Source organism: Bacillus sp. SH5-2, from assembly GCF_008368905.1.
Classification (GTDB): domain Bacteria; phylum Bacillota; class Bacilli; order Bacillales; family Bacillaceae_G; genus Bacillus_A; species Bacillus_A luti.
In genome coordinates this window covers 57,474-115,144 of sequence record NZ_QOSD01000023.1, presented here as the reverse complement: position 1 = coordinate 115,144, position 57,671 = coordinate 57,474, and the positions used below count along the sequence as shown (strand labels likewise).

The window sequence follows — 57,671 nt, the reverse complement described above, 5'->3', positions numbered from 1 at the left end:
AATAAGCCTATATATAATATTTTCAAATCGTTAAAGCTTTTCAGCATTTTAATAAGAAGTGCTGAACATAACACAACTAAAATTGTATTCTCTGCAGAAATCCAGCTCAGCATGCGAATTCCTGTTAAATCAAACGTGAAACCATTACCGAAGAAAAAGTGAACCGTTTCAAATTCCTTCTGCAAGCGAACGCCTAAATAATTATTAATTTGAAACTCTAACGATAGTGTACATATACTCGCTACACAAAAAACTAAAAATGCCCTGTCTTTCATCACAACTTTATAACTATCTGCCATATCTTTTAACACACTTTTCTTTTCTACTGTTTTTCGTGCTACATACACTTCTTCCATATATACAGCCATCACATATAAAGTAATAACTGCAACAAGCGTTAACACGATAAACAGTTGTAATCTATAGTTCTCAAATAGTAATCCGCCAAATATTGCTCCAATCGCAATCGATAAATTAATAGCCCAGTAATTAATGCTGTACATCACTTTTCGATTTTCAGGCGTACTCACATCAATTAACATTGCCTCTGTCGCCGGATTCATAAGTCCAGATCCTAAACTATTCATTAACATAAACACAAATGTTAACCACGGGGAATCTACATAATCTGAGATTGCAATCCCCATACAAGCAATGGAAACGACTTGTATACTTTGGCCGATAATCATCACTTTTTTACGACCGAGCCGATCCCCAACATACCCTCCATATAAACCAATAATTAATGAAGCTAACACATTGATTAGCAATAAAGCACCAGCAAGCGCACTACCTAACTTGATTGAAAAGTAAATCGCCATAAATGGAAAAATCATTGTGGACACAGTACGTGTTAAAAACGAAGTTATAATTCTAATTTTTATATTTCGATGCATACTCCAAAATCCCATTGTTTCCCCCTCCTTATGCTTACTTATTTTACTTTGAAAAAGAGGAAGAAAAAGGTTAGAATATTCTAAAGAGTTTCCCCTTTTATGAAAGAAGGTAGTGTATACGCATGAAGATTATGGACTATTACATTCGTTTAAGATTACATGCACAAGATCAACAACATATACGAAATAGCTTACAAGAATTAGCGGATATTTTATATTGCAGTACGAAAAACGTAAAAATTTTATTAAGGAAAATGAGTGAAGAACAATTCATTCGCTGGACTCCAGGGAGAGGTCGTGGGAATAAAACAGAAATTATATTTATACATAGTTTCATAGAAGCAGTTGAATCCTATACAGATGAACTATTGGCACAAGAAAAATTAAAGGATGTCTTTCTCCTTTTAAAGGAGCCCCTGCCTTCTACACTTCATAAAAACATTGAAGGTAAACTCCATCATCATTTTGGCTATGAACCTTCAAATGATATGTACGACATTTTAAAAATTCCAATATCAAGAAAAGTAATGCCGCTGGATCCCGCTTTTGCGGCTGTTACAACAGAGAGCCATCTTACGAGTCAAATTTTTGATACATTAGTCGTTTATAACGATATTACCGAAAAAATGGAACCGCACATTGCACATACGTGGGAATTAAGTGAAGACGGGCTTACATGGACGTTCTATTTACGAAAAGATGTACATTTTCATAACGAAACAGTTTTAACTTCTAAAGATGTTCAATTTTCATTTGAAAGATTAAAGCAAGTTCACTCTCCTTTCGAATGGTTAACAGAAGAGATTGTTCAAATTGAAACACCATCACCACTGCAAATTCGATTCCATTTAGCAAAACCCAACCTTTTTTTCTTACATTACGTGAGTTCCATGCAACTAGCAATTTTACCGCTTGATGCGAGTATTCAAAATCACCACTACATCGGTACTGGACCTTTCAAACTTGCTCATTACTCTGAAGATAATATCGTACTCGAAGCATTCATCCATTATTTTAAAGAGCGTGCATTATTAGACCGTATTGAATTTTGGGGTATTCCTGATCATGTGCAAGTAGATTCTGACTATGAGCTGCCAAATGAAGAGGAAGATGACAGACACGACATACAAATAGAAGAAATAGGCTGCGTTTATGCTGGGTTCAACTTTACAAAATCTGGTCCACATCATGACATTTATTTTCGTAAAGCTTGGAGAGAAATATATGATGTTGAAACGATACTTCGTAACATAGAAGGCAGACGAACAATTGCTGCTTCGAGCTTTTTCCCTGAAAAAAGTCGCCAAGCCCAGAAGAGATCTTCCTCTTTAGAAAAGGCGAAAGAATATTTGAAAAAGAGCACCTATAATGGAGAGACGATACATATTTATTTCTTCGCATTTAAAGATAGTGCAAATGATGCAGATTTCCTAAAAGAGCATTGTGAACGTTTAGGTATACAAGTAGAACTCCACCCATTTCTCGTTTCAGACTATATGGATCGTACTATCGATCAACATGCCGATATTATTTTAATGGGAGAAGTGTTTGCTACCGATCATGAAATTGCATTCTTAAATGTATTTAAAAATAAAAGTTGCTTCGTAAGCCGGTTCATGGACCCACACTATGAAAAACAAATTAACTGTTTGCTAGATACATTTTTACTAGAAGAAAATAAAGAAAAACGTTATGAACTCATGTATGAGATCGAAGAATTTTTACAAACAGAACACATCATTTTATTTAACTATCACGTTTTAAAAAGAAAAACATATCCCTCTGCTTTAAAAAATGTAACAATTGATTCATTCGGTTGGGCGAATTTTGCGAAGTTATGGATACAGCCATCCACGTATTAAAATGCGAGTCATTATAAAAGGAGAGAAACCATGAAACGCACCCTAGAAAAAAGACTTTCCTATCTATACACAGGTGAGTTATTTTCAGTCATTACTTTTATTTTCACAAGTTACTTACTTAATTATGCTTATCCTACGTTACATTTATATTCCCTATATTCTTTTTGGGTCTCATTTCTTCTTTTAGAGTTTATCTTATTACAAGGAATAATTTACTGGTACGTAAAGTGGAAACGACTAAAAAAAGAGAAAACATCTGTTACGCCTATTAGGATGATTCAATATTTAAAAATACTTAAAAAGATAAATATTGCATTAATTATCACAGGATTTATTACGTTTACTATTGATTTTGTAATTTGGTATCCTTACTTACCTTTAGGTGGGCTATCATTCACTCTATTTATTTATATTTTTGCATTACTTGAGTACATTAACTATTATCATACTCAACTTTCATACGATAACATCTCTGATATTAAACATTTAATCCAATCAAAAAAACTAAAGCAGTCCTGTATAAGTAAAGATTTTCAACGTATTTCATAAAAGAGAAGGTACTACATCCTTAGTAGTACCTTCTTCATATACAGATATAAAATATTATTTAATTACTTCATCTAAGTGATCTTTCAAGTTTAATAAAAACTGCTCAATATCCGGATTCTTCACCACATCATAACAAGCAAAACTCTTTAACGGACTCATCCCAAGAAACTTCTGCACGCGGTGTAAATGACTAAGCGTTGATTCTAGACTTTCCCCTTCAAAGAACTTCGTCTTATCTCCAAATGAATTTTCAGGTGCATTCCAAGTTGTAGAGAACATATACTCTTTCTCTGTTAATAAACCACCTGTTCCATATTCATCTGCACCTTTAAAGAACAAACCGTATTCATACACTTCATCCATATACGTTTTAAATAATCCTGGAACACTAAACCAATAAATCGGTGTTTGATAAATCACAACATCAGCCCATAAAAATTTATCTTGTTCTTCTTTTATATTGTATCCATCTTGAATCGTTGTTGTTTTCACATGATGGCTCTCGCTTAATACAGTAACCATATAATCTACTAACGTTTTATTTAATCGTCCTTCCTTTGTACCGTATTTTTCATGTCCATTTATAATAAATATATTTTTCATCGCTTTTCTCTCCCCTATATGATCTACTCTTCAGCTATTAAGCCGAGTTGCTGCTGTAGTGTAAGATTATCTTCTAAATGCCAATCTTCCGTTATCTTTCCGTCTTTTACATGTAAAATATCAATGGCAAAAAAATTGATTTTCTTACCATTATGCGTTCCTGTAAAAGAAAGACGGGCTGTTACTTTATCACCAACAACTAATAAATCTTCAATCTCGCAATGTATATTAGGAACGACTTTACGAAAATTTTGCGCTGCAAACTTTAACCCTTCAATGCCTTGTGGTCGCCCTTTCGGCAATGTATTATCAAAAAAATTTTCAGTAACAGTCTGCGGAATAAGTTCCTCCTTACCTGTATCCCAAAATGCATAAAAACGCTGCGCTGCATGAACCATTTCGGTCGCTTCCATTTTACTTAGTGAAGGATCGATTGTCATTGTTTTTGCCTTTGGCATTTCTTTTAATAACTGAACTTCAGTTTTTTCTTCTACACCACATGCTACAAGCACAATACAAATAACAAACAAACTAAGAAATCCAAATAACCTTTTTATCCCCATGGAAATCACCACCTCCTTATATAAATCCTTTGTGTTTCGTATTGCTATTGTATATGCATTAACTTCCTTTACGGAAGTAGTGATATTTTTTTCATATAGTTACCAAAATTATAGTTTTGTGATACTATAAAGCAAATTCATACAAAAAAATTTTATGGAGGCTAGTTCCATGAACAATATAGATCCAGTTGGATTAACGAAAGGTTTACCTGGCATACCTTGTCCTATCGCTAAAACCCTTGATGTAATTAGTACAAAATGGACGTTTTTAATCATCCGTGACCTTCTTATCGAAGGAACATTACGCTTTAGTGATTTACAAAAATCAATGGACGGCATTAGTCCGAAAACATTATCGCTTCGACTAAAAGAATTAGAAGCTCAAGGCATTATAACGAGAAAAGTATATCCGGAAGTTCCGCCTCGTGTAGAGTACACATTAACGGATAAAGGAAAGCAATTAGAGGGGATTTTTATTGAATTAAAACGGTTTGGATTAAGTTTATAAAATGAAACTTTAATCAGAATAAAACAAAAACCCCTTACCGTCGTAAGGGGTTTTATTACTTCGCAAAACTTTCAGCTAGCTGTTTTTCTCTCCACATAAATGTAATAGCGAGACCAACTATTAAAACAACGCCTGAAAATGCATATGGATAATGAATATTCATATCAAATAATATTCCGCCCATCGCTGGTCCTGCGATATTTCCTAAACTCGTATACGTCGAGTTCATACCAGCAACGAATCCTTGCTCTTTTCCAGCTGCTTTTGATAAAAACGTCGTTAAAGCGGGACGAAGTAAATCGAATGCTAAGAAAATGAAGCAAGTAACGAGAAGTACAATCCAATAATTAAAGACTACAGTTGATACGAACGCTAACACTGCTCCTACAATTAAACATATTTGAATTAACACTTTTTCACCAAATATGTCTACTAATTTTCCAAACATAAATACTTGCACCACTACCCCAAAGATGGAACTAATCGTAATAATCGCAGCAATATCTTTCGGCGTGAAACCAAATTTATGATCAGAAAACAGACTAAATACCGTTTCATATGCTGATAAACCAAATGCGAGTACAAATACAATAATAAATGCGATTGCATACATTGGGTTTAATGATTTCTTTAAATCTCCAATAAAGCTTGATTCTTTCGTATTAGAAGAAATTTCTGCAAGCTCTTCTTTCGTTAACGGCTCTTTCAAAATAAAGATCGAAATCACACATGCTACAAATGCTATAATTGCTGCTACGAAGAACGGCACACGTATACCGTATTCTGCAATAAACCCACCGATTCCAGGTCCAATAATAAATCCAGTACTAATAGCCGCAGATAAATATCCCATCGCCTTTGGACGTTCCTGAATAGATGTAATATCCGCAACATATGCCGTAACACCAGGCATAATAAACGCGGCACTAATTCCGCCTAACATCCTCGCTGCATAGAGCATCCACACATCTTTTCCTAATCCAAACAGAAGCTCTGAAACACCAAAAACAAATAATCCAATGATTATCATTTTTTTCCTACCATAAAGGTCAACCCACCGACCTGTAATAGGTGACGTAATGAGCTGAGCCATCGCAAACACTGCAACAAGATACCCCATCGTCTTCCCTGTTAAATTCATATCATTCATAAAGGACGGCATAACCGGAATGATTAATCCAATCCCTAAAAAAGCGATAAATATATTACTCAAAAGAATGACCAATACCATCTTTTGTTCTTTTATCGGTTTCTTCACGTTTTAACACCTCTTCCCGTAAGTTCCTATCAAAAAATAATGCCCAAGAAGCTTTTTCTTTATCCTTCTATTTGTGGGCTAATCATGAGTGGAGATGCCCCCTACTCGTTAGAATTTCACTCTACCCTTCCACACATACACATTAGGTGAATGACTATCATTCAGTTTTCCTCAAAAATGAACCTACCTTTTCAGACAGGTTCATCTTACTATTTCTTTATATGTAGTGCATGTGTTAAAAAATCTAGTACTTCTGCCTTTTGTAAATCCACTTGCTCATCATCTTTATGATCATATAAATAAACTTGTTCCGCTGCTGATTCAACAAGAGCGATAAATAACTTCGCTGTTCGCTCTGCATGAACCGAATCACGAATTTCACCAGCTTCTTTCGCCTCACTTAAAAATTCACTTAACCACATATAAAGAGGCTCATACACAGCTTCCCATTCTTTTATATGTTCAGTAGATGCAAGACCCGCATACATTAAAGCTTGTATTTCACGATATTCCGCTATGAAGTTAAACACCGCATCTATTACTTGCGTCACTTTACTTGAAAAAGGTGCATCGTTCTGCACTTTTTCCTTTACTGCAAGTATCATTTTTTCAACCATCACTTCTGCTATTGCAGGCATAACGGATAACTTAGAAGGAAAATATAAATAGAAAGTTCCTTGTGCAATGCCAGCCAGTTTCACGATATCAGAAATCTTCGTTTTTTCAACGCCCTTTTCCTGAAACACTTCAATAGCTGCATAGACAATTTTTTCTTTTTTATTCATCATCTAAACCCTTTCACACACATATTGAATGACTGTCACTCATTTTATAAAATAACTAGCTGTACTGTCAATTATGGTGCACTTTTTATAATAAAAATCCCCTAACGACTGACTTGTTAGGAGATACAGTATATCTTTACGAAAGAGCCTTTAATCCTGTCACACCACATACAATAAGAGCCACACTAATAATACGTGCCTTACTTTTCGATTCACCAAACAGGAACATGTTTAATAAAACGGCACCTGCTGTTCCAATACCAATCCAAACCGCATACGCGACACTTACTTGTAAAAATAAGAAAGATGTATATAAGAATGCGAAGGAAGTTGCAAAGCCACCTATATAAAGTGCTCCATTTGCTAACGTTTTATCTTTACTATACATTTTTAGACCGATCACACCGACTATTTCACTAATTGCAGCACAAAATACGAAAAACCAACCCATCTTTAAGCAGCTCCTTCCATCGTTTCTTCTTTATTATCAGCTAGCTTTAAACCGATAACGCCAGCTACAACCATCACGATAAAGAATAATTTCCCTACACTGAAACTGCCGCCGAAAAGAAATACATCCATTAAGAAAGTACCTACCGTACCAGCTCCAGCGAAAACAGCATATACAGTTCCTGTTGCAAGATGTTCACACGCTTTAGAAAGGAAGTGAAAATCAACAGCGATAACTCCTAAAATAATAATCCAATGCCACCAAGTATCGGCTGTATTAAAGCCAAACACCCAAAAAACTTCAAAGATACATGTTAATATGACATATAACCAAGCTTTATTTTTCATACCTCTCACCTCTTATGACTGTCTATCAGTCATTTTTATCTTAAAAAAATATACTCCTTAATCACTACTATATATAAACAACTATCATCCTCATTTACCATTATATTTGTTCCACTTCCAAGCTAACTACATACTCCTACAGAAAATGACTGAATGTCATTCATAAGTATTGTACAAAAATATTTTAAAAACTGTCAATGCCGAAAGTTTATTTAAAATTTCTTTCATCCGATTTGTATATTTCCTAATAATCTGTCAATACTGCTAGTAACATAATATTTTCTCCATTCCCCCTTGGAGAGATCCCTTGAATAGAGCAGTTAGCTTTTGCTACCTGCTCTTTTTATTTTTCATCTTTCATAATCCCATTCAATCGCATGTTCACTTGATCCAAAATAGCATTTATATTCAATTACCACTTTCACTTTTTCATTCTACAATTCGATATGCAATATTTCATATTTTATTATCGCAATATCACTTTATTAACCATCACTTTATATAAACGGGTCTCTATTATGCATTAAATCAACATTTGTAATTTAATTCCTTATTTAAAATATCTAGTTTTTATTTTTAAACACTATATTCGGATAATTATATTGGAATTTCTTGCTCTACACATTCAAATACGTATTATGTATTATGTAGGAGAAGAGTAATTAAAAGACTTACTCTTTGCTATTGAGGGAAGAGCCTGAGAGCCATATCAGGCTCTTCTTTGTTTATAAACTTATATGCCGGAAATCGCGATTTATCTACTATAATATTCCTTTTGGACCCAGTTTAATAAAAATAACAATCATTTATTCAACTATAAAAATATACATACTAAATTTTCAAATCCAATTTATCGAGCAGTTAGCTTTTGCTAGCTGCTCGTCTTTATTTGCAGGTCCACCATGATGGAATACTCCTAGATCAAATCCATTTTTATCATATAACTAAAGATCGAATGATGTTTTCTATTTATTTTCCAAAGAGGCTTTGTATGCAACAATTTTATCCTCCAGCACCTTCTCTGTAATTACTAAGTTTTCTCTTTGAGTTTGAATAGATGTTTTATGATTTTCTAGCAATTGCAAACGAGCTTCAGTTGTATGCTCCCCTTCTAAATATAATCTAGCGTATTCTCTTATTTTCGCTATTGGCATTTGCGTTTGTTTTAATTTCATTACAAACTGCAGCCACTTTATATGTGACTCTTCATAAAGTCGATTTCCATTTGTATCGCGATTTGCAATTAATATATTTTCCTTTTCATAATAACGTAGTGTATGCGTGCTCACTCCTAATAATTTAGCTACCTCGCTAATTGTGTACATACTCTAACTCCCTCCATATGCTTACCCTTATATATTTTACGGCCTTATCAAATTTATAAAAAACATTTGACTTAGAGTATACTCTAACAAATACAATCTAACCATAAATTAATTTGAACTTAGGGGGATTTTATATGAAATACACTGTTATTACTGGTGCAAGTTCTGGAATCGGTTATGAAGCAGCTTTAGCCTTTGCATCTCGCGGAAAGAACTTAATACTTGTAGCTAGAAGACAAGAAAAATTAGAGGGATTAAAATTAAAAATTAACGAAATGAATCCAGAATTGGACGTTGTCATTCGAAGAACGGATTTATCCATCACAGAAAATGTTTATAAGCTTTATGAAGGTCTACAAAATTTTCAAATTGAAACGTGGATTAATAACGCAGGTTTTGGTAATTTCGCCTCAATTGCTGAACAAAATTTAAATAAAATCGAAACGATGTTACATGTAAATATAGAAGCATTAACGATACTCTCTTCTCTTTTCGTTCGAGATTATTCCATGGTTGATGGCACACAACTTATTAACGTTTCATCGGGCGGCGGGTACACGATTGTTGCTAATGCTGTTACGTACTGTGCTACGAAATTCTATGTAAGTGCATTTACAGAAGGTTTATCTCACGAATTGAAAGAACAAGGTGCAAAACTGCAAGCAAAAGTTTTAGCTCCTGCTGCAACTGAGACAGAATTTGCGAAACGCTCATTTGATATTGATGAGTTCCAATACGATAATGTTGTACCGCAATTCCACACTGCAGAACAAATGGCACAATTTATGCTTGATCTTTACGATAGCGATAAAGTTGTAGGGCTTGTCGATGGTTCTACTTATAACTATGAACTTAAAAATCCCATTTTTAATTTTGCAGTAAGAAAAACTAATTCAAGTTCTTAATTTCCCCTAAAACATAGATGCCCACTATTACGTAAATAATAGTGGGACTTTTTCTATCTGAAAATTTCACCCAACATACCGAATCATCGCCACTTCATCACAATAATCAACCTTTGGACAATGCCTACAATCAATCCATACTTTCTCAGGCAATGCCTCTCTATTCACAAAATCAAACCCGCATTTTTGAAAAAATTCCGTTTCATACGTTAAAGAAATGACTCTACTCACTTTTATCTTCGCTGCCTCATTTATTACATGGTTCACTAACATACGCCCGATTCCTTTTCCTGCATATGTATGCGAAACAACTAAAGATCGTACTTCTGCAAGGTCTTCCCCTAATACATGTAATCCAGCAACTCCAACAATTTCCCCGTCTGCTTTCATAACATATAAACATTGCAAATATTGATAGAGAGACAACAAAGAACGCGGTAAAACAACTCCCTCTTTTGCGTAAATTTCAATGAGATTATAAATTTCTTTCACATCACTTGTGACTGCATTAAAGATTTTCATATTCTATCCCCTTGCCCCAAGATTAATATTTATAACTTTAAATGAATTTTAATTCATAATTTTATATAATAATACCTCTCTCTTTTCTCCTCGTCAATCAATTTATACAAACAAAAAACCGAGCAATCTAATCACTGCTCGGTTCCTCATTTCGTATCGGTAATACCGTCGAATATTTAATTTCACGCAGTGCTAAGCTCGTCTGTATACGTGTAATACCAAGCTTATTCAGCTTTCTAATAAACTGCTCCAGCTCCTTACGATCACGATTTGCAACCTTTAGTAAATAATCATACTCTCCTGTTAAACAGTGACATTCTAACACTTCCGGCATCGATTCTAATTCTTTCTCCAACACCTCAAGTTTATCCGATTGATGAATATTCGTACTCATAAAAATGAAGCATAACAAATCAAAACCAAGCTTTTCTTGATTTAAAATGGCTACTTGCTTATCAATGAACCCTTCTCCATCTAACCTTTTTATTCTTGCATGCATCGCAGCTGGTGATAAATTAACGCGACGTGCTAGCTCTGCATTACTTACTTGTGACTCCTTCTGCAATATATCTAAAATTTGTACATCTAAATCATCTAACACTTTAATAACAGACGACTCCATTACAATTTCCCCCTTTTTTCTTACCGATGATTATTCGAAAAAACACCTTATACTCTCTATGAAACCGAACATTTTTTCATTAAAATCATTTTCAACTAAACATTTTATCGAGTTTTTATCATTATACAAAAGAATATATTACACAATAAAGAAAAATGCTAAAATTATTTACAATTCACATTGATTACAACAAAGGGGATTTTAACATGCCTTATTTTTATGTCTTTTTATTATTACTAACGAGCTTATTATGGGGAGGCAACTTTGTCGTTGGAAAATCACTCGTCGATCACGCGTCTCCAATGACACTGACAAGTTTAAGATGGATGATTGCAATCGTTTGTTTATTACCAATGGTTTGGTTTAAAGAAAAGAAAATCATTCCGCCTCGTGCTGCAATACTTCCGTTAATACTGATGGGGATTTCAGGGGTTGCTCTTTTTAACATCTTTCAATTTTTAGCATTAGAAAAAACATCCGCAACGAATGTAGGGCTTATTTCTACATTGAACGCAATTTCAATTGCACTATTTTCAGTATTATTTTTAAAAGAAAAAGTAAATACACTTCAAATTTTATCTATGATTCTTTCATTCTTCGGGGTTATCCTCGTCCTATTAAAAGGTAACTTTGCACTTTTATTTTCACTACATTTTAATAGCGGGGATTTATGGATGGTTGCGGCTGTTTGTATTTGGGGAATCTATTCTGTTTGTAGTAAATGGGCAACAAAAACAACGACGCCACTTATGGCGACGTTATACTCTGGTATTTTCGGTGTTATTTTATTACTGCCATTTAACATAGGAAGCTTCACTGTTACAAATATAAATACTTCTTTCATCACATCACTTTTATATACAGGACTCATTTCCACAGTTCTTTGTATGGTGTTTTGGAATATTGGCGTGCAAAAATTAGGAGCTACAACGTCGGGGATTTTTCTAAACTTCAATCCGATTTTCACAGCGATCTTAGCATTCTTTTTCCTCGGTGAAGAACTAACATGGATACAAATTTTAGGGACAACGATCGTCGTAACAGGGTGCTATTTATTTTCTCATTTCAAAACTGTTGCTGTTCAGCCGACTAGAGCTTTACTGCGAAAACATTCTTAATCAAAAAACATCGCCACCCTAGTGGCGATGTTTTTATTTACGTTTCATTTCTTTCACATACTGCTTTTCTTCTTCTGGCGATAAACGTTCTGTTGCCTTTCCAGTATCACCACCTTGAATTTCCCACAAAAAGTTATGCTCCTCAACCGTTTGTGAAAAATCCCCTTTCTCCCAGCGCTCTAAAGTGGCAAGTAGCTTTGACTTATGTTTAAAATTTGTACTGCTTTCTACTGCGGTCTTCGCACTACGAATTTCCTTATTTGTCATTTCAATAAATCCCCATTTTTCAGAGGATTTCACTTTTTGATGTACCATCCTATGCATGGTAGAAATAATTTCATCCTCACTAAATTGTGGCTTCTCTTCCGCAACTTTCTTGTCCTGTTGGCTCATCACTTTTTGTGTTTTAAGACTATTCTCCTCTTCCTCTATATAATTAAGAAGTTTAGTAACACCGAATACAGCCCCTATCGCAATTACAATCATTGTAATTGTCCCTATAATCCATTTTTTCATATTATGTACTCCCCATTCCCCTAATAATCACATAAACAAATGGAATCGCCTGCACACAGTCGATTCCATTTGTTTCCTTATTTCATTTTAAACCTTCATTGCTTCTCGTACAATATAACTATCCACATATTGCTTGAATTTTACAATTTTCCCATTCTCGAACTGCCATATGTGAACGAAATCTGCTTCAAATAATTTTCCCGTTTCTTTATAAACTCCCGAATAAACACCTTCAGCAATAATTACATCTTTTCCGTTTACTTCATGGTACATATTTACACTCGCTTTATAATCATCCCATTCTGATCCTAAACGACTAAATACATTTTCCATTATTGCTTCTACACCTATATAAGTTCCCCCGTAAGGGAACCCTTCTGCCTCTGTCCATTCTGCTTTTTCAGAGAGGGCTTCTACTAAATGTTTTGTATTCGAAGAAGCTGATCCTTCATACGTGCTTTGAATCATTTCTAAATTTGATTTAGGCATATTACTTCCTCCCGTTTTATTTATTTTTTACACAAGATGTAACTATTTTAGTTACAGTTACATCTTGTGTAAAAAAATAGTTACATTGTTTTATTCTTAATCTATAAAATGTAATCATTATAGTTACAACAATCCTTCAAGTCAACAATTTATAAATAAAGTCTACTTCGTTTTCATTACTTTCTCTTTTAAGAAACAATCTACATATCCTTCTGCTTTTACAACGAATAAATACGCACTCATTGATAATAACGCAAGGTCTAATTCATATCCTGGATTCTTTCCATCTCCTAATAATCCTGCTGCTCCATTTACCTTTACGATAGCTCCAGCTAAAATAAGAGCGAATAACAATCCTACATATCGTACGCCTAAACCAATAATTAATAATATACCACCAACTAATTCAGCTGTTGCTACGCCATATGCAAGAGCACCTGGTAAGCCGATGCTTGTAAACCATCCTGCTACGTTATCGATACCTGATTGAAACTTCGTTAAACCGTGCGCAAAGAATGTCACTCCTAACACGATGCGAATAATTAAATTCCCAATGTATTGATTCATTTTGAACCCGCCTTTTTGTTTTGTTATAGTGAACTTTTATTCACAAGTCAAAACAATACTGTATTTTATTTCATTCGTCAAATACTTTTTTAAAGAAAACAAAAAACATTATCCCTTTTACGAATAATGTCTTTTACAAAATAGCGCTAATTCAAGCTTTTACTCTATCACATAGAAAAAGTTGAAACTTTTTCCCAGCATCAATATACGGCAATAAAGATATGTCTTCCTCCACAACCATTCCAACAACATTCACTTTCTCATCTACAAGTAAATCATGTACAACAATTTGCATCTCTCCAGCATATCTACCGTACAATTCATTATCAATTGTAATGCTGCCTTTCTTTCTTGCAATTGTATGCATCGGCTGTAACACAATTTTATTTCCTTCTCTTGATTCTACAGAGCGAATGACATCACGAGCTGGATCTAATCGATTTGTATGCACTTGCTCTACCATTTTTAATACTTCTTTATCAGATATAAGTGATTTGTAGCGCAGCGGAATAACCCCTCTACTCGCACTCGCTATCTCTTGTACACTTTCTAGACTTCCGCTTATATCCCCGATTAACACCTTATCGACACCACAATCTTGTACAAGTTCTAAATACGCTTCAAGCGGGCGCATATTGCGGTGCTTTTCTAACGTTGGTAATCCTTCATATAACGGGCCCCGTTTCTCCCCATCCCCTGAAATAAATGCCATCGTTTTTATTCCGCACTCATGTAAATATTGATTTTGCTTTTGCAAGAAGAACTTTGCTAGTCCTGTCTCTGGGCGCGGGTAAAAATTATGCCACGCTTCTACATTCTCTACTCGTATATTTTCCGCAAGTAACTCTTTCCAAAATGAATCTGTAATCGTGCTCGCATTTAAAGCCACCTTCATCTTCTGAGATACGCGTGCAATTTCTTTCGGCGTGATGCCATAATCCATTCGCAAACCAGTAATACCCCAGTCTACTAACTCTTTGACATTTTCGTACGTCATTCCTAAATGGTGTAACGATTTTGGAGAAACATCGACCATTAATTCCATTTCATTTTCAAGAGCCTGCTTCCCAAGTATTTGAATTAACTCTTTATACGTATTTGGATCATCTTCTGGTATATGAAGTGATGTAAAAATAGATGAAAACCCGTTTTCCTTCGCTACTTTTAGCCATTCTTCTTGTTGCTTTACTCGCTCTTTTGAAAGATAAATTGATACTCCTAGCATATGAATCTCCCTTTCTATGAATAGAAAAAGAGAAAGGAATCCCTTTCTCTATATGTTTTCTGCCATTTCTTCTTTAAATCCGAAGAAGTACGTAAAGATGAATCCGAACGTATATGCCACTACTAATCCAAGGAAATATAATAAATATTTATTATCAGCAATTAACGGAATTAATGATAATCCTGATACGCCAATTCCGAGTGCGGCTGTTTTCATAACTGCTTGGAATGCACCACCGACAGCTGCTCCTAAACAAGCGGTAAGAAACGGTTTCCCAAGTGGTAATGTAACCCCGTATAATAACGGTTCGCCAATTCCTAAAAAACCAACTGGTAATGCACCTTTAATTACGTTACGAAGTCGTTTGTTTTTTGTTTTTACAAAAATCGCAATGGCTGCGCCTACTTGACCAGCCCCAGCCATTGCTAGTACTGGTAATAAAGGTGTTACATGCGTTTGATTAATAAACTCCATATGAATCGGTGTTAAACCGTGGTGTAATCCGACCATAACGAGCGGTAAAAATGTTCCGGCAAGCACTGCTCCAGCAAACGCGCCGCCAATATTTAAAATACCATTAATTCCGCTTGTAATTCCTTCCGATAAGAAACCTGCAACTGGCTGAATTGCTAACATCGTTACGATACTTACGACTAACACAGTAATGAGTGGTGTCACGATAATATCAACTGCATTTGGCACCGCTTTTCGAACTTGTCTTTCCACTACAACCATAAGCCATGCTGCAAAAATAACTGCAAACAATCCGCCCCGTCCGGGTACGAGTGCTTCACCGAATAATTTTACAGTCGCCATCGCTGGATTAAAAATTAAAATACCAGCAATTGCCCCAAGAACCGGTGTCCCGCCAAACTCTTTCGCTGTATTCCAGCCGACTAAAATGCCTAAGAATGTGAAGATACCGCCACCAATAAGTAGTAACATTTGTAGCCATGTTGCATTCGGATCAGCACCTGCGTTTTTCGCAAAGTTAGCAACCCCGTTTATAATTCCCGATGCAACAAGACCCGGAATTAACGGAATGAAAATGCTTCCTATTTTTCGTAAAAAGTTTTTCACTGGTGTATTATTTTTCTTTTTAATCTCTGACTTCATCTCTTGCCCAAGGTCTTCAAGGTGATGATCTGCCACCTCACCAATTCGCAGTCCCGTTAAACCTTCCATCTCAGCTGCTACTTTATTTACTGTCCCTGGACCAACGACAACTTGAAGCGTTTCATCTTCAATGACCCCCATAACGCCTTCAACCTTTTTCAAAAGGTCCATATTCACTTTACTTTCATCATGAAGCGTTAATCGTAACCTTGTCATACAATGAGCAATGCCACGAATATTTTTTACTCCCCCAAGTTGCTCTGAAATTTCTTTGGCCATTCTCTCTTCTTTCTTCATAATAGAATCCCCCTCCCTATTATTTTATAATGCCTTCTTCACAAACCCTTTCGCATATTTTAATTTCTCTAACGCTTCCCCATACTCACACTGCAATAACACCATAACAATCGCTGCTTTCACGTTACGTTCTGCTTTTTCATAGTACTCTGTCGCTACTTCATAACTAGCGCCTGTTGCTTCCACAATAATTCGTTTTGATCGTTCTACTAACTTTTCGTTTGTAGATTGAACATCTACCATTAAATTTTTATATACTTTCCCAACACCAATCATAGATGCTGTTGAAATCATATTGAGTACTAATTTTTGCGCTGTACCAGCCTTCAAACGCGTTGAGCCTGTTAAAATTTCTGCGCCTGTTTCTACTTCCACATTTAATTTTGCATATTTACTTATTTCAGCATTTTTATTACAAGAAATACTCGCAGTGCTCGCTCCCACGCTATGCGCGTATTTCAATCCGCCAATTACATAAGGAGTTCGGCCACTTGCTGCAATTCCAATCACAGTATCTTTCTCGTTTAATCCAATACTTTTTAAATCTTCTCCTGCTAACTCTTCGCGGTCTTCGGCACCTTCCACCGCTTTGGTAAACGCTTTCATTCCACCTGCTATAAATCCTTGCACCATTTTATCATCTGTACCAAATGTCGGTGGGCATTCCACTGCATCTAAAATACCTAAACGGCCACTTGTACCAGCCCCAATGTAAATTAATCGGCCCTCTTCTTCAAAAGATTTAATAACAGTCTGCACAACTTTTTCAATCTGTTCTATCTCTTTTTCAACTGCTAACGAAACAGTTCGATCTTCTTCATTCATACTTTGTAACACTTCTTTTATACTCATCTCATCTAAATTCATCGTCTTTTCATTACGGTGTTCTGTCGACAAATTTTCTAACATATTACCACCTACTTTGAAATTTAATTTCATACTTTAATTATAACTTTAAGAAATTTAAAATCAACATTACTTTATTATTTTATGAAATTTAATTTCTTTTCATGACGAATTTATCCCACTTTAACTGGCAGTAAGACCCCCACCTCAAATTCAGCGAAAGCAAAAAAGATAGGTGGGGGATCAACTGCCTGTAAAAGTCCGATTGGTTCAACTAATAATAATTGGGGGATGAACAAAACCCCCAATTATTAAAGTTTCACTTTATGTCAGTATGCAAAAAAAGATGGGTTTCCCCATCTTTTCATTTTAACTTCCGTAACCGCACTGCTTCTTCTCTTGTCTCCATAAATTGATCCAATACATTATTACCAATTCGGTTGAAAGTAATTACATATAAAGCATCAATCATATTCAGTTGCGTCATTCTTGAAGCAATACTCGCAATACGGTGATCTTGCTCTACATCTGGCATACAAAGACGAATGTCTGCCTCTTTATATAAAGGTGATGATTGATCGAGCTTTGTAATTGCAATAACTGTTGCACCTTGTCTTTTCGCATATTGCGCCATCTCAAGTATATCTTTCGTACGACCCGATGTTGAAATCGCCACAAATATATCGCCTTCTTTTAAATTCGTCACAAGTGGCAACATCATATGAAAATCAGATAGCATCATCGCTGTAAATCCGAGCCTCGTAAATTTATAAGCCCCGTCCATCGCCGGAGTAGCTGATCCGCCTACTCCGTAAAATATAATTTTATCCGCATTTACAATAAGGTCCGCTGCTTTCTCCAGTTCCTTCTTATCGATAGCCGTAACGCTCGCCTCAATTGCAGCTTTATTCACATATGTAACTTTATTAAACAAGTCGTACGGTCCATCTTCCGTATTCATCACTGAAAAATCGTTAATATTATAATCAGCAATCGTTAATTCACGAACGAGTGCTATCTTAAATGCTTTAAAACTTCCGATTCCAATCGATTTACAAAAGCGAACGACACTCGCTTCACTTGCGCCTGCATTCGTTGACACTTCTTTCGTCGTTAAATTCGGTACAATCTCTGCATTCTCCATTATGTACATGGCAACCTTCTTTTCAGCTGGTGAAAATTGATCCATATTACTTTCAATTTTAAATAGTAATGTTGAAGCTTTCACTATTTAACCTCCACTTCTTACGGTTGCGTTCACTTATTTTCTCTTGCTTCAAGAAGGTAAAAACCATCATCGCCAGGAGGATGAAACACATTTACAATGCGATTCCCTTTTTGATAAACAGTTCTTTCCCCTTCTGTCCACTTCTTTTCCCAACCGTTCATCCAAATCGCAACATCAGGTAAAAAAGCAGTATATTTCAGCTTCTGATCGTACTCACCATCTGCCTCTTCCGAAAAAATAGAAATCGGAAAATCTTTCACTTTTGATTCTTTCCATGCAGTAAATGGTATACATACTGCAATAAGTACGATTACACCGATAACCTTCTCCTTCGTAATCTTCACACTTCCCTCTCCTTGTCATATCACATACATAGATTTTACCATAATTACAAACCCTTCATGCTATATGATCATTGCTTTTGGGAATAAAAAAAGAGCTTACCTACATCAGATAAGCTCTTCCTCTCTAGACGAAATACTTCTTCAAAAGTGGCGGCGTAATAATCGTCGTTAATATAACAACAATGACAATCGCCGTGAAATTTTCTTTCGCTAATAAATTCGCCGTAAGTCCATTTGCTGCGATGATAAGCGCTACTTCTCCGCGCGATACCATTCCCGCACCGATACTAATAGAAGATTGAAGGTTGAATCCTGTTAATCTTGCTCCTAAACCTGATCCGATTAACTTTGTGAAAATCGCAATAAGCGTCATAATAATAATGAACCAAAGTTGACTTCCAATGCCTTGAAATGTAATTTCCATTCCGATACTTACGAAGAACACCGGCACAAATATCGCATAAGCAATCGGTTCAATTTTATGTTCTACTTCATGCTTATACTCCGTTTGAGAAATGGCAATCCCTGCTGCAAATGCTCCAATAATACCTGCAATCCCCATCATTTCACTGTAATACGAAAAAGAGAAACAAATAATAAGTGCCGCACTAATTAATGCTTCTGATACACGAAGTGGGACAAGCATTTTCATAATCCACGGAACCACTTTCCATGCGATAAAAACAATACTTACAAAGAAAATAAGTTTCTTTGCGATAACAAGTGTTATATTCACATCTTGCGTGCCTAAAAAACTCATAACAAACGCTAATAAAATAACGACAATGACATCATCAAATACGGCAGCACCTAAAATCGTTGTACTTTCTCTCGTATTCATTTTTCCTAAATCACGTAACGTTTGCACTGTGATACTAACTGACGTTGCGCAAAGCAATAATCCTAAAAAAATTGCATGAGATTGTATTAATCCAAACAGCAATCCCGTTACATAACCACCGATGAAAGGAAAAATAATTCCACCAGCCGCTACTGCAAATGATGATTTCAAATTCCGATTTAACTCTTCTAAATCTGTTTCAAGTCCAGCCATAAACATAAGGAGTAAAACACCAATCTCACTCAGTTCATCAATCAGTTCAGAACTATTTATAATACCGAGTACTGCTGGACCGATAATAATACCGACAATTAATTTACCTAGTACAGAAGGCTGACCGAGTCTTACGCTAATGTCACCAGCCAATTTCGTACAAAGTAAAATGACGACAAGTTCAAAATAAAATAACATAGCATCTACTCCTACTTTAACTTTAATCAGTGGGTTTTCTCCATCTGAAGTAGATTGGTAACCCCCGTCTATTTCTGCAAGTAGTTTCTCCTATTCATCCGCATTTTATTTGTCATATTTTTATTTGACAAAATATTCTGAATTATAATAAAATTAATCCAGCAATTTCAAAAATTACATACCATAACTGTACCTCCATTTCCTTACATACTCTTTTTTAGTGGACTCATACTATATTCGCGGTTATGGAAATGAAAAAACGGGGGGAGAGTCCAAAGTGAAGTCATTATTACGAAAAAAAGCGCTTAGTACTGAATCACCACGGCAGTTAGAGAGAACATTAACAGCACTTGATTTAACGTTTTTAGGAATTGGTGCCGTAATTGGGACAGGGATTTTTGTATTAACAGGTATTGTCGCAGCAAAACATTCTGGTCCTGGTATTATGCTTTCATTCCTCATTGCTGCATTTACTTGTGCTTGCGTAGCCTTTTGTTATGCGGAATTTGCTTCTTCTATACCTGTCTCAGGAAGTGTGTATACTTACGCATACATGACAGTCGGAGAAGTCGTCGCCTTCATCGTTGGTTGGTGTTTAATGCTCGAATATTTACTGGCAGTCGCAGCCGTAGCTGTCGGTTGGTCTGGTTACTTACAATCTTTACTACAAGGCTTTAACGTACACCTTCCCGCCATTATCGCTTCGGCCCCTGGCGTCGGAAAAGGTGGTCTGATTGATTTACCAGCTGTTTGTATTTTACTACTCATTACTGGTTTATTAAGTTTTGGTATACGTGAAAGCGCACGCATTAATAATATTATGGTTCTTATCAAGTTAGCTGTTATTATCGCCTTTATCGTAGCAGGCGCAAAATATGTAAAACCTGAAAACTGGACACCGTTCATTCCATTCGGATACGACGGTATTATTACTGGAGCTGCTACTGTATTCTTTGCCTTTTTAGGTTTTGATGCGATTGCAACCGCTGCGGAAGAAACGAAAAAACCACAACGTGATTTACCAATTGGCATTATTGGTTCCCTTCTTATTTGTACTGTTTTATACATGATTGTATCTTTCGTTTTAACGGGTATGGTTCCTTATACACAATTAGATGTTTCTGATCCAGTTGCATTTGCACTGCATTTCGTTGGTGAAGATACAATTGCAGGACTACTCGCTGTTGGGGCGATGACGGGAATGACAACCGTTCTTTTAGTCGTTATGTATGGACAAGTTCGCGTTTCGTATGCGATGAGCCGCGACGGTTTACTTCCAAAAGCGTTAGCGCGTGTGAATAAAAGAGTAAAAGTCCCTTTATTAAATACGTGGATCACTGGCGTTGTTGCTGCTTTATTAGCAGGACTTTTAGACCTGCACGTATTAGCGAATTTAGTAAACATCGGTACGTTAACAGCCTTTACATTCGTTTGCTGCGCTGTCCTTATTTTGCGAAAAACACATCCTAACTTAAAACGTGGATTCCGTACACCTTTCGTACCTGTATTACCAGTTGTTGCGATTCTTTGCTGTTTATATTTAATGATTAATTTGTCTAAAACAACATGGCTTAGCTTTATAGCTTGGCTTATAGCCGGCTTATGCTTCTATTTCTTCTACTCTAGAAAACATAGTCATTTAGCTACTGAAAAAACAAATGATGAAAAGAAAAAAGCATAACAAAATAGCTCGCCGATGAAACGGCGAGCTATCTTTCTGTACTATTATTTTTTTTCGTTAACGATTGTAAAATGAAAAATATGCCGATGCAAGCTGTAAACCATGCCCAATTTCCTATTGGCGTTGAGTATTTAACAATTCCAATACCTACAAGTAATAGAAAAATAATCACCTGATATATGAGCTTCCACTTTTGCATATATTCCCTCCTTTACTTCGTTCCCTTCTTTTTCTTCTTCCATGCATTTAAACTATCAAAGAAGAAATTAATAAATAACGTGCCTAAACCCGCTAATAAAAACGTCATTAAAAATAGAACCCAAATACTTTTATCTTTTAATAAATAATATCCTACAAGGAGCACAACCGCGATCCATACATATTCAAGAATTCTTTTTAGTTTTTTCTGTTCCAACTTATTCGCTCCCTTTTTCTATGCTATTTTTAGTATAACAAAAAAGAAGCCTATCATGATAAGCTTCTTTTTCTTCACTCTTATCTGTTCATACTTTTTTCAACAATTGAAATCGCATACTCTAATGTACGATTCATCGTTTCTACCTGTGCATCTTTTACTTTCACATCTTTTAATACAGCCTCTGCAACTGTAATTTTTTGATGTAATGATTTCACTGAACCGTCCGTTACATTCGCCGCTTGCGCTTTTTTCACTACTGCTTTTGCAGATTCAATATTGATTTGTAATTTTTCTTTCAGTGTTTTCGGTTGTTCTACTACTTTAGATTGTACAAATGTTTGATTTGCAGTTTTTAATTCATTATACGCTTGAATAATTTGTTCCCCAGTACTTGCTACATTTTCAAACACTTGCTTTGCATTATTATAGCTTTTCTCTAATTCTTGAAACGCCTCTTTTGAATATTGACCTGGCTTATCACCAAACTCATACGTACCAGCTAACACTTCTTTTATTTTTCCAAGCTCTTCAAATAATGCATTTACTTGCTCTAACTTCGTACGAGTAGAAAACTCATTGTACGCTGCTAATACTTCTGAAGAACTTAACGCTTTACTATATAATTTCGCAAGCGCGATTTTACCGTTTAACGGAATACCACCATTTCCATTACTACCAGGATCAGCTCCAAGTGCAAATGGTACGTTCGGATGATACACTTTCCCTGTAGCTGGCTGACTATTTACTTTTTTACCATCTACGTAAATTGCTACTTCACTTCCGTTATACGTTCCTGTTAAGTGATATGTTTTGTTTGCTTCTAATTGAACTCCAACACGTTTATAACTGCCGCCAATGTGAGCCCATAATTCAACATATCCACTTCCTGTAGACTCAAAACCAATTCCGCCGCTCTCTGTATTTTGCAAAATACCTTGGCCGCGAAGTTCATTCATTGAAAATACAGTTTCTAACGTAAACGTATTTGCTACTTTTTCTTTTTGTGCTGCTGAAAACGGAAGGTATCCAAATGTATTTGCTTGTCCGTTTAGCTTCATCACATTCTTTTTCAATGCTTTATCATATTCAATAGTCACATTGCCCTTCACATCACCTTTTGTACCAAATGGTGAATTGTCTTTAAATGTACCATCTGCAAAATTCACATCGAAAACATCAGCCTTTGGTACTTTTACGTTCGGGTCAATATCATCTTTTTTCGTAGTAATTTCTGCCGTTAACGGCTGCGCACTTTCATTGCCAAATGAATCAATTGCAACAACTTCCAACGTATATGTTTTCCCGCCATCTAACCCTGCAAGCGTAAACGTAAGGTCTTTTGGCACTGGGTCACGGTAAAACTCTGAGAATGCTAATAATTTATTTTTAATCTCGCCTGTTTGTTTATCCTTTGCTTGTACGCGATAAGAATGAACAAGAAGGTTGTCCAACGCTTGCGGGAACGTTACTGTTGCCGCATTTTCTGTTACATTTGATACAGCAAGCTTTGCATCCTTAGCAAAGTATGGCTTTTCTTTATCTCTATCTTCTACATGTGTAAATGTATCTTTCTTTGCCGGTAATTTAATTTTCCAAGGCTCGCCTGTCCAAGAATTTGTATGGAAATCACGGCGATTAATCGTTACTTCTTCATCATCAACTTCTACTAATAAACCTTGACTTAAAGTACTTGCTCCTGGCGGGATATTTCCTTGTACTTTACCACCTTCAACCTCCATATAACTTACTGAAGATGTGCCAACCGATGTAAAATCTTTTTGATGAATCGATCTTGGATCATCTAACGGATAGTGTGAATGGCCTGAAAACGTAATAACCTGTGGGTATTCTTTTAATACCTCATTAATTTTCGCACTATCTTTTGTTCCCCATTCTTGACTACCGTATACTGTATCTTTAATATGTTGATGTAAAAATACGAAAATTGGTTTTTCTGGATCATCTTTTTGCGCCTTTGCCATCTCTTCTTTTAACCAATTAATTTGCTTGTCCGAATAATATCCATGAGTTGTTCCATCCTCTGGAGACATAACAAGGAAATGATAACCTTTTACTACTTTATGATAATAAATTGATTCCATTCCTGTTTTTTCTAAGAAGCGCTTCTGTGCTCCCTCTACAGATAAACCGTTCCAATAATCATGGTTACCAAGAGAATTCATTCGCACGGCATTTTTATTTGCATTTTCATTATACACTTGCATGAAACGATCATATTGTTGTACCGATCCTGAATCAGTAAAATCTCCCACAATTACGAACGCATCTTGTTTAGGTGCAAGTGTATTAAGTTGCTCGATTGCCCGTTTCCAGCGAAATGTATCATCTGTTCCACTATTTTTAATGTGTACATCACTTACAACTGGAAAAACTATCTTCTTCTCACTTGGTGCCTTTTCTTGCTTTTCCTCTTCTGCCTTGACTGATGTACTCCACGGAAATGATACAAACGCTAATACAAAAACCATTAATAATCCAATAAGGCCTTTTACTTTTCGTAAAGCTGTTCTGTCCACGTGAATCCTCCTCATAATAATTGATTCATTACAAGGGCTATTTTATCTAAAGCATATTAATGTCGTTTAAATAACAAATGAATTTTATTAGATTTTTGTAAATATACAGTTAATTAGAAGTTAAGTCCAACATTCCTCTTACTATTGTATATAACCACCTTTTGTCTAAAAAGAGTCTGATCATTCTTTTCCTATGACTATTCACATATAATCTTTTCTATAACACTAATGATAAGTTGAAATTTAAGCCTATTAGACAATCTTAATTTTTAACATTTCCTTCTTTTTTTAACACATCGGCCATGCTTCTACATTTAATAGTAGTAAAAGACAACTTAAAAGGAGGGGTTGTATTGAAGTACCAAAAAAATATTGGCTGTTTCGCTCCTTTATCTATCATTTGTCCAGACCCTTGTCCACCGCCCCCTCCTCCAAATCCAAATTGCGAGCGAGTAACAAATGAATTTGCAGGGAATTTCCTCATAACGAATAACACCATTCCATCTGCCAAAGATACATCACAATCAATGATACTGTGGCAAAGTGATGGGATACTACTTATATCAGGTACGGTCTCGGTTTACAATAGTACTAGCAGCACCGAAGCAGTTACAATTCAAATCGTTGGAGCAGTAACCAATATTTTCACTGTGTTTCCTGGCAATACGATATCTTACACAGGCAAAGACTTACAATCTGTCAGTATTATTAATATACAAAGTAATCCTTCACTATATTTAGAAGGCAAGTACTGTTGCCAATTTACATGTTGCTTATAGAATACCAATTTCATTACTTTCTCAATAAAAAAAGCATACCACTTACGGTATGCTTTTTTATGAGATTGGATAACGTACTGTAATACAAAATTCTCCTTGATTAACAGTTGTTCCTGTCGTAGTAATTCGGACAGTAGTAAAATATCGTACAGTGAAAGTACCACTACTTTGCGGCTGTACAGTAATTGTATCAATTACTGTAGCACCTACTAAAAAATCAACTGTAATCGGGTTCGCACCTACATTATATTTCACGTACCCTGAACCATATACTTCTTGCGTAATATTATTTGTATATACAATTTGAGTACCAGCACCTGTAATAGACCAGTCTGTACATACTTGATCTTGCACAAGTGTTTTATTAGAACAACAAGACAAACTGGAACTTCTCATTCCCATTTCAATCCTCTCCTATTCTGCTATGAAAGTGGATAACGTGTTGTAATACAAAATTCTCCTTGATACGTTCCAGCAGGTGTTGCAGGTAACACAACTTGTATACTATCAAAGCGGCGATACGTAAAAGCAATACTCGTTCCTGGGTTTAACGTTTGTGTATCAATTGTAGCCCCAGCAGAATCCAGTGCTTCTACAGTAATCGGTCCTGGTCCAACATCATATTTAACAAAACCAGTACCAACTACGTTTTGGTTAATATTATTTGTATAGAGAACATTATCAATTGCTGTCGCAACTACAGTAGCAGACCACGGACTACACACTTTATCTTGCACATAATTTTTATCTGGACAGCAAGTTAATGCTGACCCTGAGCACTCACAAGACATAGTTGTTTCCCCTCTCTCTTTTATATTCCCTATATGTGTATGTCCTTCAGAGTCTTTTGCCTGTACTATTCATCCAGTTTCAAAAAATAAGCAAACCTTATTACTGCTAACTAGATAGATTCCGTTTTGTTTCTTTTTTTCATATATTTATAGACAAAGATACTAGCCACGATAAGAATAACGCCTCCTAATATTGGTAGCATATATTGTCCAACAACATCCGCTGCTTTTGCCCAATGCGGACCTAATTTCATTCCAAAATAGACATATAAAGTCGTTAACGGGAACATTGCTACAAATGTATATATGCTAAATTTCCATATGTTCATTTTCGCCATACCACATGGAACAGAAATAAGCGTTCGAACTCCCGGTACAAAGCGTCCAACAAATGCTACAACTGGTCCATATTTCTCAAAGAAATCATCTGCTTTTTGAATTTGTTCTTCTTTAATAAAGAAGTATTTCCCGTACTTTATTAATAGAGGACGGCCACCGTAATAACCGAGTGCGTATAACGTTAACGGTCCTGTCGTTCCGCCAAGTGTTCCAGCTAATACAGCTAGCCAAAAATTCATATCACCCTCGTATACCCAATACCCAACCATGGGCAAAACTACTTCTGCCGGAATAAATTCAAACGTTAATGCTAATACAACTCCAAAATAAGAAAACTGCTTTAAAAACTCAATTATATCTAAAATAATTTGCTCCATATTTTTAACTCCTATCCTACGTTTACATTATGCTTTTCTTGCAATTGAACTGGCGCCATTTTTACAATTCGATTTAAAATAAATAAAACAATTCCAATATCATCTAAAATACCGATAAACGGTAAGAAGTCTGGAATGAAATCGAGTGGCATCGCAACATAACCAACTAAAAAAGCAATAGATAAAACTTTCTTCTTTATTGAAACCTCTTTTGAAGTGAAAAAGTCAAATAAAAATGGAACGAACTTGCGAACATGAAATACAACTCTTAATCTACTTATAAGTTTTTTCATTTTTATATCTCCTCTCTTTGTATACAAAAAGGACCCTACCAAATATGGTAAGGGTCCTAAAGAAGACAGAAAGGGGCCTTTACCATTGCTGGTAAAGGTCTCACTAACAACGTAACGTTGCCAATAAAGCCGAGGGTTTCTCCCTGTAATGACGACTTTACTGTAATAAGTTACTCCCCTTTATATACACAATTTTATACAATCACATTAAAATATTTTGGAGGGCTTGTCAATATATTTTATATCCCAAGCCCTCCTGCTTACCCTTCCGTAAAAAACAAAAAACGTATAGGAAATTTCTTACTATCTCATAATATACATAATCATTTTGAATGAAAGGAGAGGTTTCATTTGCATACCGTATGGAAAGGTGCACTTTCACTTGGACTATTAAATATAGGAATTAAACTATATAGCGCCGTAGAAGAAAACGATATAAAATTTTTAAGTCTCCATAAAGAATGCTTAACACCTATTAAATATAAAAAATTCGCTCCCGATTGTACGGATGAAGAAGTCGATGATAAAAATATTGTAAAAGCCTATGAATACGCACCTCATAAATACATTATTATGGATGAAAAAGAATTAGCTGCGTTGCAAAAAGCTCACGAACCACGATCCATTCGTATTATATCTTTTGTTCAAAATAACGAAATTGAGTCTATTCTTTATGACCGCTCTTATTTTATAGGCCCTACCCTGGGACATGAAAAATCGTATTTATTATTAAAAGAAGCCCTTGAGCGTACAAATAAACTTGGGCTGATTCATATTTCCATTAGAAAAAAACAACATTTAGCTATTATCCGTAACTTTGAAGATGGACTTATGTTGCAAACCATTCACTACCCTAATGAAATTCGCAATATAACAAATACACCTAACTTACCAAGTAATGAAAATTATCCTATCCAAAAACAAGAACTCACCGCAGCTATTAATTTAATCCACCACCTTACAAATCCTTTTGAACAAGAAATGTATACAGATGAGTATAAAGAAGCCCTTACCGAATTAATCGAAGAGAAAATTGAACAACAAGAAAAAACCGAAACAATCTCTCCTGCTCCAAACATCATCAATATCATGGAGACATTACAGGCAAGTATTGAACAAGCAAAAATAAAAAGAGACAATAAAACAGAAAAAGAGGCCAAATAAAATTGACCTCTTTTTCTTTAAAGCGGATTACATTTCGGCATTTCGAGTCCAGATGATTGAGCTAATTTTAATAAATAATAACATTCCTCTCTTGCCATATGATCTGCCATTCTCGCTGATAATGCACTTAATATTTCATTCGATAGCTCCAATTCTTCAACTTCATGTAAAAAATGTGAAAATAATTTTAGTTCAAGTGAAACATCTTTTGTAAACTTCTTTAACGCGGGAAAATGATGAAGCTCTGTCCGTAAATAGCCAGTCATCTCAACCGCTTTTAAGTAAAATTGTTCAAAGTGCTTCGTAAATTCTTCACTTTTCTCTTTTAATCTTTTTTCAACAAGATCTAGCCCACCAGAAATAGAGCCCGCATGACCAGCCGCATCCGTTAACCAAACGAGATGATAATGCAGTTCATGAAAAACAGGTGGAATTTCTCCCTTCTTTAAAAATTCTAACACTGTTATATACTCCTCTACTTCGTTTACCATATGATTGATAAAAGTTGGCGTAAAATGAATTGTAATTTTTCCTTCCAACTGTTTCTGTATAATATTTAATTTAAACGTCCGAATTTCCTTAGCAGCTTGTTCTGCCTCTTTTGAGAATGCCATCAGGTTCACATTCCGAACTTTATTTAACAAATTCGTAAATGTTTCAACAAAGTAAGTAGCTTTTTTTATATCCTCTTTTTCCTTCGGAGCTAATGCATCAAGTAAAAATTGTGCATGATCAGTAAGTACTTTTAGCCAAAATTGATGCTCAAACAACGCACTTTCTTCATAATTTCTCTCCACTAAATTCCCTCCTTTTATTCATCCTTCTCTACCACTTGAAGTTTATATCCATCTGGGTCTTGTACTATAATACTTTTCTCGCTTTTGTTTTCTCTATATACAATTTTATAAAATACTAACCTCTTCTTTACATTCTCTATGTTAGAAATTGAAAACGTTAGAACATCAACTGAGTCCGCAACACTCTTCTCACACCCGCCCAAACTGCGATTCATAACAAAACTAATTCTCGTTGAATCGGTATCATACCAAACCCCTGTAACATCTAATTGCGGCCTCTCTGAACTAGGTGTTATTCCTAAAATCCCTTCGTAAAAATACAGAGTTTCCTTTAAGTTCTTTACTTCTAACACAATTAAATTCTTTACATTCTCCACATTCATTCCCCCTGTACTTATTACTTTTTTATATGTGTCATAAATGCTCATTATGTCTGAATACAATACGTAGTAATGAACATTTAAGGAGGTCTATTTGTGAATAAATATATGAGATCATTCGTGCCCTATCATAGTCCTCTCGATCCTTGTCCTCCTATCGGAAAAAAATATTATTCTACTCCGCCTAATTTATTTTTAGGCTTTCAACCGCCAAACTTACCGCAATTCACGCCAAAAGAAGCGCTACAAAAAGGGACTTTATGGCCTGTTTTTTATGACTATTATGAAAATCCTTATAAAAAAGGGCGGTGACTACTGACGTGACTCAATCGCTACCAGAAGAATACTATCAGCTTTTACTGGAGCTTCAAGAACTGGACTTTGTACTAGTTGAACTCACTCTTTATTTAGATACACATCCAGATGACACCGCCGCGATTAATCAATTTAATGACTTTTCCTATAAACGAAGAGTATTAAAACAAAAGATGGAAGAAAAATACGGGCCACTCCAACAGTTTGGAAATAGCTATTCTAATGCCCCTTGGGAATGGAGCAAAGGTCCTTGGCCATGGCAAATATAAAGGAGAGAAACTATGTGGATTTATGAAAAAAAATTACAATACCCAGTTAAAGTAGGAACTTGCAATCCAGCACTTGCAAAATTACTAGTTGAACAGTACGGTGGTGCAGACGGTGAACTGGCTGCTGCCCTTCGCTATTTAAATCAGCGTTACACGATTCCTGACAAGGTTGTCGGTTTACTAACCGATATTGGTACAGAAGAGTTCGCACATCTAGAAATGATCGCTACAATGATTTATAAATTAACAAAAGATGCAACACCTGAACAAATGAAAGCTGCTGGATTAGACGCACAGTACGCTAATCATGATAGTGCGTTGTTTTATCATAATGCTGGTGGCGTTCCCTTTACTGCTACTTACATTCAAGCAAAAGGAGACCCTATCGCAGATTTATATGAAGATATTGCCGCTGAGGAAAAAGCACGCGCAACATATCAATGGCTCATTAACTTATCAGACGATCCCGACATAAATGATAGCTTACGATTCTTACGTGAACGAGAAATTGTCCATTCACAACGTTTCCGAGAAGCAGTTGAAATTTTAAAAGAAGAACGTGATAAAAAAATATTTTTTTAAAACACGTATCCTAGCGATATGTGTTTTTTTACGTTATAAGTTAAATCCTTCCTATTAAAGATATAAATAGTATATTTATTCGATTTAATGCATTATTTTTTAATATTTTCAAAATTCCCTATTGCTTTCTAGTCATCAGACCTTTAAAATAGTAACAGTTACTCGACAAATTATTTGAATTTTCGACAAAAACACTCATTAGGAGGATTTTCTTTATATGCGTACAACTTTAAAACCAGCGCAAATACTTTCGATTAGTTTGTTACTATTCGCAGTTTTCTTCGGTGCTGGTAATATGATTTTCCCACCACTCCTTGGACTTTCTTCTGGAGAAAACATGTGGGTTTCTATTGCAGGATTTATTATTACAGACGTCGGTTTATCTTTACTAGCAATCGTTGCTGTTGCCCTCGCGGGTGGTAGTTTCAATAATTTAGCGAGCCGTGTCCATCCAAAATTCGCAGCAGTATTCGCTATCATTATTTATCTTTCAATCGGCCCACTATTTGTTATTCCACGAACTGGATCTGTATCTTACGAAATTGGGATTGCACCACTTTTCCCAGACCAATGGTACTCTATGTTAGTTTTTAGTGCGATTTTCTTTACAGTCGTCTACTTCTTATCATTAAATCCATCAAAATTAGTAGATCATATCGGAAAAATATTAACGCCAATTTTACTGGTAATTATTGCAATTATGGCAACAAAAGCAATTCTTTCACCAGGAACGTTTACAGAACCTGTTGGTGACTATAAAGAAATTCCATTTTTCAAAGGATTTCTTGAAGGATTTTTAACGTTAGATGCAATCGGCGCACTCGTATTATCAACGATTGTTGTAAATGCAATTCGCCAAAACGGTATACAAGAGAAAAAATCGATTGCGAAATATACAATTATTTGCGGAAGCATTGCAGCCCTATTCTTAACAATTGTTTATTTCCTACTCGGTTATATCGGCGCCTCAAACGGCAACTTAGGACAATTCGAAAACGGTGGTCAACTATTAGCGACTGTTATGTACCAATTCTTTGGGACAAGCGGTAATGTTTTATTAAGTATCGCCATTATCTTCGCTTGTTTAACAACAGCAATCGGCGTTGTAAGTGCATTCGCCAACTATTTTGCAACAGTATTAACGAACGTTTCTTACAAAAAGCTCGTACTATATGTTTGTATCTTTAGCTTCGTTATTTCAAACTTAGGTTTAAGTTTATTAATCAAAATTACATTACCTGTATTAATTATTTTATATCCAATTACGATTATTTTAATTTTCGTATCATTTATAGATAAATATACGAAACGTAAACCTTCTGTCTACATCGGAGCAATGATCGCAGCATTCATTATTAGCTGTATTCATGCACTTGATAATGTGGGAATGATACCAAGTTTTATCGCTAATATCGTACACACGATTCCTTTTTATAACTTAGGAATCGGCTGGATCGTTCCAGCAATAATTGGTGGTATAATCGGATACTGTATTCCGCAAACAGAAGCTGAAGGTGAAGTTTCTGCAAAGTAAAAAGAAGCAAGCATGAAATCCATGCTTGCTTCTTTTTCTCTTCACATCGTATGTTTAAACGTAAACAACTCTTCCTTTGACTGTACAGCAGATTGTTCCTCTTCTACAACTTCCTTCTTTATTTCTCCCCCTAATCGAACTTTCAACATCGCCTCTTCTATACTTTTTACAATCATATTTCCTGAAAAAATGGTAAGCCCGAAAAATGTAATTGGGACGAGAGGAATCCATGGATGCACTGTTAAAGATCTAAAGTATACCCCAATTAACCCTGACCATTCATGTGTGTACGATTCTATTTCTTTTATCCCTATCGGTCCACCAAACTGGACTGTCCCTCCAAAAAACACCTCAAGCAACCCTAAATGAAGTAAAATGGTCAAGGTTTGAGTAAACTGTTGAAGAAATACAAGTATAAACGTCATATAGAGATGCGGAAAAAGATGCCTTATAACAATGTGCCTTCTCGATCCACCTAATATGCGCGCTGCATCAATAAATTCTTCTGTTTGTAATTTACGAACTTCCTTCGCGACATACAGTGCAATAACTGGCAAAGCAAGCGCTACAAGTAATACAACTTGAAACGAAGCTCGCTCAAAAAAAGTTGATGTCTCCTCTCCGCTTCCAAAGGTATTCACAGATTGAAGAAAGAAATACGCAATCATAACTGTCGGAATAACTGTGAAACTATCAAAAAAAGCCTCAATCTTTGAAAAGCCTCTTTTTATATATGTTCCGAGCAAAACACCGAAAAACACTCCTATTACCATTCTAAGTAATGCGATTAAAAACGATATTCCAATCGTCCACTTTGCTCCCTCAATTACTAAATGTAAAAGGTCATATCCATTCCGGTCTGTCCCAAGTAAAAATTGGAATGAAGGTGAAAACGGTGGCACTTCTGGGTTTCCTGCCGCATCATATTGCAGTGTAACTTTTCTAATCTGTCCATCATTCCATATCGTATTTCCAATACTCAAAAGAACTAATATGAGAAAAAATCCAACGCTTATCCAAAACCTTTTATCACGTTTTATATACGTCCACATATTATAATCTCTCCTTCATCGCAGCCGGAACGAGATAATGAAACGATTTAAATAAAATAAAAATTGGAATGTAGATAAGTAGCACACTAACAATGAACAACTCAACCTTCATATCCGGATATGATTTCACAAACATAAAAATACCTCTCGTATTAAAAATCCATTCTATAATATATAAATTTGATAACATAAACCAAATATTCGTTTTTGCAAAAAAGAGTGTACTAAGCAACACATTTCGCAAAATATGACGATTTAAAATATGAAAACGACCTAAGCCCTTCGCCTTAGCAAATAATACATAATCTTTTTCTAACTCATTTTCAAAACGAAGTACTAACAGTTTTACAAACATAATCGTAGTCGGGATGCTCAAACAAAGTATCGGCAATCCTCTAATGGACTCGCCTCCAATTGCCGCAATTTTAAAAGGTAAAAAACCTGTTTGTTTAAAAAACCATATAACCAAAATTTGTGATCCTAAAATAAGAAGAATGTCTGGAATGGATTCTAGAAAGATGAGAAACGATTTAATTCGATGTTGTATACGCGGTGAACTACTCATAATCATATAAACGATACAAAATGCTACCAATAATGAAATGCAAAATGCAGACAAGAAAATAACCATTGTTTCTTTATAATGAACAAACAACTGTGGAAATAAAAATTTATCACTTGCATATTGCATATTGGAAATATCCATTAATTTCGCAAATACTTCTTTTAGACTCTTTATGTACGCTGATACATTCAGCTCAAATCCATAAAATAATTTCGGCAGTGCCCCTAAAAAAATAATACCCAAAATTGAAATGATAAATTGAATTGTCATTTCCATCCCATTCAAAAAAACTTTCTTTACCATTTTCCCCCTTCTCTCTATATAATTTACTCTTTAATTTTATTCTTAATTTTCTGAATTGTAAATATTTACAATAAAAAAATCACTAGGTTATGATCCTAGTGATTCTTTATGCACATGTTTTTCACTTTTTGAAAACGGCATATACAAAATGAAACATCCAATAAGCGCTGCAATTTCTAATGAAATAATATAGTAAGGATATGGTCCTAACATATCAAGTAATGAAGCCGTTTCTGGCTTATGAGCTAAAAACATATAATTACCACCTGTTTTGTAATTTACAAACGAAACAATCGGAATCAATATGTTTAAAAATATCATTGTGCGTTTAATAGATTGTACTGTCGGACGATATCCTTCCACCCAAGTCATAAAGAGCGGTGCCCAAATGAGCAATACATGTGCGATAAAATATTCAATAAATCGAAAATGCGGAAAAGCATACTGCAAGTTCGGTGTTAAAATGGCTTGTGATGCACCAATAATTCCTGTGAAAAATACAATCTCATATATGCGGTAACTTTTCGTTATGATCATAATCGACGCTAATAATAAACTAATCGTACATAACTCAAACGGTAATGAAGTGCCTAGCTCAAAAATCCCTGCTTTCCACTCCCACATATGAAGCCCAATTTCACTCCCTATAAATAAAAATGCAATCGCATATCGAACCGTTATATTCCACTCACTTTGACGTAATACATCTTGATATTGATACAAAAAAAATATCCCCACCAACATAATAAATAATATAAGGGCGTGTTGCCTTGAGTATGGAATAAATGGTTTTAATGGATGCGCGCTAAAATAAGCTTCCATCTTCCTTCCTCCTCTCTTTCATACAATATTATTGTAAGAAAGAAACGACGAGTCAATTCATTTGCTTACACTGGGACAAGCTCTACCTTACATTTACATATTCATACCTTACAAAACTGTAAGGTTATTGTAAGCTAAAACGATTTGTCAGATTCTTCACCTCTTCTATACTGAATGTAGATACTAAAACGAACGAAAAGGTGATAAATAGATGAAGAAGAAAAATAAAGTGTTAATTACTAGTGTAGTAGCAATCGGAATTGCAGCTGGATCATACTTTGCATTTGCTGGCGGCGGTTCAGACGTAGCAATGGCATATAGCGGATATAAAGTAACAGAAAAACAAATCGAAAACGCACAAAAATTTGGCGGTGAAGTCATTCCAAACGGAATCGAAACAATTTCATTTGATCCAACAAAAGGTACGTATGAATTAGCTGTTAAAAAAGGTGAGGAAGTAAAAAAAGGTCAACTTCTGTTTAAATATAATGATCCTACTGCTAAACAAGGTGTAACGGAAGCAGAAATGCAAAAGAAAATCGCACAAAAAGAAGTAACATTGTTCCAAAAACAAATTGATGCAGCGAAACAAAAATTACAAAAAGATAAAAATGCCGGCCTTCCTACTGAAGCATTAAAAGCATCCGAAGTTGAAGTTGGGCAATTAGAATCACAACTTGAAATGAAGAAATTTGAAGTAGAAAAAGCTGATGAAATGATTAAAGCAGCAAAAGAGAAAGTAAACACACTTTCTGTAACAAGTCCTGCTGATGGCGTAATTGATGATATCGTGAAAACTGTAGATGAAAAAACAGGTATGAGCGGTATTACACTTCGTCACGCTGGTCCATTTAAAGTGAAAGGTCAACTTTCTGAATATGAGCTTGCTAGTATGAAAGTTGGGCAAGAAGTAACTGTTTCTTCAAAAACGGTCGCTGGTAAGACTTGGACAGGAAAAGTAACAGAAATCGGTTCTACACCATTAAAGAGTATGGACGAAAACAAAACAGTTTCTAACTATCAATTCACTGTCACATTAGATAATAGTGAAGAATTACAAAACGGCTTCCACGTTTACGTAACAAGTAAATCTGGCGAAGCAACTGGTACAATTGTTCCGAAAAGCAGCATCGTGAAAAAAGGTGACAAAAATGTTGTCTTCGTCGTAAAAGACGGTAAAGCGAAAGAACAAGCAGTTACTGTTGAATTTGAGACTGATAGCGAAGTAAAAGTTTCTGGAGTAAAAAAAGGAGAACAAATTATCTCTAAACCTGAAAAAGACTTAAAAGATGGTATGGAGGTTGTCGTTGAATGATTAACTTAAAAGGCATCACGAAATCCTTCCAAAATGGTGCAGAGTCCGTTCAAATTTTACACGGAATTGACGTAACACTAAACCAAGGGGAATTCACTTCTATTATGGGACCATCTGGTTCTGGTAAATCAACATTAATGAACATTATCGGTTGTTTAGATAAACCGACGACAGGTACGTATGAATTAGCAGGGCAAAACATTTCAAACATGTCTGAAACAGAACTTGCACGTGTTCGTAATAAAGAGATCGGATTTGTATTCCAAAACTTTATGTTACTACCAAGGCTTACAGCACTTCAAAATGTAGAGCTACCTCTTATCTACGCTGGAGTCGATAAAAAAGAAAGACGTGAGCGTTCATTAGCCGCTTTAACGAAAGTCGGCTTAGCTGATCGTGCTACTCACTTACCGAACGAATTATCAGGTGGACAAAAACAACGTGTCGCAGTCGCACGTGCAATCGTAAATAATCCAAAATTCATCTTAGCCGATGAACCAACAGGAGCACTTGATACGAAAACAAGTACACAAATTATGGACCTCTTTTACGAGTTAAACAAACAAGGCTCAACAATCATTATGATTACCCATGACCGTGAAATCGGGGAAGCTGCAGCACGTCAAATTGTAATTCGTGACGGAAATATCGTCCAAGATTGGAGAGGTTAATTTTGAACACGAGTGAAAATATACGCATGGCCCTTTCCTCTATCTTTGCTCATAAAATGCGTTCTATCTTAACGATGTTAGGTATTATTATCGGTATTAGCGCTATTATTACTATCATTTCAATGGGTGATGGTACAAACGCAAAGTTTAAAAAAGAGTTAGGCCAAGGAAAAGATAATGAAGTAACGATTTACTACAAAAACCCTGATTATGGACCAGACAACGCCAAAATTACAGCTGATATGCTAAACCGTCTTCAAACTGTACCAGGCGTTAAAGATGTGTATCCAGATGTAAGTATGAAAGTGAAAGCATCTGCTGGTTCAAAAGATGTTTCTCTTGATTTAAAAGGTGGAACAGGCGACTTCATGACAGATTCGAAAATAAAATTAGTTCACGGTCGTGAACTAAACGACAGCGAATTAAACCAAGCAATTCCTGCTGTTATATTAAATGAGGAAGCTTTCAATAAACTATTTAATGGTTGGGAATCAAATTTATACACAGATATAAAAGGAAAACCATATAAAGTAGTCGGTGTGTACGAAACGAAAAATGAATTTGGAATGGCTATGTCAGAAGGTTATACATCACTTGAGAATGCCCCTGTCATTTCTGGAGTAACTGAGTATGACACTGTAAAATTAACGCTCGTTTCCCCAGCAGAACGTAAAAGTGTAGAAAAACAAGCCGTTTCTGTTTTAAATGAAATGAAGGCTCCTAAATTTGAGCATAAATTTGAAGCGCAAGATATGGGTGAATTTACGAAGCAATTAGACGAATCAATCGGTATGATGAAAATGGTATTCGGTGGTATTGCTGCTATCTCCTTACTTGTTGGTGGTATCGGTGTAATGAACATCATGCTTGTATCTGTAACAGAACGTACACGTGAGATTGGTATTCGTAAAGCGCTTGGTGCAACGCGTGGTAAAGTATTAACACAATTCTTAATTGAATCTTGTATTTTAACAGGACTCGGTGGTTTCATCGGATTCATGCTCGGTATTTTCTTCGCTTGGATCGTCTCAATCTTTGCCGGATGGCCACTTGTTGTCTCAAAAGAACTTGGACTTCTTGCAGTAGGTATCTCAATGTTAATCGGTATTATATTCGGTTTACTGCCAGCTAACAAAGCTGCAAAACTGGATCCAATTGAATGTTTACGATATGAATAAATAAAAAACGTAGGAGTTTACACTCCTACGTTTTTTATTTATCTATTAAATCGTGTTTCTTCTATTATATATGTTTCACGTTATAAACACATTTAATTATTTTAACCTACTAAAGCTATTATAGAATCCTATTATTGCAAAAATAATATGTGACAGACCAAAATCAAGGCGTAATTTTTTCCATACCTCGACTTATTTTGTAACAATTATGGCGATTTTTTATTAAATTTCACCTCATTTATATTCCTCTACACCCAAAATAGTTATTTTTACATAACTATTCACCTGTTTCAACAGCAAAATACGCCATTTTTGTAACGTCAGAGAAACAATTGTGTAACATTACAGAAATATTATTAACCTATTAGAAATTGAAATACTCCCCTTTTTATGCATCATATGCTCAAACCTCCCCTAAAAACTATAAGAAAGCGCTTTTAGGATATTACTGGAATTATTACAGAATATTAATGACCCGTTACGAAAGCTTTGTAATTTTATGTTTTTCGCAAATAAGAAAATAATGGTTGCTATAATGAGGTCAACGAAAACAAATGCAATGGAGGCTATTATGAAAAAATTTATGGGTATAGCAACAGCAGCGGTTTTTGGTCTTGGGATTTTCACAACATCTGCTAAAGCAGAAACAATCGTAACGACTGATGTACTAAATGTACGAGAAAACCCAACTACTGAATCAAAAGTTGTAGGAAAATTATTAGATGGATATAAAGTAAATGTTTTACATACAGAAAACGGATGGTCAAAAGTGAAATTGAATAGCGGTAAAGAAGCTTTCATTAGCGCTGACTATACAAAAGACACTTACTACGTAACAGCTAACGTATTAAACGTACGTGCTGGTGCAAACACAGACTCAGAGATTCTTGGTAAATTGAAGCAAGATGATGTAATTGAAACAACACACCAAGTTGAAAATGATTGGATCCAATTTGAATATAACGGAAAAACAGCTTATGTTCATGTTCCTTATTTAACAGGTAAAGCTCCAGTTAAAGTTCAACCAGCAGTGAAAGTTGAAAAAGCAACTAAAGTTCAAGATACAGCTAAAGTTCGTGAAGCAGTTAAAGCAGGAGAAGTAGCTGAAACTCAAGCAAAAGCTAAGGCTCAGGAAGCAACTAAAGCTCGTGAAGCGGCTGAAGCTCAAGCAGCGGCTAAAGCAGAAGAGGCAGCTAAGGCTCAAGAGGCAGCTAAAACTCAGGCAGAAGCTAAGGCTCAAGAGGCAGCTAAAACTCAGGCAGAAGCTAAAGCTCAAGCAGCGGCTGAAGCTCAAGCAGAAGCTAAGGCTCAAGAAGCAGCTAAAGCTCGTGAAGCTGCTAAAGCTCAAGCAGCAGCAGAAGCTCAAGCAGCGGCTAAAGCAGAAGAGGCAGCTAAGGCTCGTGAAGCAGCTAAAGCTCAGGCAGAAGCTAAGGCTCAAGAGGCAGCTAAAGCTCGTGAAGCGGCTAAAACTCAAAAACCAGCTACACAACAACCTGTTGCAAAAGAAACTGAAACAAGTGCACCATCATCTTCTCGTGAGTTACGCGTTGTAGCAACAGCTTACACAGCAGATCCACTTGAAAATGGTTATAAAGCAGGCGACCACGTAAAATCAGCTATGGGTCATAACTTAACAGCTAATCCAAACATGAAACTTATTGCAGTTGATCCAAGTGTAATTCCATTAGGTTCAAAAGTATGGGTTGAAGGTTACGGAGTAGCAATCGCTGGTGATACTGGTGGAGCTATTAAAGGTAATAAAATTGATGTTTTAATGCCTGATAAAGGCACATCAAGTAACTGGGGACGTAAAACAGTTACAGTGAAAATTTTAAACTAATTACTATATAAAAAAGAGTCAGTCTCATTGTTGAGGCTGACTCTTTTTTATATGATTCTTATATTCTTTCTTTCTCTTGAAAGTAACTAATATGCTCCCGAAGCCACTGTCGCTCTGACATAAATAAATTCCCTCGTTTTTTATATACTTTATCAAACGTCTTTAAAACTTCTTCATAATCAACAAACTTATGTAAAAAACGAAGCGCGATGCCATATATCTGTCTCTTCATCAGCCATCCGCCTTAATAAATCATCTATATACTCTTCCATCTCCTTCTCTCCCGTCCAAATGAAATCTATCTCTTTGCATTCTATATACGATAGACTAGCATTTCAACAGAAAAAAGAGGATGCTGTGGCATCCTCTCCTTCCCTATTCCACACAAGTAAACTGTGTCCAAGCTCCTACGTAATCTAATAAGAATAACTCCTCTTCCGCAATTGTACCGACAATATTTTTCCGTTCATCTATCGGCATTTCTTTTAGAATGATTTGTAGTTCGCCTTTATACTTGCCAAATGAGTTGTTACCAATTACAACTTGCCCTCTTTCTTGTAGTACACTTTTGCGCACTGGGAAGTCATAGTCTTTGTACTTTTTACGTACTTCTGTAGAACGTACCATATATTCTGTTATGTCGCCGCGTCTTACATGTAATTCTTGCAGTGTCGCTTTCTTCTCTACTTCAGTCGCTTCGTCTACAAAGTGTACTTTCAGCTGTAACATGTAACGATTTAAGTTTCCTAGTTTCTCTAACTCTTCTTCACTCGCATAAGCATTTCCGATAATCACATCATCGATTAGCCCTGTTGCCCATAAATGTTTCGCTTGTACTTCAATTGGTAAGTTACGATGTTGTTCTAACGTACATAATCCGTCATTAATATCCCATGGACCGATGTCAGCTGCATGTGACGTAATAAAGGCTGCCGTGCGAATACCGTGCTTTTTAAAACGTTCACTACAGCGAATGAAATAGTCATACGGAAGGCCAGTAAATTTTTGCGGATAGAAGTTATGACAACCAATTAAAGCTGACTTATTCGCTTGATGCGAAAGAATATTTTCTAAGTACGCAATATCATTACTTACGTTTAGCTCAATTTTTAAGCCGTACGGATTATTCGTCATTTTCGCTTCTGTTAATCCGTCAAATCCTACATCTAAACGAATACCATCTGCGCCTAGCTCTGCGAAAAATGATAGATCACTATAACTAATACCAAGCTGATCAAACACCGCTGGAGCTACATCTAAAATAACTTCCATATTGTTATCTTTTGCATGATTAATAATTTCTTTAAATTCAGCTACAATCTCTTCTTTCGGACGATTCACGGATAATAGACAAGTGAATATTCTTGAAAAACCGTGGCGTGCCGCTGCCGAAATGTATTCCATGTCTTTTTCTTTCGTTGAATGCTCTGGATAAAGTGAAATTCCTAATTTACGCTCCATGCTTTTGCATCTCCTTCACACGTTGTATTAATGCCATGCTCGTAAATCTATATTTTGCAGATAAACATGTTGCACATAAAATCGTTGGTACAATGATAACGTACGGTGATTGTAAGCTTAGCATTACATATGCACCCATTGAACTACCGATAAATACAATTGATACGAGTAGTAAAACTAATAAAGATTTACTTTGTACCCATTTTGAATAATGCGCAATACACTGTCCCGCTACGAATGTAATTAAGATGATAATTGCTCCGAGCATTCTGTTTTCTCCTCTCCTGCTAATTGTTGTTTCTCATATATTTTGAAGAATGGATAGTAAATAACGAATGAGATAACAAAGTTAACAAGTACAAGTACACCAGCCATAATTGTCCAGTCTGTACTAATAACTGCTGCAATCGGCGCTAACATCGTAAATGGCAATTTCGCCATCATCATTGGAATCATACCTGAAACAACTGCGAAATATGATACCGTCGTTGTCACTAGCGGTGTAATTACGAACGGGATAATTAAAACTGGGTTCATTACAATTGGTGCTCCGAAAATAATCGGTTCGTTAATATTGAATAAACCTGGTACGAATGATAATCTACCTAATTCTTTTAGGAACTTAGATTTAGAGAACATAAACATAATAACTAAAGCTAGCGTTGATCCTGATCCACCAATCCATACGAACCATTGGATAAATTGCTCTGTAAATAAGTTTGGTAACTGATGTGCATTTCCTGTAGCCGTGAATACTTCCATATTTTCAAGAATCGCTGAATCCCACATTGGACGGATAATTGGTCCTAAAATCGCTGGACCATGAATACCGAATGACCAGAAGAACACAATTAAGAATACTGTTAATAGACCGCCGAATAAATTATTTCCTACTAATACTGACTTTAATGGCCCGATTAAATATGTGATTGTAGTATTTAAATCGAATTTCAAACCGTAACGAATACCCCAGAATAAAAGAATAACTACTAACGTCGGAATTAGTGCTGCAAACGAATTTGAAACTGCTGGTGGTACACTATCTGGCAATTTAATTGAAATATTATGCTTAATCATAAAATGATAAATTTCTACTGCAATTAATGCTGTAACAATTGCGCCGAATAGAGATGTTGCACTTAATGTTCCTACTGAAATATATCTACCTGCATCAATAACACCTGGTACAGCTTTCGTAATTTGAATTGGTTCAACTGATGCTAGTAAAAAGGCGAGTACAGATAATAATCCTGCACTTAATTGATTGAGCTGATAAAAATTCGCGAGTGAGGCCCCTACCCCAAATGCTGCGTATAATGCCATTAGCCCTACTGTAAATCGGAATGGAATATCTAAAATATGGCGAAATGGTGCAATCCACTCCATATATGCATCAATTGGTAAGTTTAAAAAGATAACGAAAAATGATCCGACAATCGTTAACGGCAATGTAGAAATAACCCCGTTTCGAATTGCTAATAAATGTCGTTGTCCTGCAATCTTTTGTGTTGTTGGCATAATCTTTTGTTCCATAAAACTCATAAACCCATTCATCAATACCCCTCCTCTTTCTTTTTTTAATGAAAGAACGAAATAAAGTTATAACATTATAATGTTTATGTTTAAAAAAATATAATTATACTAAAACTAATTGTTCTGCTTGTTTAAGTACTTTCAAACCATCACACATGCCATAATCTCGTTGCTCTATAATTGCAACTGGTATATTGTATGACTTCGCAAGAAACTCTACAGCTGGAAATAAATATTTCACTTGCGGACCGATTAAAACGACATCAGCTTCCTTAATTTCCAGTTTCACAAGTTCTGAATCTACTGCTTTAATTTTATAATTCTTCCCTTGTTTCTTTGCCTCTTCTTGCATTCTTCTTACGACCATACTCGTTGACATGCCGGCTGCACAACATAATAAAATATACATATTACACTGTCACTTTCTCTTCCACTCGTTTATGAAGAGTAATAAATTCTTCAGCAAGTTCCTTCACTGTAATTGCATTCATTAAATGATCTTGTGCATGCACTAATAATAAACTGATTTCTGCATGATTTCCTCTTGCCTCTTCTTGTATTAAATCCGTTTGAATACGATGAGCTGCTGAAATTTCCTCACTAGCAAGTTCCATCTTTTCACTCGCATTCTCAAAATCTCCTTGTCTTGCAAAAGCTATTGCCTCAAGCGCAGCGCTTCTTGCGTTGCCACCATGTAAAATTAATGCAAATGGAGTTTGCATATCAGTCATTTTAAATTCCCCCAAGCTATGTTTTTTCTATATTTTCATCTTATTATGAAAACGCATTCATTTAAACATAAAAAACTTCCGTTATGTAACGGAAGTTTTTATATACTTTTCTTATACAGATAATAATATTTCTTGAAACTCTTCCATTCCTTCAGCCTGAGTTAATTTCTCTATCGTACTCTGACTAGACATAATATCATATAAAAAATCATAAAGTCGTTGTAAATCTTCATTATTATTGCGCTTCACACTAAATAAAATAATCACTTGTACTTTTTTATCTCCCCAATCAACGGCCTTATCAAGTGTACAAAACATCAAAAATGTTTCCTCACTTAATAATTGCATCGGATGAGGAATCGCAACTAAATTCCCAACTGCTGTCGGAGATGTATTTTCTCTCTCCATAACAGAATCATAAAAGTTTGCTGGCACATAGTTTTTCTCAGCAGCTTTCTCACATAAAAACTGGATAACTTCTTCTTTCGTAGAAGCACTATGATTCAAAAATAGCAAATCTTCCTTAATATATTGTTGCACACTGTCATTCACATGTGTAAATAAATACTTACCAATCGATTTTATCTCTTTTTCATCAAATATTGAGTTTACCTTAATAACTGGAACAGGCAAGCCACTTGGAATATGAATCGTACTAATAATACAATCAATTTTATCTCTATACAGATCTTCTACTTTCAATTGATAATACCCTGTAATCCCTACAATATCCAGTTTATCTCGAAATTGTGATAAAACCTTATATTTCAATAGCTGCGCACTACCTTGACCGGTCGCACAAACTAATAAACATCTTTTCTTTTGATTCTGTTCCTGTGAACGGCTCATCGCTCCGCCGAAGTGAATCGCAATATAACCAATTTCACTTTCCGGAATCGATTCACCCGTATATTCCCCAATTATATCTCCAACAAGAACCGCAATTTCAAAAGCATACGGATAATTCTTTTTCACTTCTGCCAAAAGAGGATTTCTCGTATTTAAATTATATTTCAAACGGTTTAATAACGTTTTTAAATGAACACCAAATCCAAATAATAACTCTTCATCGTAATAAAAAATAAGATTCCGTTCTTCCGCTACTTTAAAAAGAATATGCTGCATAAGCGCATATATATCTTTCCCTACTAGTTCTTCTACATTTTCATAGTGATCTCTCGTTGCAACAGTCGTACTTAATAAATGCATCGTTACATATAAAACTTCTTCTTCTGGAAAGGAAAGTTTCAGCTCTTTCTCTAAATCCCCTAGAATTTGTTTCGCAATTGTATATTCTTTCTTTATGATAAGCTCCGATTGTTCTGCGTTTAGTGCATTCATATAATGCTGATCCTCACAACGCTTTAATACAATTGCAATGTGAATGACTAAATTATCAATTTCTATATCTGATAAATATATCGTCCCTCCCTCAATATACTTTAATATAACTGAACGGATGAGTGATCTGTGAGGTAACGATAAATATGTATCCTCCTCCTCAAATTGCTCATGAAACGGAGTATGCTCATAACGCAGCAAACCATATTGTGATAAACAAGAACGAATATTAAACTCTTCGCCAACAATACGTATACCATAATACGGTCTCTTTTCAATTTGTAATTGATAGCGACTACAAATATCGGTAACATCTTTCATAATTAAGTTTACCGTTGATTTACTCACATAAATTTCTTCTGCTAACTGTGAAAGCTTCACATACCCATCTGTCGTTAACACACGCTGCAAAATATAAGTTACTCTCTCTTCATAAGACGTTGGTATTTGTTCCGTTTGTTTTTGAAATACACTCATGCAAAAATCTTCAAATTTCTTCGCTTGTATAATTTCTAGTTCGTATCCATTTCCTCTTTGTGATTCAATTTCCGCTCCGTGTTCTCTCAATATATCATTTAATAATTTTATATCCTTTTGAATCGTCTTTGTTGATACATGTAAACGGCTCGCTAAAAAAGCTCGATTTAACATCGATTTCTCTTCTAAAAACTCCTCTAAAATAGAAATTAATCGCTGATGCACCTTTGCCATAGCTCTTCCTCTCGCTCTTTGTATATAAAGGGGGAAAAGCTGCTGAAATCAGTAGTTTTCCCCCTTTATATTCTCTCTATTTCTTTAATGTAAATCCAAATTTATCCCATGCTTGTAAATAATCTAATAAGAAAATTTCTTCTTCCACAATTCGGCCAACTACATTTGTTTTTCCTGTATTCACCATATCTTTTAGCGCAATTTGTAATTCACCTTTATACTGACCATATTGCTCATTATCAATTAAAAGATCGCCACGCTTAATTTCACGCGTATTATGAGGTTTAAATTCTTCTTTTTTATATTTCACACGGCTTTGTGTAGAACGAATCATATATTCAGATACATCTCCGCGATAAAAATGAGGTTCGTCTAATACGATAATTCTTTCTAGTTCTGTCGTTGTATCATATAGTCCTATATCAAATGTTTGTTTCTCTTTATTTAATGCACCTAGTGCTTGTAATTCTTCTTCTGATGCATACGCATTCGCAATAATCACGTCATCAATTAATTCTGTCGCAAATAAATGCTTCGCCTGTGTTGTCATCGGTAATTCACGATGCTGCTCTAACGTACATAATCCTTCTGTTACTGGCCAAGGCCCATATGTTGCATCAAATGATGAAATGAATGCAGCTGTTCTCATGCCGTAATCTTTGAATTGTTTCGAGCATTTAATGAAATGATCGTATGATAATCCTGAATAACGGTGCGGATAAAAGTTATGACAACCAATTAAATTTTCACGATTTGGTCTATGGCTCATAATGTTATCTACATATTTCGTACCGTTGCTCATATTAATTTCGATTTTTAATCCATACGGGTTGTACGTCATAATGGATTCTTCTAAACCAGAGAATCCAACATCTAAACGAATGCCGTACGCACCTAGTTCATGGAAGAACGATAAATCATTATATGAAATACCAAGTTGTTCAAAAACAGATGGACTAATATCAACTAACACTTGAAACCCTAATGCATTTGCATGAGAAATCGTTTCTTTAAACTCTTCTATAATTTTTTCTTTTTCCCCATCTACAGATAATAAACATGTGAATACACGAGTAAATCCGTATTTACTTGCTAATGTTAAATACTCCTTATCTTTCTCCACTGTTGAATGTTCTGGATAAATAGAAATACCTAATCGTCTCATATGTACACGCCTCTTTCTTCATCGTTTTGTAAACCTTTTCAAATATATGTAGCGAAAAAGTATATTTCCCCTTCTCATTCACTACTTTTTTGAATCCGCTTTCTTTAAAGAAAAAACAGTTTCTATCCTTCATAACAACTACCGGTATATACATCTATACTTTACATCTTTTTTTTATAATTGTGTAGCTTTTACACAAATTTGTCAGTTTTTTCGTTTTAAAAATTGTTATCCGTTTTCAAGACACCTTCCTTGACTGTTACGTTGACCAATACATATACTCGAAAGAAAAGAGATAAAGTGAAACTTTAATCAGCGGGGGTTTTGTTCATCCCCCACTGATTATTAGTTGAACCAATCGGGCGTTTACGGGCAGTTGATTTCCCACCTAACTTCTTTGCTCTAGCCGGATTTTGAGGTGGGAGTTTTACTGCCCGTGAATAGCGGGAAAATTTTATATAGGGGATGAATATATGGGAGAAGCAATACTCGTAAAACGAGAACCGTTATGGACAAAAGAATTTGTTGCTTTAATTTTTGCAAACTTATGTATGTTTTTAGGGTTTCAAATGTTAATTCCGACTTTACCTGTTTATGTGAAAGAAATTGGTGGCACAAGTTCCAATATCGGATTTGTTGTCGGTATGTTTACCGTGGCGGCACTTTTTGTTAGACCGCTAACTGGAAACGCCTTGCAGAAATTCAATAAAAAAATCATTTTAATAATCGGTACTGCTATTTGTTTACTTGCTATGGGCAGTTACCTTTTCGCCTCGACCGTTTTTCTCTTATTAGCCGTTCGTATTTTACACGGCGCTGGATTTGGTATTACAACGACTACATATGGAACTGTCGTTTCTGATTTAATTCCAGCAGCTCGCCGAGGAGAAGGCATGGGATATTTCGGCCTTTCTGGAACAATTGCAATGGCGCTCGGTCCATTAATCGGACTATGGCTTATGCAAACATATAACTTCACCGTTCTTTTTTTATGTGCACTTTCATGCACAATAGCTTCATTAATATTAACGAAACTACTTCAAATAAAAAAAACGAAACAACCACCGCAGCAATCATCTAGTACTTTTCTCGATGGATTTATTGAGCGCAAAGCTTTACTTCCTTCATTATTAATATTATGTATTACATTAATGTACGGGGGAATCGGAAGTTTTATCACACTATTCGCTACCGAAGTTGGCATTGCTGATATTAGTCTCTTCTTTTTATTTAACGCACTGGCAATCGCTGTAACTCGTCCATTTTCTGGAAAACTATATGATGCGAAAGGCCATGCATTCGTCATTATTCCAGGAGTTATTATAACGTTTACAGGTATTATTTTATTGTCCTATACGACTACAATTCCAAGCTTAATTATTGCAGCAGCATGTTACGGAAGTGGTTTTGGGGCGATTCAACCTGCGCTACAAGCATGGATGATTGACCGCGTAGCACCACACCGACGAGGAGTCGCAACAGCTACATTCTTCTCAGCATTTGACCTTGGAATTGGCGCTGGAGCAATTATTTTTGGATTCATTGCACATTTTACAAACTATGCAACTGTATATCGTTACTCCTCTTTGTTACTTATTGCTTTCCTGTTCATTTACATCACAAGCTTACGGAAACAAAAACAGAAAGGTAAAATAAACAAAAAAGCCGTTGGATAATGTTAACTCGCTCTATTTCAAAGTACTTAGACTAAAAAAATTATATATACAAATGCAAAAAGCAGTGGATTTCCCCAAAAATCACACTGCTTTTTGCATTGTATTGAAAGGTGAACCATTGTTCTATTTATTCCTGTTGTTCGTATGATATTAATATATAGAACGAATTGGAGGAAATGTTGATGAAGGCAATAGTGTACACAAAATACGGTCCCCCCGACGTTCTTCAATTGAAAGAGGTAGAAAAACCTAGTCCTAAAGAAAACGAAATACTTGTAAAAATAAAAGCGACAACCGTAACAGCTGGAGATATTCGCTCAAGAAGTTTTACTGTTCCCTCTTCAGTTTGGATACCCGCTCGAATTACGCTTGGCTTCAAACATCCGAAAAAACAAATACTAGGAATGGAATTCTCTGGTGAAGTTGAATCAGTAGGAAAAGACGTTACGCGTTTTAAAGTAGGAGATCCAGTTTTCGCTGCTACCCAAACAAATTTTGGTTCTTATGCTGAATATATTTGTCTACCCGAAGATGGACCAGTATGCGTGAAGCCCTCCAATATAACCTATGAAGAAGCCGCAGCCCTTCCAATCGGAGCACGTACAGCCTTGTTTTTCCTTAGAAAAGCCAACATTCAAAACGGCCAAAACGTTCTTATTTACGGAGCTTCTGGAAGTGTCGGCAGTTATGCAGTGCAGATTTCCAAATATTTCGGTGCGACAGTGACAGGATTGTGCAGTAGCTCAAATTTAGAATGGGTAAAGTCCCTAGGAGCTGACGAAGTAATTGATTACACCGCAAGCGATTTTTCTACTATAGACGGAGCTTATGATGTTATCTTTGAAGCTGTAAATAAAAGTACATTTTCAGATTGTGTGAAATTATTAAAAGAAGACGGTACTTATATAAATATCGTCGAGCCACTACCAAGTGCTCAAATGCTATGGACGAAATTGACGAGTCGCAAGAAACTAATATTAGGTCAAAACGCACCAGAAACTTCGGAAGCACTAAACTTCCTTAAAGAACTTGTTGAGAACGGTAAGATAAAAGTGATCATCGATAGACAATATAATTTTGAGGAAATTGTTGAAGCTCATATATATGTTGAAAAAGGGCACAAAAAGGGAAATGTCGTCATAAATGTAAAGCATAACGATAACTCCTACTAAAGTGAAACTCTCTTGTTAGCAACCCTCATCAGGATTGTACGCAAATAACAGAATTCAAGAAGCACACTGCGCACAATTTTTATTATACGAAGTACTCAAACTTTTTTCACATAAAAAAACAGGGCAAATTCATATACGAATTGCTCTTTTTTTATTGTTGTAAGCACTTCAAAAAAGACGGTTTAAAATCATTCAATCGTTTTTATTTTCATTTCAAACCTCCCCATTTCCCCTACATATTTTTCTAATTTTAATCCAAAAATATGTAATGAACCATTATAAATAAATTGAAACTTTACCTAGCATACCCAATTTGGATAGTCTAGTTCTCCTATTTTTACTATCCTTAAATAGTGTGATAAATGTGACTTCTTAATAAAAATATCGGTTTCCAAACAAGGAAACCAATAAAATACAGCTATTTCTTTAAAGAATTGTAAACTTTTCACCTCTTTGTAAATTTAGTGTAAATTTTACTAGCAAACCGTTTACAGTGACTCAAGGTTCAGTTAATAATTACATCGTACATGAAATTTAAGGAGTGGAATGCGTGGAATATAATATTCAAGATATGATCTTCCAGTTCATTGGTGGATTAGGTATTTTCTTATTCGGGATTAAATACATGGGCGATGGACTGCAACAAGCAGCTGGAGATCGTCTTCGCGATATTCTAGATCGTTTTACAACAAACCCACTTATGGGCGTACTAGCAGGTATGTTAGTTACTGTATTAATCCAATCAAGTTCAGGAACAACCGCTTTAACAGTCGGACTTGTAAGTGCCGGATTTATGACATTAAGACAAGCAATTGGTGTTATTATGGGCGCGAACATCGGTACAACAGTTACTGCATTTATTATCGGAATTAAAATCGGAGAATACGCTCTCCCAATTATGGCAGTTGGAGCAATCTTACTATTCTTCTTTAAAAATAAAAAAGTACATTCTATAGGTCAAGTTGTATTCGGTTTTGGTATGTTATTCTTCGGTTTAGAATTAATGAGCGCAGGTATGAAACCTCTTCGTTCTTTAGAGTCATTCCAAGAATTAATGGTTAGCATGAGTGACAACCCAATTTTAGGTATTGTTGTCGGTACAGTCTTCACTTTAATTGTACAAAGCTCAAGTGCAACAATCGGTATTTTACAAGAACTATTCGGTCAAGGTGCAATCGATTTACAAGCTGCCCTTCCTGTATTATTCGGTGATAACATCGGTACAACAATTACAGCAGTATTAGCAGCAATCGGTACTTCAATTGCAGCAAGACGTGCAGCATTAGTTCACGTTATCTTTAATATTATCGGTACAATTATCTTTACGATTTTATTAGTACCATTTACAAGTTTAATTCAATATTTCCAAACGTCATTAAACTTAAATCCAGAAATGACCATTGCATTTGCACATGGAACGTTTAACGTAACAAATACTATTATTCAATTCCCTTTCATTGCAGTATTAGCATGGATTGTAACAAAGATTATTCGCGGAGAAGATGCTGCTATTGATTTCAAACCGCAACATTTAAACCCAATCTTTATTGAACAATCTCCAGCTATTGCTTTAACAGAAGCTCAAAAAGAAATTATTCGTATGGCTGAGTTTTCATTACATGGATTAAAAGAAGCAAATCACTTTTTAAATACACAAGACAAAAAACACGCGAACATGGCTACTCAACTAGAAGGAGCTATTAACAATTTAGATAAAAAAATTACCGAGTATTTAGTTTTACTATCAGAAAAACCACTTTCACCAACAGACTCTGAAAAACATTCTGTTTTAGCAGGTGTTGTTGGAGATATTGAACGTGTCGGTGATCATGTAGAAAACCTTGTAGAACTTGTAGATTTCCAAATTTCAAACCGTGTTTCACTATCAGGTGAAGCATTAGCTGAACTAAATGAAATGCTTGAATTAACAATTTCAACATTACAAGACGCAGTTGAAGCTTTAACAAACTTCGATACTGAACTAGCTCAAACGGTTATCGCAAAAGAACGTAAAATCGACCAAATGGAACGTGTTCTTCGTAAACGTCACGTATTACGTCTAAACGAACGCAGCTGTTCTGGCGATGCAAGTATTATCTTCGTTGATATGGTAAGTAACTTAGAGCGTATCGGTGATCACGCTGTAAATATCGCTGACGGTGTTTTAGGCGAACAAGGAAAGATCAATTTAAAACAATCATTATAATGAAGAAAAAGAGACGCTACATTACGCGTCTCTTTTTTATTTCATTTTTACAACTGTTCTTCCTTTTATCTTCCCTTGCAATATAAGTGCAAATTTCCCATCTAACTCTTCTAATGTACATTCTTCTGTATAAGACGCTAACTTTAAATTTTTCCACTCCGTCGCTAATAGCGCCCACACTTCTCTTCTCACATCCACTGGACATTGAACAGAATCTATTCCTAAAAGGCTAACTCCTCGTAATATGAATGGATATACCGTTGTATGTAACTCATGCCCTGCTACATTCCCACATGTCGTTACACAACCATCATATCGTACCAATTTCAACGCTGTTTCGAGCATCTTTCCGCCTGCAGTATCAATAACCCCAGCGTATATCCCTTTAAGCATCGGCCTTCCTGATTCATCATTCAATTCCGCACGGTGAATCACCTTTTTCGCTCCTAGACGCAGTAGCATCTCTTCTTCTTCCATTTTCCCTGTCGCTCCTACTACGTTAAATCCTAACTTACTCAAAATACTAACAGCTACACTACCTACGCCGCCTGTAGCACCCGTTACTAAAACATCTCCCGTACTAGGCGTTATTCCTGCTCTAATAAGCTTATATACTGATAAAGCAGCTGTAAAACCTGCTGTCCCGTACATCATACTTTCCTTTAATGACATTCCTTCTCGTAAAGGAATGACCCAAGATGCTGGCACGCGAATATATTCACCGAAACCACCAGAAGTATTCATACCTAAATCATATCCCGTTACAATGACTTGATCTCCTACCTTAATGGTTTCATCTTCACTACTCACAACCACTCCTGCTGCATCAATTCCTGGCGTATGAGGATACGTTCTCGTAACACCTTTATTTCCAGTAGCTGAAAGGGCGTCTTTATAATTTAAGGAAGAATAATGAACCCGTATTAACACATCTCCCTCTGGTAAACTACTTACTTCTCTCTCAACAACTTTTCTTTCAAACTGATGATTTCCCATTTCGTTCACAACGATTGCTCGGAATGATGTATGATTCATTATGTTCATTCTCCTTTATCCGTAAAATTCTTCTTTATTATATAGAAAATATACGTACAGCTACTCGTTTCTTCTTGGCTATATTTCAACAAATCTTACTTCTCTCTCACTTTCTCACAATACATATTTTCATTTCTACTAAAACAACTTATACTTATTCTACATCTCAAAAATAAAATATAGAAAATCTAACTTTTTATAAATATATTGAATTTTTACGAAATGTAAATGATTTGTAATGTTTTTTTTCGTCAAATTTCATTATAATAAGTGGATATGAGTGTCGTATTTCAATCCAAATGAAGGAGTACAAGAAATGGAGCAAAACCCATCTTTGCAAGAAAATACACGCAGTACACCGAAAAAAAGTAAGAAAAAAACAAAAATTATTATAAGCGTTATTCTATTCTTTTTACTAGTAGGTGGCGGTTATACTTGGTTTTTAGTAAATAAAGCATCTTCTGCTGTTCGAAATGCCGCACACGATTTAGCACGCGGTGATAAATCTGATTTACGTGACAAAGCTGTAAAACCTATTACGAACAATGTCTCTGTCTTAATAATGGGTGTTGATGAAAGCGATGTCCGAGGAAAAGAATATGGTGAAGCTATAAGAACGGATGCACTATTACTTGCAACGTTTAATAAAGATAGCAAAACTGTAAAACTATTAAGTATTCCACGAGACACATATACTTATATTCCAGTTGAAAAGAAGAAAGATAAAATAACACACGCTCATGCATACGGTTCTGCTAAAAACGGCAAAAACGGTGGACCACAAGCAAGCATTGATGCAGTTGAAAAATTAATGAATGTTCCTGTCGATTACTTTGTAAAATTCAACTTTAAATCATTTATAAAAATTGTCGATGACTTAGGCGGTATTGAAGTTGATGTACCAGTTGAATTTACTGAGCAGGATAGCAATGATAATGCGGAGGCAATTCACCTGAAAAAAGGTGTTCAAAAATTAAATGGCGAAGAGGCTCTTGCTCTTGCTAGAACACGACACATCGATAGTGATGCAATGCGTGGACAACGTCAGCAACTCGTTATTGAAGCGATTTTAAAGAAACTAACAGACGTTGGATCTGTAACAAAAGTCGGTAACATCATTGATGATATTAACGGACAATTCGTTACAAACTTAACATTCGATGATATGCTTTCATTCTATAAATATGGAGTGGATTCTTCAATTGAGAAATTACAAATTCAAGGTGATGACTGCTATATGGAAAAAGGTGATGATACATGTAGCAAATCTCCTGGTGGCGGACGCACCTATTACTACAATCCAGATAAAAAAGAATTAGCCAAGGTTACGAACGAACTTCGTACTCACCTTGGACTACCTGCCTATACGAAAACTGACTCTGATTCGAAAAAAACAAGTTCAGAGAAAACAAAAGAATCTAAGTCTGAAAATACGAGTGAACGCGAATCAAGTAGCAATGAAGTAGAAAAAAATAATAATAATAGTGAAGATACAGAAACATCGTCTAATGACAATGAATAAAAAAAGAAGCAAGACTCTATGGAGGTAGAGCCTTGCTTCTTTTTTATTCATCCAAATTAAAAATCAGAACTTTCTAACTATCTTTTTTAATATTTTTAAATTATAATAAATGATAGCAATCTATTCCAATTACCAGGGGGCACATACATATGAAAGCTGCAGTAAAACATAACATTTCAGATTTTAAAGACTACCTAAAATCAAATGATATATTCATGGAAGAAAATATAGATGAAAATGATGGTTCTGTACATTTTGCAGTAGGATTAGAAACAGAAGCTGGCGCAAAAATTCAACTTATCGCTGCTTTTGACAGCGAAAACCCTACTGTGGACATATACTGCTTTAATGTTGCTCATGTACCTGATGCAACATCAACAAATGACATTTTACATGTCATCAATGAATTAAACACATCTTATCGATTCGCAAAATTCACACTAAATAAGCAAAATGCAATTGATATTTCAACATCTCTTGCATTCTCAGAACCAAACTTTAATCCAGCACTTGTCTTTGAACACACGAGAATGCTATATAAGTTAGCAAACGAAGAATATAAAAAATTAATGAAAGTTATTTGGGCATAGAGTGAAACTTTAATCAGTGAGAGTTTTACTGCTCGTAAATAGTGAAATAAACAAAAGGATGGTCTGCAAGCAGCACCATCCTTTTATTTCGATATCATATCCATCCACATCTTAACAGCAGTAGCTACAATTAATATCGATAACATATATTGCAGTACTTTTTGATTCATCCTCTTCCCAACTCTTGCTCCAAGCGGCGCAGCAAAGATGCTAGCAATCGCAATAATAAGAGCTGGAATTACCACTACTTGTCCCGTCATCACTTTCCCTGTCGTAATTCCTATTGAAGAAATAAATGTGACTGCAATTGATGTTGCAATCGTCATCCGTAGCGGTAAATTTAAAATGACTAGCATAATTGGAACTAATAAGAAAGAACCTCCAGCTCCTATAATGCCTGATGCTCCGCCTACAATAAACGCTAACAAACTCGCTAACCATTTATTATATTTCACTACTTCGCTGTTATTTTTTTTCGGTATAAACATCATCACAGCTGCAATCGTAGCTAACAGTGTATACACAACATTGACTGTGTGTTCCTCTAATACATTAGCACCAAAACTCCCTATGAAACTTCCTATTAGTATACTAGCCCCCATGTACACAACTAACGTTTTATCCATATCCTTATTCTTTCGATATGCCCATGCGCCTGCAAAAGTTGCAAAGAATACTTGTACTGCTGTAATACCGCTCACTTCATGTGACGTATATCCAGTAAATCCTAGCAATACCGGAATGTATAAGATCATTGGATAATTAATAATCGCACCACCAATTCCAACCATTCCTGATATAAATGATCCTATAAACCCAATTATAAAAAGTAATACGACTAAACTCATCTTATATCCCCCGCCTTCTAAAAAGAAGGTCATTTAAATGAATAAGTTTACATTCCCGTCCGAAGCATCTGCTAAATAAGCTCCTACTCCTGCAAACTCTACCCCTTCCATAATCTCTTCCTCTTTTAACCCTAATAAATCTACTGTCATTTGACAAGCTACAAGTTTAATCCCCTGTTCTTTCGCCAAATCTATTAAATCTGGCAAAGGCATCGCATTATGTTTTTTCATAATACCTTTAATCATCTTTGGTCCCATACCTGCAAAATTCATTTTCGATAATCCCATCTTATCAGCACCGCGTGGCATCATTTTTCCAAATACTTTTTCGATGAAAGTTTTCTTTACCTTCACATGTTCATCTTTCCTTAAAGCATTTAATCCCCAAAAAGTATGAAAAATAGTTACCTCTTGATCATACGCCGCTGCACCATTTGCAATAATATAAGCAGCCATCGCTTTATCATAATCTCCACTAAATAAAACAATTGTTGTTTTTTTCTGTTGTTCCATGTTGTTCTCCTCTCAATTACCTATAGGGGTATTTTGATTGTTATAAAAAATCGTTTATTTTCGCCCTATTCTACTTTACCTTCCCAAGCTAACATACCACCTACCATATTAATCACTTGAAAACCGTAACTTTCTAAAAACTGAACGGCTCTTGCACTTCTTCCGCCAGAGCGACAAACGATAATATATTCTTTCTTTTTATCCAACTCATGCATACGAAATTCTAACAGTCCTAGTGGAATGTTACACGCTTCTGGAATTTTCCCTTCAGCTACTTCTTCTACTTCACGTACGTCTACGATATTTACTGCTTCTTTACGTAACAATTTTCCTTCTAATTCTTTTGCTGTCATTTCTTTCATTTTAAATTTCCTCCTCACAAACCATTCATCCCGCCCGACACATTTGTAATATGTTGGAATCCTAATTTTTTTAGCATTTTCGCTGCCTGTTTACTTCTCATTCCACTTTGACAAAGAACAATAACTTCTTTATGTTTATCTAATTGTTGCACCTTATTAGCTAGTTCATTTAATGGGATATTCCGAAATCCTTTAATATTGTTCCCTCTATATTCACCAGCTGTCCGCACATCAATAAATTGTTTATTATTTTGTCCCATCATACGTTTTAATTCTTTTCCTGAAATATTTTTTACTCCTCTAGCTGGTAAGAATCGAGAAATAATAAACCACGATACAAGTACAATTAAGATTACATTCAATATTGTCTTCACATCCATAAGGCTATTCAAACTCCTTCTATACTTTTTTCCTATCCAAATATATACTATAACTTTGAATATGGAACCCTTTCTTTCTTAAAAAGCGGATACTTAAATTCCGATCCACTTTATTATGAACAATAAGATGCAAAGGCTTATTTGGTATTTCATGATAATACCGTTTTAAATACGCATATGGTATACACATAATTCTAGAAGTGTTATCACTGTGACTCTCTGTATAATT

66 protein-coding genes and 1 pseudogene (2 of these 67 cut by a window edge) are annotated in these 57,671 nt (G+C 35.5%); 21 read left to right on the top strand and 46 right to left on the bottom strand.

The features are described from left to right. Window positions 1–911, bottom strand: the 5' portion of a protein-coding gene (locus tag DN410_RS20930) for an MDR family MFS transporter (protein ID WP_149177895.1). It extends 352 nt beyond the left edge of the window; the window shows 911 of its 1,263 coding nt (coding positions 1–911); its start codon is at window positions 909–911; its stop codon lies off the left edge, out of view. Between the two features lie 107 nt (window positions 912–1,018). Here DN410_RS20930 and DN410_RS20925 point away from each other — a divergent pair, with 107 nt between their 5' ends. Then, on the top strand, window positions 1,019–2,758 hold the full coding sequence (locus tag DN410_RS20925; RefSeq protein ID WP_149177894.1) for an SgrR family transcriptional regulator: 1,740 nt from the start codon (window positions 1,019–1,021) through the stop codon (window positions 2,756–2,758). Between the two features lie 30 nt (window positions 2,759–2,788). Then, complete coding sequence (locus tag DN410_RS20920; protein WP_149177893.1) at window positions 2,789–3,307, top strand: general stress protein; 519 nt, start codon at window positions 2,789–2,791, stop codon at window positions 3,305–3,307. A 54-nt stretch (window positions 3,308–3,361) separates the two neighbouring features. Here the strand turns inward: DN410_RS20920 and DN410_RS20915 are convergent, their stop codons facing one another. Both DN410_RS20915 and DN410_RS20910 read right to left on the bottom strand, forming a co-directional pair. Further along, entirely contained in the window at window positions 3,362–3,910 is a 549-nt protein-coding gene (locus tag DN410_RS20915; RefSeq protein ID WP_149177892.1) for an NAD(P)H-dependent oxidoreductase, read from the bottom strand. A gap of 23 nt (window positions 3,911–3,933) precedes the next feature. After that, window positions 3,934–4,473: an ester cyclase gene (locus DN410_RS20910; protein WP_149177891.1), complete on the bottom strand. Its 540-nt coding sequence runs from the start codon at window positions 4,471–4,473 to the stop codon at window positions 3,934–3,936. 169 nt (window positions 4,474–4,642) lie between these two features. Between DN410_RS20910 and DN410_RS20905 the strand changes: the two genes are divergently transcribed. Next, window positions 4,643–4,981: a winged helix-turn-helix transcriptional regulator gene (locus tag DN410_RS20905; RefSeq protein WP_149177890.1), complete on the top strand. Its 339-nt coding sequence runs from the start codon at window positions 4,643–4,645 to the stop codon at window positions 4,979–4,981. A 55-nt stretch (window positions 4,982–5,036) separates the two neighbouring features. Here the strand turns inward: DN410_RS20905 and DN410_RS20900 are convergent, their stop codons facing one another. From DN410_RS20900 to DN410_RS20880, 5 genes are all read right to left on the bottom strand, one after another. Further along, a complete protein-coding gene (locus DN410_RS20900; RefSeq protein WP_149177889.1) occupies window positions 5,037–6,239 on the bottom strand; it encodes an MFS transporter in 1,203 nt (400 codons plus the stop codon). A gap of 209 nt (window positions 6,240–6,448) precedes the next feature. Next, window positions 6,449–7,027, bottom strand: a complete 579-nt coding sequence (locus DN410_RS20895) for a TetR/AcrR family transcriptional regulator (RefSeq protein ID WP_149177888.1) — start codon at window positions 7,025–7,027, stop codon at window positions 6,449–6,451. Between the two features lie 133 nt (window positions 7,028–7,160). Beyond that, window positions 7,161–7,475 (bottom strand): DMT family transporter, encoded by a 315-nt coding sequence (locus DN410_RS20890; protein ID WP_000539674.1) that lies wholly within the window; start codon window positions 7,473–7,475, stop codon window positions 7,161–7,163. A gap of 2 nt (window positions 7,476–7,477) precedes the next feature. After that, window positions 7,478–7,822 carry a DMT family transporter gene (locus tag DN410_RS20885; protein ID WP_149177887.1) on the bottom strand — a complete coding sequence of 115 codons (345 nt, stop codon included), beginning with the start codon at window positions 7,820–7,822 and terminating at the stop codon, window positions 7,478–7,480. 965 nt (window positions 7,823–8,787) lie between these two features. Beyond that, window positions 8,788–9,147: a MerR family transcriptional regulator gene (locus tag DN410_RS20880; protein WP_149177886.1), complete on the bottom strand. Its 360-nt coding sequence runs from the start codon at window positions 9,145–9,147 to the stop codon at window positions 8,788–8,790. Window positions 9,148–9,281: 134 nt separating this feature from the next. Between DN410_RS20880 and DN410_RS20875 the strand changes: the two genes are divergently transcribed. After that, on the top strand, window positions 9,282–10,052 hold the full coding sequence (locus DN410_RS20875) for an SDR family NAD(P)-dependent oxidoreductase (RefSeq protein ID WP_149177885.1): 771 nt from the start codon (window positions 9,282–9,284) through the stop codon (window positions 10,050–10,052). A 66-nt stretch (window positions 10,053–10,118) separates the two neighbouring features. Here the strand turns inward: DN410_RS20875 and DN410_RS20870 are convergent, their stop codons facing one another. Next, the gene (locus DN410_RS20870; RefSeq protein WP_149177884.1) at window positions 10,119–10,574 is read right to left on the bottom strand and encodes an N-acetyltransferase; all 456 of its coding nucleotides are present in this window, start codon (window positions 10,572–10,574) and stop codon (window positions 10,119–10,121) included. Window positions 10,575–10,701: 127 nt separating this feature from the next. Next, window positions 10,702–11,196 (bottom strand): Lrp/AsnC family transcriptional regulator, encoded by a 495-nt coding sequence (locus DN410_RS20865; RefSeq protein WP_149177883.1) that lies wholly within the window; start codon window positions 11,194–11,196, stop codon window positions 10,702–10,704. 206 nt (window positions 11,197–11,402) lie between these two features. On the opposite strand from DN410_RS20865, the gene DN410_RS20860 reads away from it, so the two are divergent. Continuing rightward, window positions 11,403–12,314 carry a DMT family transporter gene (locus DN410_RS20860; RefSeq protein WP_149177882.1) on the top strand — a complete coding sequence of 304 codons (912 nt, stop codon included), beginning with the start codon at window positions 11,403–11,405 and terminating at the stop codon, window positions 12,312–12,314. Window positions 12,315–12,347: 33 nt separating this feature from the next. Here DN410_RS20860 and DN410_RS20855 read toward each other — a convergent pair whose 3' ends face one another. The 9 genes from DN410_RS20855 to DN410_RS20815 all read right to left on the bottom strand — a co-directional run bounded on the left by DN410_RS20855 (window position 12,348) and on the right by DN410_RS20815 (window position 20,194). Further along, window positions 12,348–12,830 (bottom strand): PRK06770 family protein, encoded by a 483-nt coding sequence (locus DN410_RS20855; RefSeq protein ID WP_149177881.1) that lies wholly within the window; start codon window positions 12,828–12,830, stop codon window positions 12,348–12,350. Between the two features lie 87 nt (window positions 12,831–12,917). Continuing rightward, window positions 12,918–13,319: a nuclear transport factor 2 family protein gene (locus tag DN410_RS20850; protein WP_149177880.1), complete on the bottom strand. Its 402-nt coding sequence runs from the start codon at window positions 13,317–13,319 to the stop codon at window positions 12,918–12,920. A 162-nt stretch (window positions 13,320–13,481) separates the two neighbouring features. Then, window positions 13,482–13,886, bottom strand: a complete 405-nt coding sequence (locus DN410_RS20845) for a DoxX family protein (RefSeq protein ID WP_149177879.1) — start codon at window positions 13,884–13,886, stop codon at window positions 13,482–13,484. 151 nt (window positions 13,887–14,037) lie between these two features. Next, complete coding sequence (locus tag DN410_RS20840) at window positions 14,038–15,111, bottom strand: DUF871 domain-containing protein (protein ID WP_149177878.1); 1,074 nt, start codon at window positions 15,109–15,111, stop codon at window positions 14,038–14,040. Window positions 15,112–15,159: 48 nt separating this feature from the next. After that, window positions 15,160–16,524: a PTS transporter subunit EIIC gene (locus DN410_RS20835; protein WP_048567144.1), complete on the bottom strand. Its 1,365-nt coding sequence runs from the start codon at window positions 16,522–16,524 to the stop codon at window positions 15,160–15,162. Between the two features lie 24 nt (window positions 16,525–16,548). Continuing rightward, complete coding sequence (murQ, locus tag DN410_RS20830) at window positions 16,549–17,433, bottom strand: N-acetylmuramic acid 6-phosphate etherase (RefSeq protein ID WP_149177877.1); 885 nt, start codon at window positions 17,431–17,433, stop codon at window positions 16,549–16,551. Between the two features lie 301 nt (window positions 17,434–17,734). Continuing rightward, window positions 17,735–18,598, bottom strand: coding sequence for a MurR/RpiR family transcriptional regulator (locus tag DN410_RS20825; RefSeq protein WP_149177876.1), 864 nt, complete (start codon window positions 18,596–18,598; stop codon window positions 17,735–17,737). A 29-nt stretch (window positions 18,599–18,627) separates the two neighbouring features. Further along, entirely contained in the window at window positions 18,628–18,942 is a 315-nt protein-coding gene (locus DN410_RS20820) for an outer surface protein (protein WP_149177875.1), read from the bottom strand. A gap of 124 nt (window positions 18,943–19,066) precedes the next feature. Next, window positions 19,067–20,194: a cation:proton antiporter gene (locus DN410_RS20815; RefSeq protein ID WP_000899805.1), complete on the bottom strand. Its 1,128-nt coding sequence runs from the start codon at window positions 20,192–20,194 to the stop codon at window positions 19,067–19,069. A gap of 277 nt (window positions 20,195–20,471) precedes the next feature. Here DN410_RS20815 and DN410_RS20810 point away from each other — a divergent pair, with 277 nt between their 5' ends. Then, window positions 20,472–21,875: a branched-chain amino acid transporter BcaP gene (locus tag DN410_RS20810; RefSeq protein ID WP_149177873.1), complete on the top strand. Its 1,404-nt coding sequence runs from the start codon at window positions 20,472–20,474 to the stop codon at window positions 21,873–21,875. Window positions 21,876–21,903: 28 nt separating this feature from the next. On the opposite strand, the gene DN410_RS28045 is transcribed toward DN410_RS20810, so the two are convergent. From DN410_RS28045 to DN410_RS28825, 4 genes are all read right to left on the bottom strand, one after another. After that, window positions 21,904–22,074, bottom strand: a complete 171-nt coding sequence (locus tag DN410_RS28045) for a hypothetical protein (RefSeq protein WP_179958631.1) — start codon at window positions 22,072–22,074, stop codon at window positions 21,904–21,906. A gap of 12 nt (window positions 22,075–22,086) precedes the next feature. Beyond that, complete coding sequence (locus DN410_RS20805; protein WP_000435800.1) at window positions 22,087–22,290, bottom strand: hypothetical protein; 204 nt, start codon at window positions 22,288–22,290, stop codon at window positions 22,087–22,089. Window positions 22,291–22,370: 80 nt separating this feature from the next. Further along, window positions 22,371–24,830, bottom strand: a complete 2,460-nt coding sequence (locus DN410_RS20800) for a LamG-like jellyroll fold domain-containing protein (RefSeq protein WP_149177872.1) — start codon at window positions 24,828–24,830, stop codon at window positions 22,371–22,373. A 262-nt stretch (window positions 24,831–25,092) separates the two neighbouring features. Continuing rightward, entirely contained in the window at window positions 25,093–25,341 is a 249-nt protein-coding gene (locus DN410_RS28825) for a hypothetical protein (RefSeq protein WP_370456826.1), read from the bottom strand. On the opposite strand from DN410_RS28825, the gene DN410_RS20795 reads away from it, so the two are divergent. Next, window positions 25,226–25,609: an S-Ena type endospore appendage gene (locus DN410_RS20795; RefSeq protein WP_370456825.1), complete on the top strand. Its 384-nt coding sequence runs from the start codon at window positions 25,226–25,228 to the stop codon at window positions 25,607–25,609. The two genes, DN410_RS28825 and DN410_RS20795, sit on opposite strands and share 116 nt — an antisense overlap. Window positions 25,610–25,666: 57 nt before the next feature. Here the strand turns inward: DN410_RS20795 and DN410_RS20790 are convergent, their stop codons facing one another. The 4 genes from DN410_RS20790 to DN410_RS20775 form a co-directional block, all read right to left on the bottom strand. Next, complete coding sequence (locus tag DN410_RS20790) at window positions 25,667–26,011, bottom strand: DUF3992 domain-containing protein (RefSeq protein WP_149177870.1); 345 nt, start codon at window positions 26,009–26,011, stop codon at window positions 25,667–25,669. Window positions 26,012–26,031: 20 nt separating this feature from the next. Beyond that, on the bottom strand, window positions 26,032–26,400 hold the full coding sequence (locus tag DN410_RS20785) for a DUF3992 domain-containing protein (protein ID WP_061675607.1): 369 nt from the start codon (window positions 26,398–26,400) through the stop codon (window positions 26,032–26,034). Between the two features lie 110 nt (window positions 26,401–26,510). After that, complete coding sequence (locus DN410_RS20780; RefSeq protein ID WP_149177869.1) at window positions 26,511–27,116, bottom strand: DedA family protein; 606 nt, start codon at window positions 27,114–27,116, stop codon at window positions 26,511–26,513. Window positions 27,117–27,127: 11 nt separating this feature from the next. Further along, on the bottom strand, window positions 27,128–27,409 hold the full coding sequence (locus DN410_RS20775; protein ID WP_149177868.1) for a YkvA family protein: 282 nt from the start codon (window positions 27,407–27,409) through the stop codon (window positions 27,128–27,130). A 351-nt stretch (window positions 27,410–27,760) separates the two neighbouring features. Between DN410_RS20775 and ku the strand changes: the two genes are divergently transcribed. Next, complete coding sequence (ku, locus tag DN410_RS20770; protein ID WP_149177867.1) at window positions 27,761–28,573, top strand: non-homologous end joining protein Ku; 813 nt, start codon at window positions 27,761–27,763, stop codon at window positions 28,571–28,573. Between the two features lie 17 nt (window positions 28,574–28,590). Here the strand turns inward: ku and DN410_RS20765 are convergent, their stop codons facing one another. Both DN410_RS20765 and DN410_RS20760 read right to left on the bottom strand, forming a co-directional pair. Beyond that, window positions 28,591–29,370, bottom strand: a complete 780-nt coding sequence (locus DN410_RS20765) for a DUF2935 domain-containing protein (protein ID WP_149177866.1) — start codon at window positions 29,368–29,370, stop codon at window positions 28,591–28,593. Window positions 29,371–29,384: 14 nt separating this feature from the next. Continuing rightward, window positions 29,385–29,798, bottom strand: coding sequence for a VOC family protein (locus DN410_RS20760; RefSeq protein ID WP_149177865.1), 414 nt, complete (start codon window positions 29,796–29,798; stop codon window positions 29,385–29,387). Window positions 29,799–29,846: 48 nt separating this feature from the next. On the opposite strand from DN410_RS20760, the gene DN410_RS20755 reads away from it, so the two are divergent. The 4 genes from DN410_RS20755 (at window position 29,847) to brnQ2 (ending at window position 32,450) form a co-directional block, all read left to right on the top strand. Continuing rightward, window positions 29,847–30,062, top strand: coding sequence for a spore coat associated protein CotJA (locus DN410_RS20755; protein WP_001046257.1), 216 nt, complete (start codon window positions 29,847–29,849; stop codon window positions 30,060–30,062). 8 nt (window positions 30,063–30,070) lie between these two features. Then, window positions 30,071–30,334 (top strand): spore coat protein CotJB, encoded by a 264-nt coding sequence (locus DN410_RS20750; RefSeq protein ID WP_000194492.1) that lies wholly within the window; start codon window positions 30,071–30,073, stop codon window positions 30,332–30,334. Window positions 30,335–30,346: 12 nt separating this feature from the next. Further along, the gene (gene cotJC / locus DN410_RS20745) at window positions 30,347–30,916 is read left to right on the top strand and encodes a spore coat protein CotJC (RefSeq protein ID WP_132134262.1); all 570 of its coding nucleotides are present in this window, start codon (window positions 30,347–30,349) and stop codon (window positions 30,914–30,916) included. Between the two features lie 217 nt (window positions 30,917–31,133). After that, window positions 31,134–32,450 carry a branched-chain amino acid transport system II carrier protein BrnQ2 gene (gene brnQ2, locus DN410_RS20740; RefSeq protein WP_149177864.1) on the top strand — a complete coding sequence of 439 codons (1,317 nt, stop codon included), beginning with the start codon at window positions 31,134–31,136 and terminating at the stop codon, window positions 32,448–32,450. Window positions 32,451–32,491: 41 nt separating this feature from the next. Here brnQ2 and DN410_RS20735 read toward each other — a convergent pair whose 3' ends face one another. The 3 genes from DN410_RS20735 to DN410_RS20725 form a co-directional block, all read right to left on the bottom strand. Further along, a complete protein-coding gene (locus DN410_RS20735; protein WP_149177863.1) occupies window positions 32,492–33,502 on the bottom strand; it encodes an ABC transporter permease in 1,011 nt (336 codons plus the stop codon). A 1-nt stretch (window position 33,503) separates the two neighbouring features. After that, the gene (locus tag DN410_RS20730) at window positions 33,504–34,370 is read right to left on the bottom strand and encodes an ABC transporter permease subunit (RefSeq protein ID WP_149177862.1); all 867 of its coding nucleotides are present in this window, start codon (window positions 34,368–34,370) and stop codon (window positions 33,504–33,506) included. An 87-nt stretch (window positions 34,371–34,457) separates the two neighbouring features. Further along, the gene (locus DN410_RS20725; RefSeq protein WP_149177861.1) at window positions 34,458–35,192 is read right to left on the bottom strand and encodes a YwaF family protein; all 735 of its coding nucleotides are present in this window, start codon (window positions 35,190–35,192) and stop codon (window positions 34,458–34,460) included. 211 nt (window positions 35,193–35,403) lie between these two features. Here DN410_RS20725 and DN410_RS20720 point away from each other — a divergent pair, with 211 nt between their 5' ends. The 4 genes from DN410_RS20720 to entC all read left to right on the top strand — a co-directional run bounded on the left by DN410_RS20720 (window position 35,404) and on the right by entC (window position 40,196). After that, window positions 35,404–36,507: an efflux RND transporter periplasmic adaptor subunit gene (locus tag DN410_RS20720; protein ID WP_149177860.1), complete on the top strand. Its 1,104-nt coding sequence runs from the start codon at window positions 35,404–35,406 to the stop codon at window positions 36,505–36,507. Continuing rightward, window positions 36,504–37,178 carry an ABC transporter ATP-binding protein gene (locus tag DN410_RS20715; RefSeq protein ID WP_000609103.1) on the top strand — a complete coding sequence of 225 codons (675 nt, stop codon included), beginning with the start codon at window positions 36,504–36,506 and terminating at the stop codon, window positions 37,176–37,178. The genes DN410_RS20720 and DN410_RS20715 overlap by 4 nt, the downstream gene beginning before the upstream one ends. A gap of 26 nt (window positions 37,179–37,204) precedes the next feature. After that, window positions 37,205–38,356 (top strand): ABC transporter permease, encoded by a 1,152-nt coding sequence (locus DN410_RS20710; RefSeq protein ID WP_415783941.1) that lies wholly within the window; start codon window positions 37,205–37,207, stop codon window positions 38,354–38,356. Between the two features lie 448 nt (window positions 38,357–38,804). After that, window positions 38,805–40,196, top strand: a complete 1,392-nt coding sequence (gene entC / locus DN410_RS20705; RefSeq protein ID WP_149177859.1) for a cell wall-binding protein EntC — start codon at window positions 38,805–38,807, stop codon at window positions 40,194–40,196. Between the two features lie 58 nt (window positions 40,197–40,254). On the opposite strand, the pseudogene DN410_RS20700 reads toward entC, so the two are convergent. The 8 genes and pseudogenes from DN410_RS20700 to DN410_RS20665 form a co-directional block, all read right to left on the bottom strand. Continuing rightward, window positions 40,255–40,407 (bottom strand): annotated as a pseudogene (locus tag DN410_RS20700) (HEAT repeat domain-containing protein); the annotation flags it as partial. A gap of 164 nt (window positions 40,408–40,571) precedes the next feature. Further along, on the bottom strand, window positions 40,572–41,657 hold the full coding sequence (locus tag DN410_RS20695; RefSeq protein ID WP_149177858.1) for a DUF871 domain-containing protein: 1,086 nt from the start codon (window positions 41,655–41,657) through the stop codon (window positions 40,572–40,574). Beyond that, window positions 41,647–41,925 carry a hypothetical protein gene (locus DN410_RS20690; protein ID WP_000900037.1) on the bottom strand — a complete coding sequence of 93 codons (279 nt, stop codon included), beginning with the start codon at window positions 41,923–41,925 and terminating at the stop codon, window positions 41,647–41,649. The genes DN410_RS20695 and DN410_RS20690 overlap by 11 nt, the downstream gene beginning before the upstream one ends. Further along, window positions 41,901–43,211 carry a PTS sugar transporter subunit IIC gene (locus tag DN410_RS20685; protein ID WP_149177857.1) on the bottom strand — a complete coding sequence of 437 codons (1,311 nt, stop codon included), beginning with the start codon at window positions 43,209–43,211 and terminating at the stop codon, window positions 41,901–41,903. Before DN410_RS20685 ends, DN410_RS20690 begins: the two co-directional genes overlap by 25 nt. An 82-nt stretch (window positions 43,212–43,293) precedes the next feature. Then, entirely contained in the window at window positions 43,294–43,599 is a 306-nt protein-coding gene (locus DN410_RS20680) for a PTS sugar transporter subunit IIB (RefSeq protein ID WP_149177856.1), read from the bottom strand. A 1-nt stretch (window position 43,600) separates the two neighbouring features. Further along, complete coding sequence (locus DN410_RS20675) at window positions 43,601–43,921, bottom strand: PTS lactose/cellobiose transporter subunit IIA (RefSeq protein WP_000131326.1); 321 nt, start codon at window positions 43,919–43,921, stop codon at window positions 43,601–43,603. A 111-nt stretch (window positions 43,922–44,032) separates the two neighbouring features. After that, window positions 44,033–45,973 (bottom strand): BglG family transcription antiterminator, encoded by a 1,941-nt coding sequence (locus DN410_RS20670; RefSeq protein WP_149177855.1) that lies wholly within the window; start codon window positions 45,971–45,973, stop codon window positions 44,033–44,035. A 76-nt stretch (window positions 45,974–46,049) separates the two neighbouring features. Beyond that, window positions 46,050–47,138, bottom strand: a complete 1,089-nt coding sequence (locus DN410_RS20665; protein WP_149177854.1) for a DUF871 domain-containing protein — start codon at window positions 47,136–47,138, stop codon at window positions 46,050–46,052. 473 nt (window positions 47,139–47,611) lie between these two features. On the opposite strand from DN410_RS20665, the gene DN410_RS20655 reads away from it, so the two are divergent. From DN410_RS20655 to DN410_RS20645, 3 genes are all read left to right on the top strand, one after another. Then, entirely contained in the window at window positions 47,612–48,814 is a 1,203-nt protein-coding gene (locus tag DN410_RS20655) for an MFS transporter (RefSeq protein WP_149177853.1), read from the top strand. A gap of 182 nt (window positions 48,815–48,996) precedes the next feature. Next, window positions 48,997–49,986 carry an NAD(P)-dependent alcohol dehydrogenase gene (locus tag DN410_RS20650; protein ID WP_149177852.1) on the top strand — a complete coding sequence of 330 codons (990 nt, stop codon included), beginning with the start codon at window positions 48,997–48,999 and terminating at the stop codon, window positions 49,984–49,986. Between the two features lie 550 nt (window positions 49,987–50,536). Continuing rightward, entirely contained in the window at window positions 50,537–52,192 is a 1,656-nt protein-coding gene (locus DN410_RS20645; RefSeq protein ID WP_149177851.1) for a Na/Pi cotransporter family protein, read from the top strand. Between the two features lie 36 nt (window positions 52,193–52,228). On the opposite strand, the gene DN410_RS20640 is transcribed toward DN410_RS20645, so the two are convergent. Next, window positions 52,229–53,227 carry a YhdH/YhfP family quinone oxidoreductase gene (locus tag DN410_RS20640; RefSeq protein WP_149177850.1) on the bottom strand — a complete coding sequence of 333 codons (999 nt, stop codon included), beginning with the start codon at window positions 53,225–53,227 and terminating at the stop codon, window positions 52,229–52,231. A gap of 316 nt (window positions 53,228–53,543) precedes the next feature. On the opposite strand from DN410_RS20640, the gene DN410_RS20635 reads away from it, so the two are divergent. Next, window positions 53,544–54,749: an LCP family protein gene (locus DN410_RS20635; protein WP_149177849.1), complete on the top strand. Its 1,206-nt coding sequence runs from the start codon at window positions 53,544–53,546 to the stop codon at window positions 54,747–54,749. A gap of 149 nt (window positions 54,750–54,898) precedes the next feature. Next, window positions 54,899–55,339 carry a hypothetical protein gene (locus tag DN410_RS20630; RefSeq protein WP_149177848.1) on the top strand — a complete coding sequence of 147 codons (441 nt, stop codon included), beginning with the start codon at window positions 54,899–54,901 and terminating at the stop codon, window positions 55,337–55,339. A gap of 83 nt (window positions 55,340–55,422) precedes the next feature. Here DN410_RS20630 and DN410_RS20625 read toward each other — a convergent pair whose 3' ends face one another. The 5 genes from DN410_RS20625 to DN410_RS28820 form a co-directional block, all read right to left on the bottom strand. Beyond that, window positions 55,423–56,187, bottom strand: coding sequence for a sulfite exporter TauE/SafE family protein (locus tag DN410_RS20625; protein WP_149177847.1), 765 nt, complete (start codon window positions 56,185–56,187; stop codon window positions 55,423–55,425). Window positions 56,188–56,220: 33 nt separating this feature from the next. Beyond that, on the bottom strand, window positions 56,221–56,700 hold the full coding sequence (locus DN410_RS20620; protein ID WP_000437728.1) for a DsrE/DsrF/DrsH-like family protein: 480 nt from the start codon (window positions 56,698–56,700) through the stop codon (window positions 56,221–56,223). 65 nt (window positions 56,701–56,765) lie between these two features. Next, window positions 56,766–57,062, bottom strand: coding sequence for a rhodanese-like domain-containing protein (locus tag DN410_RS20615; protein ID WP_149177846.1), 297 nt, complete (start codon window positions 57,060–57,062; stop codon window positions 56,766–56,768). A gap of 14 nt (window positions 57,063–57,076) precedes the next feature. Next, window positions 57,077–57,442 (bottom strand): rhodanese-like domain-containing protein, encoded by a 366-nt coding sequence (locus tag DN410_RS20610; protein ID WP_149177845.1) that lies wholly within the window; start codon window positions 57,440–57,442, stop codon window positions 57,077–57,079. Window positions 57,443–57,461: 19 nt separating this feature from the next. After that, window positions 57,462–57,671, bottom strand: partial view of a sulfurtransferase gene (locus DN410_RS28820; RefSeq protein WP_071711562.1) — the 3' portion only. The gene runs 135 nt beyond the window's last position; the window shows 210 of its 345 coding nt (coding positions 136–345); the start codon falls outside the window, past its right edge — the gene reads right to left on this strand; the stop codon is at window positions 57,462–57,464.

Coding starts and splice junctions, on each gene's coding strand:
- DN410_RS20925 (WP_149177894.1), top strand. CDS start 1,019: ATGAAGATTATGGACTATTACATTCGTTTAAGATTACATGCACAAGAT.
- DN410_RS20920 (WP_149177893.1), top strand. CDS start 2,789: ATGAAACGCACCCTAGAAAAAAGACTTTCCTATCTATACACAGGTGAG.
- DN410_RS20915 (WP_149177892.1), bottom strand. CDS start 3,910: ATGAAAAATATATTTATTATAAATGGACATGAAAAATACGGTACAAAG.
- DN410_RS20910 (WP_149177891.1), bottom strand. CDS start 4,473: ATGGGGATAAAAAGGTTATTTGGATTTCTTAGTTTGTTTGTTATTTGT.
- DN410_RS20905 (WP_149177890.1), top strand. CDS start 4,643: ATGAACAATATAGATCCAGTTGGATTAACGAAAGGTTTACCTGGCATA.
- DN410_RS20895 (WP_149177888.1), bottom strand. CDS start 7,027: ATGATGAATAAAAAAGAAAAAATTGTCTATGCAGCTATTGAAGTGTTT.
- DN410_RS20890 (WP_000539674.1), bottom strand. CDS start 7,475: ATGGGTTGGTTTTTCGTATTTTGTGCTGCAATTAGTGAAATAGTCGGT.
- DN410_RS20885 (WP_149177887.1), bottom strand. CDS start 7,822: ATGAAAAATAAAGCTTGGTTATATGTCATATTAACATGTATCTTTGAA.
- DN410_RS20880 (WP_149177886.1), bottom strand. CDS start 9,147: ATGTACACAATTAGCGAGGTAGCTAAATTATTAGGAGTGAGCACGCAT.
- DN410_RS20875 (WP_149177885.1), top strand. CDS start 9,282: ATGAAATACACTGTTATTACTGGTGCAAGTTCTGGAATCGGTTATGAA.
- DN410_RS20870 (WP_149177884.1), bottom strand. CDS start 10,574: ATGAAAATCTTTAATGCAGTCACAAGTGATGTGAAAGAAATTTATAAT.
- DN410_RS20865 (WP_149177883.1), bottom strand. CDS start 11,196: ATGGAGTCGTCTGTTATTAAAGTGTTAGATGATTTAGATGTACAAATT.
- DN410_RS20860 (WP_149177882.1), top strand. CDS start 11,403: ATGCCTTATTTTTATGTCTTTTTATTATTACTAACGAGCTTATTATGG.
- DN410_RS20855 (WP_149177881.1), bottom strand. CDS start 12,830: ATGAAAAAATGGATTATAGGGACAATTACAATGATTGTAATTGCGATA.
- DN410_RS20850 (WP_149177880.1), bottom strand. CDS start 13,319: ATGCCTAAATCAAATTTAGAAATGATTCAAAGCACGTATGAAGGATCA.
- DN410_RS20845 (WP_149177879.1), bottom strand. CDS start 13,886: ATGAATCAATACATTGGGAATTTAATTATTCGCATCGTGTTAGGAGTG.
- DN410_RS20840 (WP_149177878.1), bottom strand. CDS start 15,111: ATGCTAGGAGTATCAATTTATCTTTCAAAAGAGCGAGTAAAGCAACAA.
- DN410_RS20835 (WP_048567144.1), bottom strand. CDS start 16,524: ATGAAGAAAGAAGAGAGAATGGCCAAAGAAATTTCAGAGCAACTTGGG.
- murQ (WP_149177877.1), bottom strand. CDS start 17,433: ATGTTAGAAAATTTGTCGACAGAACACCGTAATGAAAAGACGATGAAT.
- DN410_RS20815 (WP_000899805.1), bottom strand. CDS start 20,194: ATGTTATTTTATTTTGAACTTGTCGTCATTTTACTTTGTACGAAATTG.
- DN410_RS28045 (WP_179958631.1), bottom strand. CDS start 22,074: ATGCAAAAGTGGAAGCTCATATATCAGGTGATTATTTTTCTATTACTT.
- DN410_RS20790 (WP_149177870.1), bottom strand. CDS start 26,011: ATGGGAATGAGAAGTTCCAGTTTGTCTTGTTGTTCTAATAAAACACTT.
- DN410_RS20785 (WP_061675607.1), bottom strand. CDS start 26,400: ATGTCTTGTGAGTGCTCAGGGTCAGCATTAACTTGCTGTCCAGATAAA.
- DN410_RS20780 (WP_149177869.1), bottom strand. CDS start 27,116: ATGGAGCAAATTATTTTAGATATAATTGAGTTTTTAAAGCAGTTTTCT.
- DN410_RS20775 (WP_149177868.1), bottom strand. CDS start 27,409: ATGAAAAAACTTATAAGTAGATTAAGAGTTGTATTTCATGTTCGCAAG.
- DN410_RS20760 (WP_149177865.1), bottom strand. CDS start 29,798: ATGAGCATTTATGACACATATAAAAAAGTAATAAGTACAGGGGGAATG.
- cotJC (WP_132134262.1), top strand. CDS start 30,347: ATGTGGATTTATGAAAAAAAATTACAATACCCAGTTAAAGTAGGAACT.
- brnQ2 (WP_149177864.1), top strand. CDS start 31,134: ATGCGTACAACTTTAAAACCAGCGCAAATACTTTCGATTAGTTTGTTA.
- DN410_RS20735 (WP_149177863.1), bottom strand. CDS start 33,502: ATGTGGACGTATATAAAACGTGATAAAAGGTTTTGGATAAGCGTTGGA.
- DN410_RS20730 (WP_149177862.1), bottom strand. CDS start 34,370: ATGGTAAAGAAAGTTTTTTTGAATGGGATGGAAATGACAATTCAATTT.
- DN410_RS20725 (WP_149177861.1), bottom strand. CDS start 35,192: ATGGAAGCTTATTTTAGCGCGCATCCATTAAAACCATTTATTCCATAC.
- DN410_RS20720 (WP_149177860.1), top strand. CDS start 35,404: ATGAAGAAGAAAAATAAAGTGTTAATTACTAGTGTAGTAGCAATCGGA.
- DN410_RS20715 (WP_000609103.1), top strand. CDS start 36,504: ATGATTAACTTAAAAGGCATCACGAAATCCTTCCAAAATGGTGCAGAG.
- DN410_RS20710 (WP_415783941.1), top strand. CDS start 37,205: ATGGCCCTTTCCTCTATCTTTGCTCATAAAATGCGTTCTATCTTAACG.
- DN410_RS20695 (WP_149177858.1), bottom strand. CDS start 41,657: ATGGAGCGTAAATTAGGAATTTCACTTTATCCAGAGCATTCAACGAAA.
- DN410_RS20690 (WP_000900037.1), bottom strand. CDS start 41,925: ATGCTCGGAGCAATTATCATCTTAATTACATTCGTAGCGGGACAGTGT.
- DN410_RS20685 (WP_149177857.1), bottom strand. CDS start 43,211: ATGAATGGGTTTATGAGTTTTATGGAACAAAAGATTATGCCAACAACA.
- DN410_RS20680 (WP_149177856.1), bottom strand. CDS start 43,599: ATGTATATTTTATTATGTTGTGCAGCCGGCATGTCAACGAGTATGGTC.
- DN410_RS20675 (WP_000131326.1), bottom strand. CDS start 43,921: ATGACTGATATGCAAACTCCATTTGCATTAATTTTACATGGTGGCAAC.
- DN410_RS20670 (WP_149177855.1), bottom strand. CDS start 45,973: ATGGCAAAGGTGCATCAGCGATTAATTTCTATTTTAGAGGAGTTTTTA.
- DN410_RS20665 (WP_149177854.1), bottom strand. CDS start 47,138: ATGAGACGATTAGGTATTTCTATTTATCCAGAACATTCAACAGTGGAG.
- DN410_RS20655 (WP_149177853.1), top strand. CDS start 47,612: ATGGGAGAAGCAATACTCGTAAAACGAGAACCGTTATGGACAAAAGAA.
- DN410_RS20650 (WP_149177852.1), top strand. CDS start 48,997: ATGAAGGCAATAGTGTACACAAAATACGGTCCCCCCGACGTTCTTCAA.
- DN410_RS20640 (WP_149177850.1), bottom strand. CDS start 53,227: ATGAATCATACATCATTCCGAGCAATCGTTGTGAACGAAATGGGAAAT.
- DN410_RS20635 (WP_149177849.1), top strand. CDS start 53,544: ATGGAGCAAAACCCATCTTTGCAAGAAAATACACGCAGTACACCGAAA.
- DN410_RS20630 (WP_149177848.1), top strand. CDS start 54,899: ATGAAAGCTGCAGTAAAACATAACATTTCAGATTTTAAAGACTACCTA.
- DN410_RS20625 (WP_149177847.1), bottom strand. CDS start 56,187: ATGAGTTTAGTCGTATTACTTTTTATAATTGGGTTTATAGGATCATTT.
- DN410_RS20620 (WP_000437728.1), bottom strand. CDS start 56,700: ATGGAACAACAGAAAAAAACAACAATTGTTTTATTTAGTGGAGATTAT.
- DN410_RS20615 (WP_149177846.1), bottom strand. CDS start 57,062: ATGAAAGAAATGACAGCAAAAGAATTAGAAGGAAAATTGTTACGTAAA.
- DN410_RS20610 (WP_149177845.1), bottom strand. CDS start 57,442: ATGGATGTGAAGACAATATTGAATGTAATCTTAATTGTACTTGTATCG.